Source organism: uncultured Oscillibacter sp., from assembly GCF_910579365.1.
Lineage (GTDB): Bacteria > Bacillota > Clostridia > Oscillospirales > Oscillospiraceae > Oscillibacter.
This window is the reverse complement of sequence record NZ_CAJTUX010000009.1, coordinates 1-55,477: the sequence shown is the minus strand read 5'-3', so window position 1 is coordinate 55,477 and position 55,477 is coordinate 1. Positions and strand designations below refer to the sequence as shown.

The window sequence follows — 55,477 nt, the reverse complement described above, 5'->3', positions numbered from 1 at the left end:
CATATACGCCAAGGACATAGCGATGGTAGACCTCCCCCTGCCGGTCCGCGGGCAGGGCGGCGGACCAGACCTCGGTGAGACTGCGGTTCATGTCCCATTTCACATAGGAAATGTCCGCGCTGGAGAGTACGTTCTTGATCTGGCCGTAGATATGGTCCCGCACATCCTGGCGGGAGAAGTCCAGAACCAGCTGCGCCCGGCCCCGGGAGGGTCTGCGCCCCGGCACATTCAATACCCAGTCGGGATGGGCGCGGTAGAGGGCGCTGTCCTCGTTGACCATCTCCGGCTCGATCCAGATGCCGAAGGCCATGTGCAGCTCCTGGATGCGCTTTGCCAAGGCCTCCAGACCGCCGGGGAGCTTTTCCTCGTTGACATACCAGTCGCCCAGGCCGGCGTTGTCGTCATTTCGCGCGCCAAACCAGCCGTCGTCCATGACGAACAGCTCCAGCCCCAGCTCCGGGGCGTCCTGGGCGATCTCCAACAGCCTGCCGGCGGTGAAGCGCATCTCCGTAGCTTCCCAGTGGTTGATGAGCACCGGCTTGCGGCGTCCGGCCCAGGGGTCGCGGATCAGATGGTTCCGGATCGCCTGGTGGAACCTGCGGCTCATCTGCCCGAAGCCGCAGGGGGAACACACCATCGCCGCCTCCGGCGCGGTAAAGCTCGCGCCGGGTTCCAGGGTCCAGGCGAAGTGGTAGGGATGGATTCCCATCACCAGGCGGGCGTTCTCAAACTGGTCGGTCTCCGCCGCCGCCTGGAAGTTGCCGCTGTAGAGCAGCATGGCGCCGTAACACAGGCCGTAGTCCTCCCCGGCGTCCCGGTCACAGAGGATGACAAAGGGGTTGTGCTGGTGGCTGGAGGCGCCCCGGACGCTGTCCACGCTCTGGACGCCGGGGCGCAGAGTGGCGCGGCTGGGGCAGCGCTCCATCACGTGGGCGCCGTTGAAGGTGATGAGGTCCAGGTCGGAGCGGATGAAGTCCAGGCACAAGGAGGCGCACCGGCACAGGCGCACGGTTTCCCTGCCCGTGTTTTTCACCCGGACGGTCCGGGTGATGAGATCGCATTGCTCCAGCACGCCGTAGAGGAGTTCTACTTCCACCTGCGCGGCGTCGTCCCGCAGGATTACGGAGAGGGTTTCCCACTCCTCCTCCCCGCCGTGAAAAGCGGGCAGGCCCTCCAGACGGTATTTGCCCCGGCGCACCTCGCCGCCCACATAGCGAAGATCCGCAGTGTGGCTGCCGTTGGGCAGCTCCAGCTCGATGGAGGGCAGACGGTAGTCCCCCACGCCGCAGGTGGAGTACTCCTGGGGGAAGGTATCCAGCGAGAAGGTGCGGCTGCCGCCCGCTTCATTGGGGTTGGGGGAGAAGCCGCGGTCCTTGCGGCGCAGTAGGAAGGACAGGTCGCCGTCTGACAGCCGGGGACCGTAGTAGGCGTGGAGCAGCACGTTGTAATCCCACACCTTCATCTGGTAGGTGGTGCTTTTGGTGTGCAGGGTATAGGTCCTGGTTTGTTCATCGTAAAGGATCATAAGGAATTCCTCCTTAAGGAATGATAAAGTGGAGCAAGGCTCATCTTAACGGATTTTCTCCCGGTTCGCAATGCTTACCGCCGAAAAATTTGGGTTCGCTGGGATTTTACAGCAGGTGACAGCCCCGGCGGGCAGAATTGTCGCCGGGGCTGTCGAAGCGAGAACTGGAAAACGGCAGGATTACTTTCCGCCGGTACCGGCAATGCCTTCCACAAACTGGCGCTGGAAGATGAGATACAGGATAATCATGGGCAGCATCGCCAGCAGGGAGCCGGCCATGAGCATGGGGAAGTCGGTGGTGTTCATGCCCCGCAGAGTGGCAAGGCCGGCGGAGAGGGTAAATTTCGTGACGTCGTTGTTGACGATCTGGGGCCACATCAGGTCGCCGTAAGCGAAGACGGCGGTGAAGATGGTCAGGGCGGCCACGGAGGTGCCCGTCAGGGGGAACATGACCTTGTAGAAGGTCTGCCACTGGTTGCAGCCGTCCAGATAGGCGGCTTCGCCCACCTCCTCCGGAATGCTCATGTAGGTCTGGCGCAGGAAGAACACGCCGAAGGCGCTGACCAGGCCGGGGAAGACCAGGGCGAAAATGGTGTTGGCCATGCCCATCTTTGCCACCATCTGGTACTGGGGAATCAGGAAAATCTGGCTGGGCAGGGACATCTGCATCAGCACAATGGTGAACAGGATGTTCTTGCCCCGGAATTTCAGCTTGGCGAAGGCGTAGCCCGCCATGGAGCTGAAGGCGATGGCGCAGATCACCCGGAAGAACACCAGCAGAATGGTGTTCCAGTACAGCCTGACGAAGGGCAGCTTGGAGAGAACTTCCTTATATTTGTCCAGCCGGAAGGCGGAGGGGAAGATGGTGGCGGGGATGCTCATGCTCTCCGGAACCGTCTTGAAGCTGGTGAGGAACATCCAAAGGAAGGGGAAAATCATGATGACAGAGCCCAGAATCAAAAACAGGTACGAAAGGTATTTGCTGGTCTTGGAACTTTTCATTGCAGCCCCTCCTTAAATATCGTAAGTGACCCACTTCTTCTGGCCCCAGAACTGAATCAGGGTCACAAGGAGGATCAGGCCGACGGTCCAGATGACGATGGCGGAGCCATAGCCGCGGTCGCCCGTCACGAAAGACGAACGGTAGAACAGGTACATCAGGCTCTGCATGTCGGCCATGGCCGGGTTGGTCTCGTCCGACATCATGTAAATCAGGTCGTACACCTTCATGGAGGCCATGAGCCGCATAATAAGCACGGAGAACAGGGAAGGGGAGATCATGGGCAGGGTGATGGTGAAAAACTGACGGATCTTGCCCGCGCCGTCGATGCTGTTGGCCTCGTACAGGGTCTTGGGAATGTTCTGAAGACCCGCCAGCAGCAAAACGGCGTCATAGCCCACGCTGCTCCACACGGAGACGATGGCCACGGCCAGCACAGCGGTTTTGGGGTTGGTAATCCACTGGATGTTGGTCCCCAGAATCTGATTGAGGATGCCGTACTGACCGTTGAAAATCCACTGCCACACCATGGCCACGGCGGCGGGGGCGCACACCAGAGGCAGGAAGAAGATGGTGCGGAAGCCGCCCTTGAACTTGACCTTGGTGTTCAGAAGCATAGCCACGAACAGGGCCAGCATCATGCCCACAGGAACGGTCAGGATACAGAACCAAACGGTGTTCCAGGTGGCTTTCCAAAATTCGGCGCTGCTGAACATGTCGATGTAGTTCTGGACGCCGATGAATTTGTATTTGCCGAAGCCCAGATGCTCGCAGAAGCTGGTGTAAATGGTCTGGATGAAGGGCCAGATGTTCAGCACAAATAGGCCGATGATGGTGGGAGCTACCATGATCCAGCCCCAGTTTTCCTCCCGCCGTTCAGCGGCAGACAGTCTTGGTTTTTTCACAGCATACCCTCCTCTCAATTACTGGCCAATTTTCTGGCGGTTTCGGTATTCACGATGTTCTCGATTTGCTCCAAGCCGGCGCCGATATCCTGATTGCCTGCGTAAACCTGGTTCAGCACGTCCAGGACCTGGCTCTTCCAGCGGGGGCTGGCAGAGTTATAGGGGACCTGGATGGCGTACTCAAACTGGTCGAAAATGCAGTCAATGTTGATCTTGTAATCAAATTTGTCCCAGGCGGCCCGCCAGCTTTCTTCGGTGCCTATGTAGGCGGGGATCGCCGCGCCGGATTCGCCTTGAATGATCTGGGCCTCTTCGGTGCCGAAAAACTTGATTACGTCCAGGGCGATGTCCAGGTGCTTGCCGTGAGCGCCGGTGGAATAGCAGAGGCCGTTGGACATGCAGGCCCGGCCGTCGTGGTCCAGACTCTCGTCCGTGTGGACCGGGTTGGGAGCCTTGGGCAGTTTGGCAATGTCCCATTTGCCGTCCATCTGGGGATTGTTTTCGATGGCGCCCAGCAAACTCCAGCTTCCCTCCATGAACATGGCGCCCTTCTCGGACCAGAAGGTAGCGCCCGCGCCGTTCTGGGTGAAGAAGGTCTGGTCAGGACACCACTCCTCCTGCTGCATGCCGATGTAAAACTCCATGGCCTCCTTGCCGCCGGGCTGGTTAAAGCCGGAAGCGGTCTTGCCGGCATTGAGAATGTAGCCGCCGTTCTGGTAGACGTAGGACCAATAGCCCAGCTGGTCGTCCAGATAAGCGAGATAGCCATAGTTGCCGGTGGCGTCGTAGATTTTCTGGGAGGCCTCCGTCATGTCGTCCCAGGTCCATCCGTCGTCGGGATAGGCCACCCCGGCGGCGTCGAACATCTCCTTATTATACACCAGGACGTTGTTGTCCTTGTCCTTGGGCACGCCGTAGTAACGGCCGTCGGAACCGCTGACGTTGTTCAGGGAAATCTCGGAGAAGTGGTTTTGATAATAGCCGCTCTCCACGTCGTTATAGAGGTTCGTCACGTCGGCCAGCATGCCGAAGTCCGCGTAATACAGCAGCTGGTTGGTGTGCATCCAAAAGATGTCGGGCAGGGTGTTGCTTTCGGCGGCGGCTTCCAGCTTGGTCCAATACTCGCTCCAGCTGACCACCTGCACGTCGATGACTACATCCGGATGCTGGGCGGTGTAGGCCGCACACATGGCCTCCATGCCCGGCTGCTGGGCCGCATCCCAGATTTGGAAGGTCAGGTGAGTTTTGCCGTCGGAAGAGCTGCACCCGGCCAGCGACAGCAGCAGCGTCAGGACCAACGCGGCCGCCGTCATACGGGGGATCCTTTTCATAACTCCACTCCTTTTCCGTTTTCCGCGCCGCACAGCCCCGGGGAGATGGAACGCGGTTTTGTTTATCATAATACGGAAAAGTGAAATTTGTAAATGCCGCTTTGTGCGCAAAATATTTCGCGATGTTGCAAAATATCCCTTTTGGAGAGGTTGCGCCACATTTTGCTATGTTTGGGATTAAAACCAGTGTAATGGCGAAAAAGCAGGGCTAATTTTTGTATATATTGCACATAAAAATTCCCGATAGAACGGGATGCGTCTTCTTTCATCCAGTAAATTCCATTGGATTTAGGGATAAAAATATACCGGAATAACATCGGCGCGAAAAAAGGCGGCATGCTCTTGAATTGGTGAAAAAAGTGTGATATTCTGTTTCTCAATAAATTTCTCCGCCGCACGCGGGGGCAGAGGAGGGGCAGGTCATGTTTTTTCAAAGCGACGATAGCGATCTTATGCCGCCGGAGGTCGAGGACGGCGGGGAAGCCCCCGGGAAGACCGGCTTTGCCCGGGTCCTGGAGCTTGTGAGCGGCCAGTGCGGCGCCCTGCTGAAGGCAAACCTCCTGTTTCTGCTGGGCTGCATCCCCGTTGTTACCATTCCCCTCAGTCTCTATGCCATGAACCGCGTGATGCTCCGGGTGGTGCGGGATCAGCCGGTGAAATGCCTCCGGGAGTACTGGGAGGCGTTCCGGCGGGACTGGAAGCGGGGGTATCTGGCGTTTTTGCTGACGGCGGCGCCGCTGGGCTTGGCGGGGTGCGGGATGTGGTTCTATCTGAGCCGCGCGGCGTTAAACCTGCTGTTCTTTCTTCCCTTCCTGGTGTGCTCCACCGTCTTTTTGATGACGCTGCTGTCCTCCGGGTATCTGTATGGCCTGCTGGACAGCGGGAAAAAGGGGAAGGAGGCCGTGGGGCTGGCGCTGGTGCTGGGGGTGGCAAGGCCGCTGCGGTCCATACCGGCGGCGCTTTGCTGCTACGGCTTGCCGCTGCTGGCGGTGCTGCTGTTCCCGTTGAGCGGACTGTATCTGCTTCTGCTGGGGTTTTCCCTTCCCTGCCTGCTTGGGAATTTCTTCCTGCGGACCTTGCTGAAGCCGTATATGGAATAGGAGGAACGGCGCGGCGGGACTGTGAGCGCCGGCGGCGGTCATCGTACTGCGAAAGGGCCGGAGAAACAACGTTTCTCCGGCCCTTTCGGCGGTCCTGCGGGGGAGAGGCGGCCATCCGCCCCGGCGGGTCTTCCGGTCCGCGGTCTTTCTGCAAGGGCGGGCCCGCCGGACAAAGGAGAGCATCCGCGCCGTCCCGAGGGGGGACGTTTATCCCCGCATGGCCTCTTTGGCCAGCTCAATATCCGCCTGGTCCCGCAGGGGGAACAGCAGGTTGGCCAGAATGGCCATGATACAGGTGGCGGTGACGGCGTCGTTGAAAATGAAGCGGATGAAGCCGGGGAGCTGGGCTACGGCGTCCGGGTGGGCGGGCACGCCGATGCCGAAGACAAAGGTCAGGCCCATGACCAGGATGTTCCGCTCGCTGAAGCCCGCCTTGGCGATCATCTTGATGCCGTTGATGAGGATCATTCCGAAGACCGTGATGATGGCGCCGCCCAGCACGGCGTTGGGAATGGCGGAGAAAAGCACCCCCAGCTTGGGGAAGAAGCCGGAGATCATCAGGATGAAGGCCCCGGTGGCGATGCACCAGCGGTTCACCACCCGGGTCATGGCCCCGATGCCCCCCGCCGCACCCACGGCGGAAGCGGTGGGCACGAAGGTGAAGGAGGTGCCCATGACGATGGGAAGCCGCGCCCCCACCTGATAGCGGCTCCCCAGCCGCAGGGGATAGAGCTGGATGAAGGTGGTGAGGCCCGAGACGAACATGGCGCATTGAACCATGGTCACCGTGTCCGCGCCGGAGAGTCCGCAGACCCCGGCGATGATGAGAATGGGAGCCAGATTCGAGGTGAACATCGCCAGCACGTGCTGGCGACCCAGGGGGACGGCGGTGGAAAGGCTGGGGCGGCCGTCCAGTTCATAGACCATGTTCCGGTCCTGTTCGCGGGTGTTTTTTCGATCAGCGTTCATGCGGTTTTCCTCCCGTAGCTCCGCGGAAGGCAGGTTCCGCGGAGTGATTTTTAACATGCACTCAGCGGTTTAAATACGCTTGGACACAGGCCCGGGCCTCCCGGACCGCCTTCTCCTCGTCCACGCCGGTAAGGCGGCCGTCCCGGACCACGACGCGGCCGTTGACCACGGTGCAGTCCACCGCGCCCTTGAAGCCCACGGTGCCCAGCATGGACTTTACATCCAGGTCCGCCCCCACCAGCTCCAGCCGGTTCCGGCGGATCATAAAGAGGTCCCCGGCCTTGCCCGTCTCCAGACTGCCGATGTCCTCCCGTCCCAGCACCCGGGCGCTGCCCTGGGTGGCGATTTTCAGGCAGTCGTATCCGCTGGGGGCCCGCTCGCTGGAGCAGAGCCTGTGAAGCAGGAAGGCGGTCCGCAGTTCCTCCAGCAGGCTGGACCCGTCGTTGCTGGCGCTGCCGTCCACGGCAAGGCCCACGGAAACTCCCAGGGCCAGCATGTCGGGAATCCGGCAGACGCCGGAGGAGAGCTTCATGTTGGAGATGGGACAGTGGGCCACGCCGGTGCCCGTGTCCGCCAGGAGCTTGAGCTCATCGTCGTTGAAGTGGATGCCGTGGGCGTACCAGACGTCGCGGCCCAGCCAGCCCAGGTCCTCCATATAGGCCAGGGGGCGCTTTCCGTATTTCTCCAGGACGAAGTTCTCCTCGTCCTTGGTCTCACAGAGGTGGGTGTGGAGCCGGACGCCCAGGTCCCGGGCCAGCAGGGCGGACTGGCGCAGCAGCTCCCCGGTGACGCTGAAGGGGGAACAGGGGGCCAGGGCCACCATGCGCATGGAGTTGAAGGAGGGATCGTGGTATTTCTCCACCGCCCGCTGGCAGTCCCGCAGAATCTCGTCCACCGTCTGGACCACGCTGTCCGGGGGCAGGCCGCCGTCCTTCTTGCTCAAATCCATGCTGCCCCGGGAGGCGTACATCCGCACGCCCAGATCCTTGGCGGCGGCGAACTGCGCGTCCAGCAGGGCGGCGGAGGCGCCGCCGGGAAAGACGTAGTGATGGTCAAAGACGGTGGTGCAGCCGGTTTTCAGCAGCTCCCCCATGCCGGTGACGGAGCTGTGATAGATGGTCTCGGCGTCCAGGTTCTTCCAGATTTCGTAGAGCGTCCGCAGCCAGTCGAACAGCTCTATGTTCTGCACCTGGGGCAGGTTCCGGCTGAAGGTCTGATAGAGATGATGGTGGGTGTTGATCAGGCCGGGATAGACGATGCAGCCCGAGGCGTCCAGCACCTGGTCCGCCGTCTGGGGCTCCTGGCCCATGTAGGCGATGACGCCGTCTTGAATCAGGATGTGGGCATTTTCCAGCACGGTGTCCTGCCGGTCGCAGGTGACGATGGCCGGGGCGTTTTGAATCAAAAGACTGCTCATGCGCGGTCCTCCCATGTACGCGGATTTCGCGTGAAGTCATACGGGCAGGATAAGCGCATGAGCAGCCGTCACGTGCGCACATGAGGCGTGCCGATCTTGGAGAGCGGGGGACGGTCTTCCGCTGCCGGCAGAGGAAGCCATAGAAAACAAAAAAACTGCCGAAACAAGAAGACTACAGGTTTCCGGGCGGACCCGAAAACTTGTAGTCAACTGTTAAGGCAGTTGGTAGAAACGCTCATCCAATCATGAACTTATACAAGCCAGTATATGTCGCTTAGCATACAGGGAAACCGGGGCGCTGTCAAGCGCCGTTGTGACAAATCTGCAAAGTGCATGATTTCACGGGAGAAAATTGTGCGAATCTCACAGGGGGTCTCCGTCGGAAAACAGGGAGGTGGAGAGATAGCGTTCCCCGGAGTCCGGCAGCAGGGCCACAATGGTCTTTCCCCGGTTCTCCGGCCGCCGGGCCAGCCGGAGGGCGGCCCACACCGCCGCGCCGGAGGAGACGCCCACCAGCACGCCCTCCATCCGGCCTATCTGGCGGCAGGCGGCGAAGGCGGCCTCGTCCTCTACGGGGATGATCTCGTCATAGATTCCCGTGTCCAGCACCGGCGGAATCATCCCCGCGCCGATGCCCTGAATCCGGTGGCTTCCGGCGGGGCCCCCGCTGAGGACCGGAGAGGCGGCGGGCTCCACCGCCGCGACGCGCACGGCGGGATTCCGGCTCTTGAGGTACTGTCCCACGCCGGAGATGGTGCCGCCGGTGCCCACGCCGGCGACAAAGACGTCCACCTGTCCGCCGGTATCCTCCCAGATTTCCGGGCCGGTGGTCTCCCGGTGGGCGGCGGGGTTGGCGGGGTTGGAAAACTGGCTGGGGATGAAGCTGCCGGGAATCTCCCGGGCCAGGGCCTCCGCCTTGGCGATGGACCCCGCCATGCCCAGGGCCCCCTCCGTCAGCACCAGCTCCGCGCCATAGGCCAGGATGATGCGGCGGCGCTCCAGACTCATGGTGTCCGGCATGACGATGATGGCCCGATAGCCCCTGGCGGCGGCCACAGAGGCCAGCCCGGCCCCGGTGCTGCCGGAGGTGGGCTCGATGATGACGCCGCCGGGACGCAGCAGGCCCTGGGCCTCGGCTTGGCCGATCATGGCCCAGGCCACCCGGTCCTTCACGCTGCCGGAGGGGTTCAGGTACTCCAGCTTACCGAGGATGCGGGCCTCCAGGCCCTCCGCCTTCTCCAGGCGGACAAGCTCCAGAAGCGGGGTGCGGCCGGTGAGCTGGCCGGCGGATGTGTAGACGCGCATGGCTTCCTCCTTCTTGTTGAAACGCGGACGGACCGCCAGGTCTGTTGGGGTGTTAGAGTATATGCCCCGGCGGCGGAGAGGTTGACAGCTGCGGGGGGCGGGCTTAGAAAAGCTTTTTCAGCCCCTCAAGCTTGTCTCCCAGGTCCGCGGCGGCCAGCTTGGTCTTTACGCCGGCGACCAGGGGCTGAAGCTGCTCGTCCGGCAGGTCCACGCCCAGCAGCGTTTCCAGGGCCTTCACGGGGTCCTTCTGAAAGTTCTGGAGGAGGTGAGGGTCCTTCTGGAGTTGGGCGGCCAGCTCCTCGATTTTGGCTTTGATGTCGAAACTCATGTGTATACTCCTTTTTCGTTTGCTGCGCCGGAGTGAGCGGCGGCAGCTCCATCATAAGGAAATCCGGAATGATTGTCAATGCGCTTTCCGGCGGAGACAAAAAAATAACGGTTTCCCTATAAAATTTCGCTTACATGTTTTCAGCAAAATGTGGTAAAATAAGAGAGCGATTTGGAGCGGAAAGGAAAGGAGGACCTGCATGTTTCAGCCTGGAGAATTGGTGGTTTACGGCTCCACCGGCGTGTGCCGGGTGGAGGGAATTGTCCGTCCGAACCTCTTGGGGGAGGACCGGAACCGGCGGTACTACCTCCTCAAGCCCCTGTGGCAGGACGGGGTGATTTACGCGCCGGTGGACAGCGAAAAGGTGCCCGTCCGCCCGGTGATCTCCCGAGAGGAGGCGGAGGCGCTGATTGACCAGATGCCCGGCATTCAGGCGGCGGCCTGGCAGGGAAACACAACCCAGGCCCTGGCCCAGCAGTACCAGTCCGCCGTCCGGGACGGGGGGCACCAGGCGCTGATCGAGATGATGAAGGCCATCTACGGCAAGCGCAGCCGGGCGGCGGCCAAGAACCGCCGCCTGGGCGTGGTGGACGAACGGTATATGAAGCAGGCGGAGCGCCTGCTCTACGGCGAGCTGGCCACGGCGCTGGAGATTCCCTATGACGGGGTGGAAAACTATATCGCCGCGCGAATCGAGGAGGGACTGGCGGACTCCGCCGGGGCGTGAGGCGGCAAAAGGAGACGGGAGTCCGTCTCCTTTTGCCGCATTCAGCGGAGAATTTCCCGCACCAGACGGGCCGTCATGCCCCACACGGCGCGGCCCTGATAGCGCCAGATGGGGACCTCCGTCCGCCCCCGGCTCCAGGGATAGGTCCGGGGAATGCCGACGGCGGCGTAGGGGAAGTCCTCCGGCACCCGGGGGACCAGGTCATAGCGCCAGACCTCCGGCTCCGTCTCCCGGAAGAAGGAGAGGGGAACGGTGAACACCGCCGCCACCTCCGCCGGGGAGGGGCGCAGGGCCTCCAGCCCCGCCGGGGACACCAGCCCCAGCACCGGGTGGAGAAGAAAGCCCCGCTGGCTGCAAATGAAATCCGGCGTGCCCAGGGGCCGGACCTCCTCCCGGGGGATGGACAGCTCCTCCTCCGTCTCCCGGAGGGCGCAGTCCAGAATGCTCTCCCCCGGCTCCATCCGCCCGCCGGGGAAGCAGACCTCGCCCCCCTGCCGCAGCTGGGGGGCCCGGACCTCGAAGAGGAGGGCGAGGCCGTCTTCCCCCTCCACCAGGGGACAGAGGACGGCATAGCTCCGGGCCGCCCCCAGAAGGCCGGGGACATGTCCCTCAAAGCGGCGGCGCAGCCGCTCCAGCTCCCCGGTCACAGCAGCATGGTCAGCCCCTGGCGGCGGTTTTCGATCTCCACCACCGGGACGCTGGGGGCGTATTCCCCGTCCAGGGACCAGGGCAGGTCCTCCTCCGTCTCCAGGCGGATGGAGGAGACGTGGCGGAAAATCAGGCCCTGGCTGTCGTACTCCTGGTTCAAAAGGGCGTGGACCAGGCTCTGAAGGTCTGCGGCGGTCTTGGGGCTGGGGACCAGCAGCATTTCAAACAGCCCGTCGTCCAGCACCACCCGCTCCGGGTCCAGCTTCATCAGCCCGCCGATGGAGGTGGAGTTGCACACCGCGCCGAAGAGGTATTCCCCGTCCAGGCGCTCCTCTCCGGCGGTGACGCGGAGCTGATAGGGGCGGAGGGTGTTCAGGTCCTTCATGCCCTCCAGAATATAGGCGAAGTGGCCTAGGGCGTTCTTGGCGGCCTGGGGGGCGGCGTAGCTGGAGCGGGTGAAGGCCCCGAAGGAGGCCACGTAAAGAAAGCTCCTGCCGTTCCAGAAGCCCACGTCCAGCTGCCGGGGAACGTTCCGGGCGATGGCGGCGGCGGCCTCCGCCGGGTCCCCGGAGACGCGGAGGCTGGCGGCGAAATCATTGGTGCTGCCCTGGGGCAGATAGCCCAGGAGAGGGGGCCTGCGCAGCCGGACCAGGCCGGAGGCCACCTCGTTCAGCGTGCCGTCTCCCCCCACGGCGACCACCAGGTCGTACCGTCCGCCCTCCCGCCGGGCGGTCTCGGCGGCGTCGCCGGGGGCGGCGGTCATGTGGACGGAAAGGAGATAGCCGGCCTGGGAGAGGACGGCGGCGGCGTCAAACAGCGGGCCCCGGGATTTGCTTTTCCCGGCCCGGGGATTGACGATCATCAAGAGCTTGCGCTGTTTCATCTCGGTCACCTCCAGGGAAGACTGGGCGTTTAGATGTTGTGAACTTTAGTATAGCATGGAAAAATGAGGATTGCAATTCCCCGCGCCCCCGTGTAGAATGATGGGGGAAGGACGGTGAGCGCCATGGAACGGAAGAACCACTATGTCAGCCTGGGCGTGACGGTTTTTTTGACCGCCGCCGCGGTTATGCTGCTGTACGACACGCTCTTTGGGGGCAAGGCGGCCCTGGCCCTGGTGGAGGCGGTGAAGCCCATTCTCTACGGGGCGTTCATCGCCTATCTGCTGGCCCCCATGGTCAACTTTTTTGAGCGGAATCTCTTTCCCCTCCGGCCGGGAAAGCCGCGGAATCGCTCCGCCGCCATGGCGGTGCGGACCGTGGGCATCCTGCTGGCCTGGCTGGTGATCGCGTGCTTTTTCTACCTGCTGGCCTCCGTGCTGATGCCGGAGCTCTATAAGAGCGTTTTGCAGCTCATCGACAACGCGGACAACTACTACCGGACTATCAGCGGATGGGTGATTCACCTGCTGGAGACGAATCCCACCGTGGCGAACTGGGTGAACCAGCAGATGGCGGCCTATTTCCAGGACCTGGACAAGTGGCTGACCAGCGGCGTCCTGCCCCAGCTTCAGGCGGTGATGGTGACGGTGTCCGGCGGGGTGCTGAGCCTGGTGAACTTCGCCAAGGACCTGCTGGTGGGCGTCATTGCCTCCGTTTACCTCCTGGCCACCAAGGAGCGCTGCGCCGCCTATGGGCGGAAGCTGGCCTACAGTTTGTTCTCCCGGGAGAATGTGGGTCTGGTCCTCCGGGGGGTGCGGAGGGCGGACAGCATCTTCTCCGGCTTTGTCCGGGGGAAGCTGCTGGATTCCATCATCATCGGTATTCTATGCTTTGTGAGCTGTTCCATTCTGAAATTCCCCTACACGCCCCTGGTGTCCGTCTTCGTGGGCGTCACCAACATCATCCCCTTCTTCGGGCCGTTCCTGGGGGCCATTCCCAGCGCCTTTTTGATTCTGCTGGTCTCCCCCCGGCAGGCGCTGTATTTCGGCATATTCGTTCTGGCCCTCCAGCAGCTGGACGGCAACGTCATCGGCCCCAAGATTTTGGGCAACACCACGGGCCTCAGCAGCCTGTGGGTCATCATCGCCATTTTGGTGGGAGGCGGCTTTTTCGGCGTGCCGGGAATGTTCTTCGGCGTGCCGGTGTGCGCCTGCCTCAACTGCCTGATTAACTTCTTTGTGGACGTCCGCCTGCGAAAGAAGGGCCTGCCCCAGGAGGCGGCGGCCTACGCCGCCGGCGGGAGCTGCGGCCCGAAGCCCACGGAAAAGGGCGGAGGCGGCGGCCAAAAAAGTCTGTGAAACCTCTTGCAGTCCCGGAGCGCTTCGTGTATAATACGGCCCTGTGGGCGCCCGGAAGACCGGGACGCCCGCGGGGCTTTATTCATGAGAGCCTTCAAAACTGAATAGAGCCGAACAATTTTGTCTGGGCGGGACAGTTTCCCCGTCCAACACTGACCCGCGATCGGGCAGTGATGAAAGGAAGCAGACATGAAGAAGAAACTTTTGGCGCTCCTTCTTCTGCTGGGCCTCCTGAGCGCCGTACTCTGCGGATGCGGAGACGGCAGCACGGGCCAAACGGCAGACGGCGGACAACCCAGCGGCTCCACCAGCACCCCTGAGGCGGAGGACCCTCCGGCGGATCACCCCAATGAGATCACCGTCGGCATCGCCCAGGACCTCGACGAGAGTCTTGACCCCCACAAGGCCGTGGCGGCAGGAACCAAAGAGGTTATGTTCAACGTGTTCGAGGGCTTGATGAAGCCCACCCCCGACGGGGATTTGATTCCCGCCGTGGCGGAATCCTTTGAAATTTCAGAAGACCAATTGGTCTATACGTTTACCATCCGGGAGGGGATTACCTTCCATAACGGCAGCCCCGTGACGGCGGCGGACGTGGGCGAGTCCCTGGCCCGCTGCAAGAATGGCGGCGACGGCGTTTTTGAGGTGGAGGCGTTTTCCAATATCCGGGAGATCACCTCGGAGGACCCCCGTGTGGTCTCCATTACGCTGGAAGAGCCCGACAGCGAGTTTTTGTCCTATCTGACCACGGCGATCCTTCCCGCGGACTACGACGGGCAGGACACCGCCCCCGTGGGCACCGGGCCCTTTCGGTTCATTTCCCGGGCGGCCCAGGACAACATCGTCCTGGAGCGCTTCGAGGATTACTGGGGCGAGCCCGCCCACCTGGATAAAGTCACCTTCAAAATCATTGAGAACGCGGACAGCATCCTCATGAGCCTCCAGAGCGGGGCGGTGGACCTGTTCGCCCACATGACCAGCACCCAGGTGGCCCAGCTGGGGGATGATTTCAACATCGAAGAGGGCACCATGAATCTGGTTCAGGCCATGTACCTCAACCACGCGGAGAAGCCCTTTGACGACGTGCGGGTCCGGCAGGCCCTGTGCTACGCCGTGGACCGCCAGCAGATTCTGGACCTGGCCTTCGACGGGTACGGCAGCCTCATCGGCTCCAGCATGTACCCCGCCTTCGGCAAGTACTTCGACGAGTCCCTGACCAACCATTACACCCACGACGTGGAGAAGGCCAAGGCCCTTCTGGCTGATGCCGGCTATCCCGACGGGTTTAAGATGACCATCACCGTCCCCTCCAACTACCAGCCCCACATCGACACCGCCCAGGTGATCGTGGAGCAGCTGAAAGAGGTGGGTATCACCGCCGAGATTCAGCTGGTGGAGTGGGGCACCTGGCTCTCCGACGTGTACGCCGGACGGCAGTATCAGGCCACTGTGGTGGGCGTGGACGCCTCCACCATGACCGCCCGGGCCCTGTTGGAGCGGTTTACCTCTACGGCGGGTAATAACTTTATCAATTATAACAACGCGGAGTATGACGCGCTCTTCCAGCAGGCCATTACGGCGGCGGACGACGCGGCGCAGACCGCGGCCTATAAGCAGGCGGAGGCCAATCTGACGGAGAACGCCGCCAACGTGTACATCCAGGACCTTGCGGACCTGGTGGCCGTCCGCAAGGGACTCGCCGGCGTGCGGTTCTATCCGATCTACGTTCTGGACCTGGCCGGCATTCAATATACGGCGTGATTTTATAAGGCGGAGGCGTGAAGAGGGAATCGAGTGCTTCACGCCTCCCCTTTTTCAAAAGGGGTATTGCCCATGAACTACGCACTGAAAAAGGCCGCCGCTCTGCTGGCGACCATGCTGACCGTGTCCTTTTTGACCTTTGCGGCCTTTGACCTCATCTCCGGCGACGCCGCCACCACCATGCTGGGCACCTCCGCCACGCCGGAACGGCTGGAGGCCCTGCGGGAGGAGCTGGGGCTGAACCGGCCCCTGCTGGTGCGCTATGGAGACTGGCTGCTGGGTTTTTTCACCGGGGACCTGGGGGTCTCCACCAGCTATAAGCAGCCCGTGCGGGACATCCTGGCCCCCAAGCTGCGGCTGACGCTGTGTTTAAGCCTGATGAGCTTCGCCCTGATTACGGCGGCGTCCATTCCCCTGGGGCTCTGGTCTTCCGGCCGGAGCCGGTTCCAGGGGGCCCGGACGGCGCTGAACCAGCTGGGCATGGCCGTGCCCCCGTTTTTCACCGGCATTCTGCTGTCCTGGGTCTTCGGCGTGGGGCTGAAGTGGTTTACGCCGGGGCAGTTTCCCGACGCGAAAACGGACCTCTCCGGGGCAGTGGCCTATCTGCTCTTCGCCGCCGTGGCCCTCTCCATTCCCCGGATTGCCATGACGGTGCGGATGCTCCGCAGCACCATACAGGAGGAGATGGGGCGGGACTATGTCCGCACCGCCATCTCCCGGGGAAACGACCGCCGGGCCGTCCTCCGGCGGCACGTGCTGAAAAACGCTCTGCCCCCCGTGGTCACCTTCCTGGCCCAGACCATGGCGGAGATCGTGGCGGGGAGCATCGTGGTGGAGCAGGTCTTCGTCATCCCCGGCCTGGGGCAGATGCTGGTGACGTCCATCGCCAACCGGGATTATCCGATGGTCCAGGCCATTGTGGTCATTCTGGCCCTCTGGGTGGTGCTGGCGGGAACGGCGGCGGACCTTTTGAACCAGGGGATCGACCCCCGGCTCCGGACGGGAGGCGCGGCATGAAGAAGCGAAACGGTTTTCTCATAGCCGGGCTGGTCCTGAGCTGCGCCCTGGCGGCGCTGATTCTCCTGGGCGCATTCTGGACGCCCTACGACCCCAACGCCATGGCGGCGGGGCCCAAGTTCGCCGGTCCGTCCCTGGCCCATTGGATGGGCACGGACAACTTCGGCCGGGACATTTTCAGCCGGGTGCTCCAGGGGGCGGGGGCCACGGTGTCCATCGCCCTGGCCACCCTGGCCATCGGCGCGGTGTGCGGCTCCTTCGTGGGGGCGCTGACGGGGTACTTCGGCGGCCCGGTGGACGAGGCGCTGATGCGCCTGAACGACGCGCTGACGGCCTTCCCCAGCATCCTTCTGGCGCTGGTGGTCATCTCCGTCCTGGGGCCGGGGAAGAAGCGCAACGTGGTCCTGGCTCTGGGGCTGGTGTTCATCCCCAGCTTCGCCCGGGTGACCCGGACGGCCTTCGCGGCCCTGCGGGACGTGAACTATATCAAAAGCGCCCGGCTGATGGGGGCCTCCAGCGGGCGGATTCTGCTGGTCCACATGCTGCCCAACACGCTGCCGGTACTGCTGCCCGCCCTGACCATCGGGTTTAACAACGCGGTGCTGGCGGAGGCGTCCATGAGCTTTCTGGGCATCGGCGTGACGCCGCCGGACGCCTCGTTGGGCTACATGCTCTCCGAGGCCCAGGGGATGCTTTTCGCCGCGCCCTGGTACGCTGCCGGCACGGGGCTTGTCATTGTGCTGCTGGTGTTCAGCGTGGGCCTTTTGGGCGAGGGCCTGCGGCGGCGGGACAAGGGGGTGCTGTGATGCTGGAAATTCGGGACCTCCGCGTCCGGTTCTGGAACCGGGAGCGGGAGGCCGTGGCCGGAATCCGCCTCTCCATCGGGGCGGGGGAGATCGTGGGCCTGGTGGGCGAGTCCGGGTCCGGCAAAACCGTCACCGCCATGAGCGTGGCGGGACTGCTGCCCCGGAAGCAGTGCGATTACTCCGGGGAAATCCTTCTGGACGGGACGGAGCTTCTCCACGCGGACCGAAGGGAATTGCGGAATATACAGGGCCGGGAGATCGGCGTGGTGTTTCAGGAGCCCCTGACCTCCCTGGACCCGTTGATGAAGATCGGCCCCCAGGTGGAGGAGGTCCTCCGGGTGCACACCCGGCTGGGCCGGGAGGAGCGCCGCCGCCTGGCCCTGGAGGCCATGACGGCGGTGGAGCTGCCGGAGCCGGAGGCGGTCTATGGCCGCTATCCCCACCAGATGTCGGGGGGCATGCTCCAGCGGGCCATGATCGCGGCGGCCATTGTGGCCCGGCCCAAGCTGCTGCTGCTGGACGAGCCCACGACGGCCCTTGACGTGACCATCCAGGCCCAGATTCTGGAGCTGTTGAAGAAGCTGAACCGGGAGTCCGGCATGTCCATGCTCTTCATCTCCCACAACCTGAACGTGGTGCGCCGGCTCTGCGGCCGGGTGGCGGTGATGCAGAGGGGCGTGCTGGTGGAGGAGGGACCCTCCGGCGAGGTGTTCCGCCATCCCCGGCACCCCTATACGAAAAGGCTGGTGGCGGCCATTCCCACCAGAACGCGGAAGGAGGGAGAGCCATGAGTCCGGAGCTGGTGCTGTCCCTGCGCCATGTGGACAGCGGCTACAGCGGCGGGGCGGGGCCCTTTGGGAAAACGCGGCGCCAGGAGGTCCTCCACGATGTGAGCTTCGACGTCCGCCGGGGGGAGATTCTGGGCCTTGTGGGGGAGTCCGGCACGGGAAAGTCCACCCTGGCCCGGACCATCCTGGGCATGGTGAAGCCGGACCGGGGAGAGGTCGTCCATTACACGAAGCGGCCCCAGATGATTTTTCAGGACCCCTACAGCTCCCTGAACCCCTTTTACAGCGTGGAGTGGACCCTGGAGGAGCCTCTGCGGGTCTATGGCAAGTACGGCAAGGCGGAGCGGAAGCGCCGGGTCCGGGAGATGCTGGAGCGGGTGGAGCTTCCTGCGGAGTGCCTGAGGGCCCGGCCCGGCGAGCTCTCCGGCGGGCAGCGCCAGCGGGTCAGCATCGCGGCGGCCCTGATCCGGCGGCCCAGGTTCCTGATTGCCGACGAGCCGGTGTCCGCCCTGGACGTGACCATCCAGGCCCAGATTCTGGAGCTGCTGCGCAGTCTCCGGCAGGAGCTGGATTTGAGCTTCCTCTTCATCTCCCATGATCTGAACGTGGTTTATCAGCTCTGCGGCCGGGTGCTGGTGATGAAGCAGGGGCGCATTGTGGAGCAGGGGACGGTGGAGGAGATTTTCAGCCGCCCCCGGGAAGACTATACCAAACAGCTGCTGGCGGCGGCGGAGTGACGCCGCCTGAACGACGCGGGGCCCTCCTGCGGCAGGGGAGACGGATATGAGATGGAAAGCGTGGTTCCTCAAGTATAAAAAACTGCATATCTGGCTGCTTGCAGACGTGGGCGTGCTGCTGGCCTACTTCCTTCTCCGGGGGCAGCGCTGGCTGATGAATGCCCTGGCGGACCATGTGACGGGCCCCCTCCGGCGGGGACTGGGGCGGATATGCTACCAGGTCCCCTTCTCCGTTATGGAGGTGGTGGAGGTTCTGGCGGTCCTCGCGGGATTGGGGTATCTTATCTGGAGCGCCGCCGCCGTGGCGCGGGCAAAGGGCCGGCGGCGAAGCCGGGCCTATGGCGCGGGGTTGCGGGGGGTGTGCGTTCTGCTGTCCGTCTGGTGCGGATTCTGCCTTTTGTGGGGGGTGAATTTCTGGACGGACAGCTTCCAGGACAAGTCCGGCATATATGCCCAGCCCGTGGCCCTGGAGGACTTGAAGGAGGTCACGGCCTATTTCGCTGCCCGGGTGGCGGAGACGGCGGGAAACGTGGAGCGGGACGGGCGGGGGCTCTTCGCCGTCTCCCGGGAGGAGATTCTGGAAAACAGCGTCCGCGCCTATGACGGGGCCGTCCGGGAGTTCCCCTTCCTGGCCTTTGACGACCCGGGCGTGAAGTCCATGGCCTTCTCCCGGCTGATGAGCGCCATGGACTTCACGGGGTTTTACAGCTCCTTCACCGGGGAGTCCAACGTCAACGTGGACAGCCCGGCCTGCATGCTGCCCTCCACCGTGGCCCACGAGCTGGCCCACCAGCGGGGCTTTGCCTCGGAGCAGGAGTGCAACTTCCTGGCGGTGCTGGCCTCCACCACCTGCGGCGACCCGGCCTATGTGTACTCCGGCTGGCTGATCGGATATGTATACCTGGGGAACGCCCTGTACTCTCAGGACCCGGAGGCCTATTGGGCCATCCGGGAGGCCCTGATTCCAGAGGAGGCCCAGCTGGACCTGGCGTACAACAACGCCTACTGGGCCCAGTTTCAGGATACGACGGTCCAGCGGGCCAGCAATAAGGTCTATGACGGGCTGCTGAAGAGCTACGGCGACGAGCGGGGCATCCAGTCCTACGGAACCGTGGTGGACCTTCTGGTGGTCTATTACCGGGAGCGGCTTTGAGGCGGGAAAGCGGAAAAACGGCGGCATGGCAGAGGGCCATGCCGCCGTTTGGCGTGTCAAAAGAGCGGGAAGTCCGCCGCGCCGGACTGAAATTCCGCCGGAGGAACCGTCACCCGTCGATCAGCATTCCCACCAGGATGCCCAGCACCGCCGCCAGGGCGGGGAGCTTGCTCTTCCAAAGGCCCGCCGCCTCGGGCAGCAGTTCGCCGAAGACGACGTACAGCATAGCCCCGGCGGCAAAGCTCAGGGTCAGGGTCAGGGACACGGGGCCCAGGGTGCCCAGGCAGTAGCCCAGGGCCGCGCCCAGCACCGTGGGCGCGCCGGAGAGGGCCGCCACTCCCGCCGCGCGCCAGCGGCTCTCGCCCCCCGCCACCATGGGGGCGGAGATGGCCATGCCCTCGGGAATGTTGTGCAGGCCGATGACGGCGGCCATGGTCCAGCCCTGGCGGACGGTGCCGCCGATGAAGGATGCGCCGATGACCATGCCCTCCGGCACGTTGTGCAGGGCGATGGCGGCGGCCATGACCAGGCCCGCCAATATCAGCCCGCCGGCGGGCCGGCCATGGTCCAGCAGGGCGTTGAGCCCGGCCGAGACGGCGCAGCCCCCGAAAACCCCCAGGGCCACCAGCTCCATGGCGCCGGGGGCGGCGGCCTCGGTCAAAAGACCGAAGCAGGACACGGAGACCATTACCCCGGCGGCGAAGCTCAAAAGCAGGCTGGACCCTTTGCCGGAGTCCCGGTGGAAGAGGGTGGCCAGGGCGCCCCCCAGGCCGGTGCCGCCGATGCCCGCAGCGGCGGTCACCAGCAGCGTGGTCCACAGACCCATAGTCGTATTTGCCATGTGAATGCAATTTCCTCCCTTTTTCTTTCGATGCTCTAACAAGTGTAGTATTATAGCATCCTATTTTCCGCCTGTCCAGATCATGTGGCCCGGAAATGAAAAAACATCCCCGCCCGGAGGAGGTTTCCGGACGGGGACGCGAAGAATTACAAGAGGCGGACCTGGGCATCCCCGGCGCAGTCCTCCGCCGTCAGGGTTCCGGCGGCGTCCAGAAGGGCGGCGCGGAAGCTGCCGGGGCCCCGTCCGCCGGAGAGGGCCTCCGCCCGGCGGGAGCAGACCTTCCAGAAGGCGGCGGCGGTGACGGCGGCGGCGGGAATCTCCGCAGACACGGCGGCGAACACGCCGCAGAGGACGGAGAGCATGCAGCCCGTGCCGGTGACCCGGGTCATCTGGGAGCTGCCGCCGGAGACGGCCCAGGAGGCGGTCCCGTCGGAGATCAGGTCCATGGGGCCGGAGAGGAGGACAACGGTCCCCCGCTCCCGGGCCAGACGGCGGGCCAGCTCCGCCCGCTGGGAAAGCGGGCCGGCGGCGGGACTGTCCACGCCCTGCTCCTGGCTCTCCAGGTGAAGCAGGGCCTGGGCCTCCCCCAGGTTCACCCGCAGCAGCGCGGGGGTGAAGGCCGACAGCAGCTCCTCCACCCGCTCCAGCCGCCAGGGGCTGGCCCCCACGCCCACCGGGTCCAGGACGACCGGACGGCCCAGCCGGGCGGCTTCCCGCCCGCGGAGGAGGCAGGCCCGAAACTTTTCCTCGTCCGGCGTGCCGGTGTTCAGCACGGCGGCGGCGCTGGCGGCGGCCAGGACCTCCATCTCCTGGGGGGCCTGGGCCATGACGGGGCTGGCCCCCACCGCCAGGGCCAGATTGGCGCAGTCGTTGGCGGAGACCAGATTGGAGACACAGTGGACCAACGGGCGGCGGAGGCGGACGGCCTCCAGCAGGGAGAAGTCAGGCGTTGTCATAGGACCTCCGAATAAAAATCAGCGCTCCAGGGGGGCCTGTATGGACCTCAGCGCGCCGCTTCTTTGCAGGGAATAGACCAGGGCCCCCGCCAGGATGGAGCCCGCCGCCGTGGAGATCAGGAAGGGGACGATGTAGACGGTGTAGGTCTCCGGGGTCAGGCCCATCACCAGCTTGGCCACGGGATAGGCGGCCAGGCCCCCGAGGACGCCGGTGCCCAGCACCTCGGCGATCAGCGTGGCCGGAAGGTTCTTGCTCAGCCAGAAGGCCAGGCCGCAGAGCAGGGCGCCGCACATGCTGCCGGGGAAAGCCAGCAGACTCCCCAGGCCCAGGAGGTTGCGCAGAAGGCTGGCCACGAAGGCCGCGCCCACGCCGTACCAGGGCCCCAGGAAGACGGCGCAGAGCACGTTGACCATGTGCTGGACCGGGGCGCATTTGCTGCCGAAGACCGGGAAGGAAAGCGTGCTCCCCGCCACGGCCACGGCACAGAGAACGCCGGCCAGGGCCAGCTTCTTGACAGGACTTAATTTCATAGATAAAGACTCCTTCACAAACAGAAATCGCAAAGAGAAACACGCGGCAGCGTTTTCCCCCTGCATGGCAAGGCTGGGCGGACGCATCCGCCCCGGAAAATTCGGTCGAGGCTTTCTGGCCTCCTCTCACGCCGGAACACGGCTTCCCATCGCTGCCGGGACCCCGCCGGGGCGGGACCCGCTGTTTATTTGGCCCGGACGCAGGGCGCTCCCCCTCCGTCCGCTCCCGGCGAACCGGGACGCCGGTGTGTTTTCTCCGCGTTCCCCCTTTGCAAACGATTCCAAAAAGCAAGGCGGCGCGCCTGAATGCGCACCGCCGTCAAAAGTCCCGTCATAGACTCCCTCCGGCGGCATTGCCCGCATCAGGTTAAGGGTCGAAGCCCGCGCTTCCTCTCAGCCTTTCGGCTCCCCTGCTTTTCGGCCTCAGCATACCACCGGGAGAAAAATTTGTCAAGGGGGCTTGCAAAGCGGCGGCAAAGAGCGTATGATGGACCCACAACAAAAGGGGAGTCCGCTGGCGCGGGCTGAGAGGGGGCCGTGAAGGTCCCGACCCGGAACCTGATTTGGATCATGCCAACGTAGGGAAATAAGCGGGCGTTTTACCGTGGACAGACCAGGTTGGTTTGTCCGCGGTTTTTGTTTGACTTCGAAAATGCAGGAGGAGAAATTGCCATGAGGATTTGTCCGGAGACCCTGCGGCTGTACGCCGTCACGGACCGCGCCTGGGCAGAGGACGAGGCGGCGCTTTTCCGCCAGATTGAAGCCGCCGTCCGGGGCGGGGCGGGGATGGTCCAGCTTCGGGAGAAGCGCCTGGACCACGACGCCTTTTTGGAGGAGGCCCGGCGCTTCACCGCCCTCTGCCGCCGCCTGGGGGCCGTCAGCATCATCAACGACCAAGTGGAAATCGCCCTGGAGGCCGGGGCCGACGGGGTCCACGTGGGCCAGAGCGACCTGGAGGCCGGACGGGCCCGGGAGCTGCTGGGGCCGGGGAAGATCATCGGCGTCTCCGCCCACTCGCCGGAGGAGGCCCGCCGGGCCCGGGCGGCGGGGGCGGATTATCTGGGCTGCGGGGCGGCCTTCGCCACCGGCACCAAGAGCGATGCCAGACCCATTCCCAGAGAGACCATCCAGGCCGTCACGGCGGCGGCGGACATCCCGGTTGTGGCCATCGGCGGCGTGAACCGGGGGAATATTCTGGAGCTGAAGGGCCTGGGCCTGGCTGGCGTAGCGGTGGTTTCCGGCATCTTCGGGCAGAGGAATCCGGAGGAGGCTGCCCGGGAGCTCCGGGCCCTGGCGGAGCAACTGTAAGGGAAGACCGGCCCCGGGCCGATTCCGCACGGTACATTGGGGGCACCACCTTGTATCGTGTTATAAAACTTCAATGCGAAAAGGAGACAGGAATATGAAAACAGCATTGACGATCGCGGGGACCGACCCCAGCGGAGGCGCCGGAATTCAGGCCGACATCAAGACCATGACCGCCAACGGGGTATTCGCCCTCACCGCCGTCACGGCCCTGGTGGCCCAGAACACCACCGGCGTCAAGAGCATTCAGGAGTCCACGCCGGACTTCCTGGCGGAACAATTGGACTGTGTGTTTACCGACATCTTCCCCGACGCGGTGAAGACCGGCATGGTGGCCAGCGTCCCCCTCATTGAGGTCATTGCCGGCAAGCTGGCGGAGTACCGGGCCGGAAACGTGGTGGTGGACCCGGTGATGGTGGCCACCTCCGGGGACCGGCTGATCTCGGAGGACGCGCTGGACGCGCTGAAAAGCCGCCTGCTGCCCCTGGCGGCGGTGCTGACCCCCAATATTCCGGAGGCGGAGATTCTCTCCGGCATAAGCATCCGGGGACCGGAGGAGATGGTCCGGGCCGCCCGGGCCATCGGGGAGACCTATGGCTGCGCCGTTCTTTGCAAGGGGGGCCACCAGATCAGCGACGCCAACGATTACCTCTGGCAGCCCGGCGGGGAGGGGCGCTGGTTCCGCTCCCAGCGGGTGGACAATCCCAATACCCACGGCACCGGCTGCACCCTCTCCAGCGCCATTGCATCCAACCTGGCCAAGGGCTTTCCCCTGGAGCAGGCGGTGGAGCGGGCGAAGGAATACATCTTCGGGGCCCTTTCCGCCCGGCTGAACCTGGGCCGGGGCTCCGGACCCATGGACCACATGTGGGACCTGAAGAGCCGCTTTACCGGCGGGGAGGGGGAAGCGTGAAGAAGACCTCCGTCTTTCAAAACAGCCTGATCTGGTTCGGGGCGGGGGTCTCCCTGGCGGAGATTCTCACCGGCACCAGTTTCGCGGGCCTGGGATTTGCCAAGGGCCTGGCGGCCATTGTGGCCGGCCACGTCATCGGCTGTGGGCTGTTCTTCCTGGCGGGCCTGATCGGCGGCCGGAGCGGAAAAAGCGCCATGGAGACCGTGAAAATGAGCTTTGGCCAGCGGGGCGGGCTCCTCTTCGCCCTGCTGAACGTGCTCCAGCTGGTGGGCTGGACCGCCATTATGATCTATGACGGGGCCCTGGCCGTGGGGGGCATCTTCTCCGCCGGGCACTGGCTCTGGTGTCTGGTGATCGGCGGGCTGATCCTTCTCTGGATTCTGGTGGGCGTCACCAATCTGGGGTGGATCAATAAAATCTCCATGTCCGCCCTGCTGGTGCTGACCGTGGTGCTGTGCGGGGTCATCGTCTCCTCCGGCCCGACTGCGGCGGGCGGCTCCGCCGGGGAGGCCATGAGCTTCGGCGCGGCGGTGGAGCTGGCGGTGGCCATGCCCCTGAGCTGGCTGCCCCTGGTCAGCGACTATACCCGGGAGGCGGAGAAGCCCTTCCAGGCGACCCTGGCCAGCACTCTGGTTTACGGACTGGTCTCCACCTGGATGTACGCCATCGGCATGGGCGCGGCGATTCTCACCGGAGAGGGCGACATTGCCGCCATCCTGGTAAAGGCGGGACTGGGCGCCGCGGCGCTGGTGATCCTGGTTCTCTCCACCGTCACCACAACCTTCCTGGACGCGTGGTCCGCCGGCATCTCCGCCGGATCCCTCAGCCAAAAGTTCGGCGGAAAGCGGACGGCGGCGGTGGTTACAATTGTGGGCACGGCGGGAGCGATGCTGTTTCCCATGGATGACATCACCGGTTTCCTGTATTGGATCGGCTCCGTCTTCGCTCCCATGATCGCCATTCAGATCGCGGACTTCTTCCTCTTGAAGCGGGACCGCTTCGGCGTGGACTTCGACGGCCGGAATCTGGCGGTCTGGGCCGTGGGCTTTGCCGCCTACCGGGCGCTGATGGGCGTGGACCTGGTCATTGGCTGCACCCTGGCGGACATGGTGCTGACAGTGGCCCTGTGCCTGCTGGCGGAGAAGCTGCTGGGGAAAAAGGCTTGAGAAAAAAGGGCGCTGCGGCGCTCTTTTTTCCTGGGCGGAGCGGGAATTGTATGTTACAGTTATGTAGCAAATAAAGTGAACGGACGCCGGGAGGGCGGGGGCGGCTTCCCGGGAACGGTCCGTCGGACGGGAGAATGCGCGCCGGAATTGTTACAACTATGTATCTCATAATCGGAACGCCCTCCGCCGGCCTCCCGCCGGGGGAGATGGGCGCTGGGGGGGCGGCTTCGTCAGGATGTCGAAATTTTGGGCAAAAATTTGGCGGGTGAGACCGGGGGCTTTTTCTTGCAAGGCCACTCTGGCTGTGGTATCCTATTCCAAATAAATAAGTGTGGGGGGCGCAGCGTATGCTGGTTTTGGATTTCATCAACGTGGGCAACGGAGATTCCATTCTCATCCAGGAGCTGGAGGAGGGGCGGCGGCGCTTCGCCATGCTGGTGGACTGCGGCCATGACAATCTGATCCGGGACGACCATCCCGCGCCGCCGGACCCCCGGTCCAAGCGGATTTACGCCGGGGATTTCCTGAAAAAGCAGGGGATCCGCCGCCTGGACATTCTGCTGTGCACCCACTTCCACCGGGACCACATTGGCGGCCTGGGACGGGTGCTGGAGGCGGTGGAGGTGGACCAGATGCTGACCACCTACGTGCCCACCGAGGGCCATGGCCCCCTGGACCCCGACGGGGACAACGGACTCCCCGGCGCGGCCCGGAACCTCCTCCGCTGCCTGGATATCTACGCCGCGGCCCTGCGGGAGCACCCGGGCCGGGTGGGGGAGTTCGTGGAGCTGCCGGGGGAATGGGTGGAGACCCTTCAGCTGACGGAGGAGCTGACCATGGATATCCTCCCCGGCGAGCCCGCCCTGTATCCCCGTCAAAAAGCGGTTTACGACGCCGCCTTCCGGGGGGAGCGGAACCGCTATGACCTGATGCGCTGGACCAAGTCCATGAACATCTCCAGCCTCCGCCAGCGGCTCTATTACCATGGCAAGGAGATTGTCCTGGGGGGCGACATGTACGGCGCGGTCTGGGACAACGACACCCTGACGCCCTGCGACATTTTGAAGCTGCCCCACCACGCCTCCCTAACCTCCGCCACGCGGAAGAGCGTCAGCCGCCTGGCGCCCAAGACGATTGTGGTCTGCGCGGCGGCGGGGCGGCCCGACGAGCGTCCCCATCCCTATATTGTCTCCTTGCTGAAGGAGTACACCCAGGACGTGCGCTTCACCGACGCGGTGGACATTCCCGGACTGGTGGAGCCCCAGTTCCATGAGTCGGTACATATTGAAATTGAATAAGGAAAAGGCCGGGACAAAAGTCCCGGCCTCAGCGTGCCGAAAAAATGCAGAAGATTGACGCAACGGGAAGGAAGAGAGTTACGAGAGGAACCCAGGAGGGGTTCCTTTCGTTTTCAATCAGAAGTTTTTCAAATCTTTTGAAAGGTTTGAAAAACTTGCGCAGGCTGGCGAAAAGACATTTTCGCCAGCCTGAGGCCGGGACGAAAGTCCCGGCCTTGCGGATTCAGTTGTGGGGGATTTCGAAGACCACGCCGCCCACGGAGATGGAAGCCATGTCCTCCAGGGGGACGATCTCGTCGAAGACCTGGCCCTTCGAGCAGACGGACACGCCGTCTTCGGGACAGATGCTGCCGCCCGCGCCGCTGAGGTCGACGACGGTGCCGTCGGTCTTGGTCAGCAGAATCTCGATGTTCTCCAGATACCGCTTGGCCTGACGGGCGTCCTCGGGATCCTGGCGCCCGCTGGGAGCGTCGCTCCAGGCCACCTCGGCGTCGGCGGTGTAATCCACCTTCACGGCGATGGGGGACACGCTGATGCCGTCGATGGTGAATTTCAGCCCGTCCTGGGAGAAGGTCTCCCCGCTGCCCAGGCGGACGCCGCAGTCCTCGAAATCCACCTCATAGCGGAATTTCCAGTGGCCCGCATACAAGGTCGCTTCCGCCTCCGTCTCCGGGTCCCAATAGGTCAGGTTTTCAAATTCCGCCGTGGCGTTGGCATGGGGCAGAGGCTTGCCGGTGAGGCTCATGGCCTCCACATACTGCACCTGGTCATCGTCTGGGTCTTCGTCCACGAACCAGGCCGTGCCGTGGCCGCCGCCTCTGGACCAGGAGGACCCGCCAAACCCGCCGATCATGAGATAGGAGCCGTCCAGATTCTTGTCCGCGGGCAGGAACCGCTCCCCATCGTCCCGGCGGATGGTATAGACGACGACGGCGTTGTATGCGTCGCCCATGATGGCGTCCGCCGTGATGGTAATGCCGTTGTCCGAATCGCCGGCCCCGATGGGACGGCCGATCTTGTCAATGACCTCCGTCTGGGCCACGGCCCCGCCGAAGAGGGGGGCGAACACGTCCGCCGGCGCGGGCAGAATCCCCGCCGCGCTGGACCCCACCGCCAGGACCGCCGCCAGAACGGCGGCGATCAGGGCCGTGCGGAACACCGGGCGGCGGCGTTTCGCGGTTCCTCCGGCGGCGGAGGCGGCGGCCTCCGCCAGGGCCCGCTTCTGGCTCTCCGTAAAGCGCAGGGCGCTCATCTCCTTCTTATAGTCAAACAGATCGCTCATAGTCCATACCTCCTAAGATATCCTTGAGCCTGGCCCGCCCCCGGGCCAGACGGGTGTGTACGGTGGCGGTGGGGACGCCCAGGATTTTCCCGATTTCCGCCGCCTGATAGCCCTCGTAGTAAAAAAGGTAGATCACGGCCCGGTAATGGGCGGGCAGCTCGTTCACCGCCGCCAGGACGGAGCCGTCCCCCGCCTCCGGGGCGGGGACCTCCAGCACGGTTTCCAGACCGCAGGTGCGCTTGCGCCAGGGGCTTTTCAAAAGGTCCTTGCAGGCGTTGGCCGCCATGCGGAGGACATAGGCCCGCTCGTGCTCCGCGCTTTCAAACTCCCGGGGCTCCGTCAAAAGCTTGACGAACACCGTCTGACAGATGTCCTGGGCGTCGGCTGTGTTTTTCAAATAGGTATAGCTGAGGCGGAGAATCGCGTCGGCATAGGCGTTTGCCAGCCGCTCCGCCTGATGGTTTTTATCCATGGTATCAACTCCTTTGGAGCGCTCTCGTTATGGATACGATTCGGCGGGGCGGAAACTTTCACCGGAGAGAGAAAAAGAAAAAAGTTTTACGGGCAGGAGAGGAGCCCTCCCTGGGGGAAGGCGGGCCTCGCCCTATTTGTGCGTTATATAGGAATGCGGTCTTCCGTCTGCGGCCCGGAGGGGAAGGGCCAAAGCAAACGGCCGCCCCGGCGAACCGGGGCGGCGTTGGAGGAGGATTCAGCGCTCTATGTAGGACAGGGAGGCGACGAACTGCGCCGGCGCGCCGGGGACGTGGCGGCTGCCCTCAAACTGATAGTCGTAGATCGCGATCACGGCGTTGTAGGGGTGGTCGAAACCTCTGGAATAAATCTCCGCCAGGGCGCGGGACAGCTCCTCGCCCAGAGGCTCCGCCACCACGGCCGGGTCCTGGGAGGGAACGTCGTTAAACTCATAGTCGAACACCTCCGGCTCGAAGGGCCAGAGGTCGCCGTTGAAAAAGTCCTGGGTGAAGGACGGGACCTTCTCGCCGTTCTCGTTCCGCTTGAAGCGGTTCTCGGCGTAAAATGCCAGGGCTTCCCGGCTCTCAAAATTGCCGAGCCAGATGGAGACGATGCCTTCTTCTTCCATGGTGATTCTCCTTTGTCGTGATTTGGTGGGGGCCGGCGCAGAACGGAGCGGCTGAGAATATAGAACTTCTCCCGACAGGGGAGGACCCGCCTCTCCATAGGGGGCGGGCCTTCCGCGGCCCGGGAACCGGCCGCGGCCTCCCTCCGGATGCGCAGCATGGCGCTTCTCTTTGAAAGGCGACGGAGCTCCGCCCTTGCGCGCCGGGCGGGGACGTGCTAGAATAAAGACGCCGCCCGCCGGTTCGGTTGTTAATACTATACCAAAGGTCGGGCGGATTGTCCACAAAAAAACCGGCGGATTTTCGCCGGACCGCGTAAAAAAGGAGTCTCTATGAAAACGTATCTTCCGCTGCTCTGCGCCCTGCTTCTGGTCCTGCTCTCCGCCTGCGGCTCAAAAGAGCCGCCCGCCCCGCCGGAGGCGGAGCCCCTTCGTCTGGACACGCTCTTCGTGGAGATTCCCCGGGGGGACCTCTCCTCCCAGGAGCTGGCCCAGGCCGTCCGGGAACTGCCGGAGGCCCTGGGGGCCGCCCTGGCGGACCAGGGGGTGGAGGCGGAGGCGGTGAGCGTCTCCGTCAGCTCCTCCCCGGAGGCCGCGGCCCAGGCGGTGCGGGAGGGGGGCGTGGATGTGGCCTTTCTCCCGGCGGAGAATTTCGCGGCTCTGGAGAATCCGCCCCAGCTCCTCCTGACCGCAGGCGGCGGGGAGGAGCCGGGGGCGATGGCCGCCGTTGTCCGCCCGGAGGACGAGACGCTGTCCGCCGAGGCGTTTGCCGGGGCCCTGGCGGCGGCGGTGAACGGCCTGCGGGCGGATCAGCCGGTGTTCGGCCCCTATGACTACGTCCGGGCGGAGACGGAGGCCGCCGGATAACGCCTTATCCCCGCAGGATATTCCCGCCGTAGGGGGCCATCTCCAGGCGGATGAAGAAGCCCTGGTCGTGGGAGCAGACGGGGCAGACCTTGGGGGCCTGGAGACCCTCCTGAATGTGGCCGCAGTTCAGGCACAGCCAGCCGCACTTCGCGTCGGAGACGAAGAGCTTCCCGGCTTCCAGCAGCTCCGCGAACTGGGCAAAGCGGTTGCCGTGGGTTTTTTCGATCTTGGAAATCTGCTCGAAGGAGGAGGCCACCTGGGGGAAGCCCTCCTGCCGGGCGGTTTCGGCGAAGCTGGGGTAAACGGGGTCGAACTCCTCGAACTCGTTGTGCTGGGCCATTCGAAGGAGCTTCGAGACGTCGTTGGTGAGGTCCACGGGATAGCCGCCGTCGATGTGGACGGTGTCCCCGGCGGCCTCCTTCATGTGGTTGTAGAAAATCTCGGCGTGCTCCTTTTCCTGGTTGGCGGTGAAGGTGAAAACGGCCTCCAGCACGTGGAGCTGCTGCTTCTGGCAGAGGCTGGCGGCGAAGGTGTAGCGGTTCCGGGCCTGGCTCTCGCCGGCGAAGGCCCGCATGAGGTTTTTCAGGGTCTCGCTCTCTTTCAAGGTTTTGGACATGAAAATACTGCCTCCCTACTTTTTAAGGTATGGAGGCAGTATTTCCTGCATTTGGGAAAGTATACGCGTTTTTGTGAAATGGCCGGCCCCGCCGCCGCCGTTTTGGCCTGATTTTTTGCCGGACCGGCGGAGCGCGCGAAGGCTTTTGCGGTTCCGTTTTGCCGAAAATGGAACTCAGCAGAGCTTGGCCCCGGCGGGGATGGCGTTGTCCACCATGAGGAGGTGGAGCGCCTCCTCTCCCTTCTCCTTATGGACGGCGGAGATCAGCATGCCGCAGCTCTCCTGGCCCATCATCTTCCGGGGAGGCAGGTTCACAATGGCCACCAGGGTTTTGCCGACCAAATCCTCCGGCTCGTACCACTTGTGAATGCCGGAGAGAATCTGCCGGTCCACGCCGGTGCCGTCGTCCAGGATGAATTTCAAAAGCTTCTCGCTTTTCTTCACGGCCTCGCAGGCTTTCACCTTCACCACCCGGAAGTCGGACTTGCAGAAGGTGTCGAAGTCCACCTGCTCCGTAAGCTGGGGCTCCAGCTCCACGCCGGACTCCGCCTGTTTCGCGGCCTCCACGGCGGCCTCCAGTTCCTCCAGCGCCTTGACCATGTCCACCCGGGGGAACAGGTTCTCCCCTTTGGTGACGGTCACGTCCTCGTCCAGGGCCGCCCACATAGCGGCGCTGTCCCAGGTCTGGCAGTTCTTCTCCGCGCCGATCTGGGCAAAGAGCTTGTCCATGCTCTCGGGCATGAAGGGGGTCAGGAGAATGCCGCAGATCCGGGTGGCCTCCAGCAGGTGGTAGAGAACGCTGGCAAGGCGGGGGCCGTTGGCGTCCATATCCTTCGCCAAGGCCCAGGGCATATTCTCGTCAATATACTTGTTGGCCCGCTGGATGACCCTGAACACCTCGTCCAAAGCCTTATGGGGCGCATAGTGGTCCATGGCGTCCTCGTACTTTGCCCGGAGGCCCAGGGCCATGGACACCAGCTCATCGTCCTTTTCCTTCTCATAGCGGCGGGCCGCCGGGAGCTTCCCGCCGAAGTACTTGCCCGCCATGGCGGTGGTGCGGGAAACCAGGTTGCCCAGGTCGTTGGCAAGGTCGGTGTTGATGGTCTGAATCAAAAGCTCGTTGGAGAAGTTGCCGTCGGACCCGAAGGGGAAGGTCCGCATGAGGAAGAAGCGCAGCGCGTCCACGCCGAACTGCTCCGCCAGGATATAGGGGTCCACCACGTTGCCCTTGGACTTGGACATCTTGCCGCCGTCCAGAAGGAGCCACCCGTGGCCAAAGCACTTCTGGGGCACGGGCTCCCCCAGGCTCATGAGCATGGCGGGCCAGATGATGGAGTGGAAGCGCACGATCTCCTTGCCCACGATGTTCACCCCGGGCCACCAGTCTTGATAGTCGTCATAGGAGTCGTTGCCATAACCCAGGGCGGTGATATAGTTGGAGAGGGCGTCCACCCACACATAGACCACATGGCCCGGGTCAAAGTCCACCGGCACGCCCCAGGAGAAGCTGGTCCGGGAGACGCACAGGTCCTCCAGCCCCGGGTCGATGAAGTTGCGGACCATCTCGTGGACCCGGGAGCGGGGCTGGAGGAAGTCCGTATTTTCCAGCAGGTCCCGAATCTTGTCCGCATACTTGCTCAGGCGGAAGAAGTACGCCTCCTCCTCCGCGTCCTTGACAGGGCGGCCGCAGTCGGGGCAGCAGCCGTCCTTCAGCTGGCTCTCGGTCCAGAAGGACTCGCAGGGGGTGCAGTATTTCCCCTTGTAGGTGCCCTTGTAGATGTCGCCGTTGTCGTGCATTTTGCGGAAAATATATTGGATGGATTTTACATGGTAGCTGTCGGTGGTGCGGATGAAGCGGTCGTTGGAGATGTTCATCAGCTTCCACAAATCCCGCACGCCCCGGGGACCCTCCACAATGCGGTCCACAAACTCTTGGGGTGTGACGCCGGCCTCCTTGGCCTTGTCCTCGATCTTCTGGCCGTGCTCGTCGGTGCCGGTGAGGAACAGAACGTCCTCCCCCAGCAAACGGTGATAGCGGGCCAGGGTGTCCGTGGCCACGGTGCAGTAGGTGTGGCCGATGTGGAGCTTGTCCGAGGGGTAGTAGATGGGCGTGGTGATATAGAACTTTTTCTTTTCCATGGTCTTTCTCCTTTAAAACGGCGGCCCCGAATGGAAGGACAGCCGGTACTGACGGGGATGTGCAATTAGTTTATTATACCGAAACCGGCAGGAAATTACAAGCGGGTTTTTCCGCCGCGGATAGCGGCCCTTCTGCGCCGTCCGACGAACGGGCCGGAGGAGGCGTCCTACTGCTCCGGCCTCTCCCGGTCCGCCAGGCTCCCGTGCCGCATCCACCGCCCGGAGAAATACCACCCGAGGGACAGGGCCAGCCCTACGGCCCAGCCCACGGCGCAGCCGTAGTACATATAATCGGGGCCGAAGCGGTCCGCCAGATAGTACACCGCCGGGACCCGGACCAGGATCAGGGACAAGATGACGTCCACCATGGGGAAGACGCTGTCCCCCGCGCCCCGCATGGCGTTGTTCAGGCAGAACATGACGGCGAAGAAAAAGTAGAACGGCATAATGCACTGGAGGTACACCGCCCCGGCGTGAATCACCGCCGGCGTGGGGGAGAAGAAGGCCACCAAGGGCTCGCGGAAGGGCGTGAGAACCGCCGTCATCAACAGCGACCACAGGGCGGAGAGGGTCACCGTGACCCGGATACCCTGCCGGGCCCGGTCCATCCGCTTGGCGCCGACGTTCTGCCCCACGAAGGAGATGACGGCGCTGGACAGGCTCTGGATGGGCAGAAAGGCCAGCTGGTCCAGCCGGAAGCCCACGTTGTACCCGGCGGTGAACTCCTTGCCGTAGGTGTTGATCTTCCCCATCACCACCATGGCCCCCAGGGCCACCAGGGACATCTGCACCCCCGCCGGGAGGCCGATGCCCATGATCTGGCCGAAGAGGGCCCGGTCAAAGTTCCTTGGCAGAAGGCGGAGGGAGATATCCGGATAGCGCCGGTTGATGTAGGCCACCCCGAAGAGCCAGGAAAACGCCTGGGCGATGACGGTCCCCAGGGCCACGCCCAGGACCCCCAGGCCGAAGAACAGGACCAGCGCCAGGTCCAGAACGATGTTCATCACCGAGGCCACGGCCAGAAACAGCAAAGTGCTGCGGCTGTTGCCCAGTCCGCCCAGGATGCCGGCGTTGAGGTTGTAGCCCACGCTGCCGGTCAGTCCGGCGCAGACCACTATTAAATAAAGGTAAGCCTCGCCATAGGCCGCCTCCTCCACCTGGAGCAGGCGGAGAACGGGGCCCACCGCCAGAAGCGCCAGGGCCGTCAGGGGGACGATGGAGGTGAGGAAGGCGGCGTAGATGGTGTCCACCGCGTCCCGGACCCGGTCCATTTTTCCCGCGCCGAAGAACTGGGCGATGACCACTGTGCCGCCCCCGGAGAGGCCGATGAAGAGAGAGGAGAACATGGTCAAAACCGGGAAGCCCACCCCCACGGCGGCAAGGGCCCCGTCCCCTACGTAGCGGCCCACCACCCAGCTGTCCACCATGTTGTAGAACTGCTGGAGCAGGCTCCCCGCCAGAAGGGGCAGGGCGAAATAGAGAATGTGCCCGGCGGGGCTGCCCGCCGTCATGTCCCGCGCGGCGGAAACCTTTTTCATAACGTCCTCCTTGTCTCGGGCGGATTCAATCCCCCTCCTCCAGCAGCACCCCCAGGTTCCGCAGGGATTCCCGCACCCGCTGGAAGGCCTCCCCGTCCGGGCAGGAGAGGGTGTGGAGATGGATGCCCCCGGTGAGGTCCGAGAGGGGCCGGGCCCCGTTCGACCCGCAGCGGGAGAGGAACTGGCTCACGTCGTAGCGGCTGGAGAGCTGGAGAGACCCGGTGAGCTGGCCGTAGACCGGATGCTCCACAATGACGTCCAGCACGGAGCAACCCTGGTCCACCATGGCGCAGAGCTCCGCCTCCATGCCCCGCCCGTCGTGCCGGCAGGCCACCCGGCGGACCAGACCCCGGTCCGCCCTCAGGATTACATAGCCCCTGGGCGTGGCGGAGATGTCCGCTCCGGCGGCCCGGAGCAGGGCCACGTCCCCCACCACCACCTGACGGCTGACGGAAAAGCGCTCCGCCAGGCGTCCGGCGCTGACGGGGCGGCTGGAGCGCTGTAAATACGTTAAAATGGCCTGCCGCCGTTCCTCGGCTCGCATAAAAGTTCCCCCTCCCGTGTGTTTGAAAAGCAGTATACCACAAACGGCGGGAAAAGAAAAGGGCGGGCGCAGCGTACCAATTCCAATTTCTGGCGGCCGTCCGCCTGGGGCGGCTGCTTTCTTCTTTTCCGCCCGATAACAAAAATTCCCTTGCAAAACCGGCGGACTTCGCCTATACTGTATGATAGAATGCCGATACGGTTCGCTGGGACCAAGGGCGGAACGGATGGCACATGGAGAGAAGGTGAGAACGAATGTCCCTGGAAGCGATCGAAAAGGTAACGCAGGTGGAAAACGAGGTCCGGGAGCGCCGCGCCGCCGCCGAGGCGGAGGCGAAGCAGCTCATCGCCGACGCGGAGAAGGAAGGTCAGGCGCTCTTGCAAAGGACCCGGAGCGCCGGGGCGGAGGCCGGCCGGGAGCTTCTGCGTCAGGCGGAGGAGCGGGCGGCGGCTCAGGCCGCGAAAACCGCTCAGGCCGCGGAGGCGGACGCGGGAAAGCTGCGCGAGGCGGCGGACAAGCGTCTGGAAGCGGCTGCGGAGTTTATTGTCGGAAGGGTTGTGAGCAACTGAAATGGCCATTGTTAAAATGAAAAAGCTCCGCGTCATGGCCATGGCCAACAGCCGGGATGCGCTCCTGCGGGAGCTCTTGCGCCTGGGCTGTGTGGAGATCAGCGAGCCCGCCGGCAAACTGGCGGATCCCGCCTGGGCGGCGCTGCTGCGGCGGGACACCTCCACGCTGGCGGAGACCAAGAACGAGCAGGGAGAGGCCAACGCCGCCCTGGACGCCCTGAAGCGTTACGGCGGGACCAAGGACGGGCTCTTCATCCAGCGCCGGCCGGTGTCCCAGGAGGAGTTTTTAAACCGCGAGACCCTGGAAAAGGCCCGGGCCGTCAGCCGGCGGATCAACGGGCATCTCCAGGATATCTCCCGTCTCCAGGGGGAGGAGGGCCGCCTCCTCAGCCGGAGGGCCGGGCTGGAGCCCTGGGTCCCCCTGGATATGCCCCTGGACCTGAGCGGCACCGCGAACGCGGTCTTCCGCCTGGGGGTGTTCCCCGGGGCGGCGGACACCGCCGCTATCCGCGGCGAGCTGGGGGATACCGCGGCGGAACTCTATGAGATCGGCGCGGACAAACAGCAGCGCTGCTGCCTTCTCATCGCCCACCGGGCGGAGGAGGAGAAGGCCCTGGAGATTCTCCGGCCCCACGGCTTCAGCGTGACGGCGTTTCAGGGCGTGACGGGGACGGCGGCGGAAAACGTCGCGGCGCTGGACCGGGCGCTGTCCGAGAATCAGAAACAGCGGCAGGAGGCGGAGGCCGCCATCGCCGCTCTGGCTCCGGAACGGGACGCCCTCCGGCTCTATGCCGACCGGCTGAACGCCGAGGCCGCCGAGGACCTGAACACCGAGCGTCTCCTGACGGACGGGACCATCGTCTTCTTCGAGGGCTGGGCCCCGGCGGAGAAGCTGGGCGAGGTCCGGACCCTTCTGGAGAGCCGGGGCTGCGCCTGGGAGGCCAGCGACCCCACGGAGGAGGAGATTCCCGACGTGCCGGTGCAGCTGAAAAACAACTGGCTGACCCGCCCGCTGAACATGGTGACGGAGATGTACTCCCTCCCCGCGTACAACAACGTGGACCCCAACCCCCTGATGGCCCCGTTCTTCATTTTGTTCTACGGCATTATGATGGCGGACATGGGGTACGGTCTTTTGATGATTCTGGCGGGCACCCTGGTGGCGAAAAAGTACCGGCCCAAGGGAACCATGGGCCACATGATGGGCCTTTTGCAGCTGTGCGGCGTCTCCACCTTCTTCTGGGGCGCGCTGACCGGCGGCTTCTTCGGGGACTTTTTGACCCAGGTGGTAAAGCTCACCACCGGCGGAGACTTCGCCCTGCCGTCCCTCTTCACCCCGCTGAACGACACGCTGATGATTCTCGTCGGGGCCATGGCTCTGGGTCTGGTGCAGATCATTACCGGCATGGCCGTCAGCTTCATCCGGAAGCTCAAGGCCGGGCAGGTGCTGGACGCCGTTTTTGAGGAGGTCACGTGGTGGATCGTCTTCGTGGGCATCGGACTGATGGCCGTGGGCGTGACGAACCTGGTGCTTTACGCGGGCCTGGCCCTGATCGTCATCGGCCCCCTGGTCACCGGCCAGGGCTTCGGCAAGATCATGGGCATTTTCGGCTCCCTCTACAACCACGTGACGGGTTACTTCGGCGACATATTGTCGTACGCCCGTCTCATGGCTTTGATGCTGGCGGGCAGCGTCATTGCCCAGGTATTCAACACCCTGGGCGCGATTCCGGGCAACATCGTGATTTTCCTGGTCATCTCCCTGGCGGGCAACGCGCTGAACTTCGCGCTGAACCTTCTGGGCTGCTATGTCCATGATCTTCGTCTCCAGTGCCTGGAATACTTCGGCAAGTTCTATGAGGATGGGGGCAAACCCTTCCGTCCCCTGGCAATCAATACGAAATACGTGGATATCCAATAAATTTTTAGGAGGAAAAGAACAATGGATCTGACTCAATTGGTGGAAGCGCAGGGCTCCTTGACGTTCCTTGGAAGCATTGGCGGTCTGGCCTTCGCGCTGCTGGGCGCGGGCCTGGCGGCGGTTCTGCCCGGCATCGGCTCCGCGAAGGGCACCGGCATCGCCGGCGAGGCGGGCACCGGGCTTCTCTGCCAGGACCCCAGCAAGTTCGGTAAGGTCATGATTCTCCAGGTCATCCCCGGCACCCAGGGCCTGTACGGCCTGGTGGTTTGGTTCTTTGCCATCTTCTCCATGGGCCTTCTGGGCGGCGAACTGCCCCAGATGACCGTGGCTCAGGGCATGCAGTACTTCGCCGCCTGCCTGCCTATGGCGCTGGGCGGCCTGTTCTCCGCCATCGCCCAGGGCCGCGTGGCCGCCGGCTCCATCAACATTCTGGCCAAGAAGCCCGACGACTGGTCCAAGGGCATGGTGCTCTGCATCACCGTGGAGTTCTACGCCATCCTGTCTCTGCTGGCTTCCATGCTGATGATCATCAACATTTCTTGATCGCCCCGCAGAAAGGGGATTGAACCATGAATGGAATTGAAAAAATCACCCAGCGCATCAGCGCCGACGCCCAGGCTGAGATCGACCGGGTGTTAGGCGAGGCCCGGGCCGAGGCGGAGAAGATCGCCGCCCGGTACAAGGCCCAGGCGGACGCCGAGGCGGCGGACCTGGACGCGAAGAATAAAAAGGCCGCCGCCGAGCGGGAGGAGCGTCTGGCCGGCACCGCCCAGATGGAGGCCCGGAAGGCCGCTCTGGCCGCCAAGCAGGAGATGGTGGAGCGGGCCTATGACCTGGCTTTGAAAAAGCTCTGCTCCCTGCCGGGAGAGAAGTACACGGAGGTCCTGGCGGCGCTGCTGGTCCAGGCGTCCTCCACCGGGAAGGAGGAGGTCATCTTCTCCGACAAGGACCGCCGGAAGGTGGGCAAGGCCGCCGTGGACAAGGCCAACAAGGACGGCGGAAAGAAGCTGACCCTCTCCGGCGAGACCCGCGCCATTCCCGGCGGCTTCATCCTCCGCTCTGAGAATGTGGAGGTCAACTGCGCGTTTGACACCTTGGTGCGCCTTCAGAAGGCGGAAACCGCGGGAGAAGTAGTGAGGAAACTGTTCTCATGACAAGGAGGAAGTGTCTTGGCTAAAAAAATCAAAGACACCGATTACCTGGCGATTTCCGCCCGCATCAAGGCCATGGAGACCGGACTTTTGACAAGGGAACGGATGGAGCAGGTGCTGGAGGCCCGCAGCGGCGAGGAGGCGGTGAAAATCCTTCAGGAGTGCGGGTACCCGGAGCTGGATGCCCGCAATCCCGAGGCCATGGACGCCGCGCTGTCGGCGGCCCGGGAGGCCACCCTCTCCGACCTGCTGGACGGCGCGCCGGACCCCAGGTATATCGACATTTTCAAGCTGAAATATGACTATCACAACATCAAGGCCGCGCTGAAGGCCGCAGCCATGAACGTCAGCCCGGACTCCATGCTGATGGATATGGGCCGGGTTCCGGCGGCGGTTTTGAAGGAGGCCGTTCTGACGGGACGGCTGGAGGAGCTGCCGGAGGGTCTGGCCGCCGCTGCGGCGGAGGCCAAGGAGGTTCTGGATTCCACCCGGGACCCCCAGCTTTCCGACATCGTGCTGGACCGCTGGTGCTATCAGGAGATGCGCACTGCGGCGGAGGAGACGGGCAGCGCCTTCTTGGAGGGCTATGTCAAAATCCAGATCGACGCGGCGAACCTCCGCAGTCTGGTCCGCACAGTGCGGATGGGCAAGAGCGGCGACTTTTTGAAATCCGTCCTGCTGGAGGGCGGCGACGTGGGGACGGACGCCGTCCTGAGCGCCGGGGCCTCCGGCGCGCTTCAGGAGCTCTACGGTCCCACGCCCCTCCAGGCGGCGGCGGAGGCCGGGGCGGAGGCCCTGCGGGGCGGCCCGCTGACGGACTTCGAGAAGCTCTGCGACGACGCGGTGGGGGCGTATCTTGCGGGGGCGCAGTTCGTGCCCTTCGGCGAGGCCCCGCTGCTGGGGTATCTGGCGGCCCGGGAGACGGAGTATACCAACATCCGCATTCTCCTGATGGGCCGTGGCGCGGGCCTGCCCGCCGACGTGATTCGCTCCCGGCTGCGGGCCGGATATGTGTAAGGCGGTGAGGTGACAATATGGCTATGACCTATCAGATCGCCGCCATCGGCGATTGGGAGTCCGTTATGGGCTTCCGGGCTCTGGGACTGGATACCTACCCCGTCACGGACGCGGCGGAGGCCAAAGAGAAGGTCCGGGAGCTGGCGAAGGGAAACTGCGCCGTGATCTATCTCACCGAGCAGCTGGCAAAGGACATGGAGGACGTGATCTCCCGCTACAAGGATGAGATCCGGCCCGCCATCATCCTGATTCCCGGCCGGCAGGGTTCCCTTGGCATCGGCAAGGAGAACATTCAGCGAGCCATTGAGCGCGCCGTGGGCGCCGATATTTTGTAAAATTGTTACGTTGCGCATCCCATCCTTAACAGGGGGCCGGACAAGGCCCCCGCCGGAGCCCGGCGGCCCCGGTGAGGAGGGGAGGAGCAAGGGCGCGGGCGCGGTTTCCGGCAGGGCCGGAACCGGAGCCCGGCGGTCTTTGCGGCGACGAGAAAGAAGGGTTATGTATTGAGCGGCAAAGTTGTTAAAGTTTCCGGGCCGCTGGTGGTCGCCACGGGCCTTTCGGACGCCAATATGTCCGACGTGGTCCGCGTCGGCCCCCAACGCCTGATCGGCGAAATCCTGACCATGAAGGGCGACGCCGCCTCCATCCAGGTCTATGAGGAAACCTCCGGTCTGGGCCCCGGGGCCGACGTGGAAACCACCGGCGCCCCCATGAGCGTGGAGCTGGGCCCCGGTATGATCGAGGGTATCTATGACGGCATCCAGCGTCCCCTGGAGAAGATTGTGGAAAAGGTGGGCGCCAACATCACCCGCGGCGTGGAGGTCTCCGCCCTGGACCACGAGAAGAAGTGGGACTTCACCGCCACCGTCAAGGCCGGGGATAAGGTCGTGGGCGGCGACGTCATCGGCACGGTCCCCGAGACGCCGGTGGTGCTCCACAAGATCATGGTGCCCCCCGGTCTGAAGGGCGCCATCAAGAGCGTCAAGAGCGGCAGCTACAACGTGACGGAGACCGTGGCCGTCCTCACTACCGAGGACGGAAAGGACGTGCCTTTGACCATGGTCCAGAAGTGGCCTGTCCGTGTCGGCCGGCCCTATGAGAAGAAATACTCTCCCGAGCGTCCCCTGTGCTCCGGCCAGCGGATCATCGACACCATGTTCCCCATCGCCAAGGGCGGCACCGCCGCCGTTCCCGGCCCCTTCGGCTCCGGCAAGACCGTGGTCCAGCACCAGCTGGCCAAGTGGTCCGACGTGGACATTGTGGTCTACATCGGCTGCGGCGAGCGGGGCAACGAGATGACCGACGTTCTGCGGGAGTTCCCCGAGCTGAAGGACCCCCGCACCGGCGAGTCCCTGATGAAGCGGACCGTGCTGATCGCCAACACCTCCGATATGCCCGTTGCCGCCCGAGAGGCGTCTGTGTACACCGGCATCACCATTGCCGAGTACTTCCGGGACATGGGCTATGACGTGGCCGTCATCGCCGACTCCACCTCCCGCTGGGCCGAGGCTCTCCGCGAGATGTCCGGCCGCCTGGAGGAGATGCCCGGCGAAGAGGGCTACCCGGCCTACCTCAGCTCCCGTCTGGCCCAGTTCTACGAGCGGGCCGGCAGCGTGGAGTGCATCGGCTCCGACGAGCGCCGGGGCTCCCTGACCGCCGTGGGCGCGGTGTCGCCTCCGGGCGGCGACCTGTCCGAGCCCGTGTCCCAGGCCACCATGCGGATTGTCAAGGTCTTCTGGGCCCTGGACGCGTCTCTCGCCTACAAGCGGCACTTCCCCGCCATCAACTGGCTAAACTCCTACTCCCTGTATCTGGACACCCTCAAGCCCTGGTTCGACGAGAACTTTGGCGAGGACTTCATGAAGGACCGGGGCAGGGCCATGAACATCCTCCAGCAGGAGGCCAGCCTGAACGAGATTGTCCAGCTCGTCGGCAAGGATGCCCTGTCCCCCGCCGACCAGCTGACGCTGGAGGTCGCCCGGATGGTCCGGGAGGACTTCCTCCAGCAAAACGCCTTCACCGATATCGACGGCTACTCCAGCTATGACCGGCAGGGCAAGCTTCTGGCGCTGATCCTCCGCTATGAGGACCTGTGCCGGGACGCCATCGCCAAGGGCGCGGATGTGATGAAGCTCTTCGACATCCCTGTCCGCGAGAAGATCGGCCGGGCCAAGAGCGTCCCCGCTGAGGAATACGGGAAGGTCTACGAGGGAATCGGCGCCGAGATGGAAACCCAGATCGCCGAGATCGCCGCCCAGGGAGGTGACAACTGATGATTCGTGAATACAAAACCGTAGAGGAGATCGTCAGCCCGCTGATGATGGTCCGGATGGTCGAAAACGTCACCTACGACGAACTGGTGGAAGTGGAGCTTCATGACGGTTCCATCCGCCGGGGCAAGGTGCTGGAGGTCAACGGTGACACCGCCGTGGTCCAGCTCTTTGAGGCTGCCGCCGGCATCAACATGGCGGATGCCAAGGTCCGTTTCCTGGGCCACCCCCTTCAGCTGGGCGTGTCCGGCGACATGCTGGGCCGGGTCTTCAACGGCATGGGCCAGCCGATCGACGGCGGCCCCGACATCCTGGCCGACGAGTTCCGGGATATCAATGGCCTGCCCATGAACCCCGCCGCCCGGGACTACCCCAACGAGTTCATCCAGACCGGCGTCTCCACCATTGATGGCCTGAATACCCTGGTCCGCGGGCAGAAGCTGCCCATCTTCTCCGGCTCCGGCCTGCCCCACGCCAACCTGGCGGCTCAGATCGCCCGGCAGGCCAAGGTGCTGGGAGACGAGGGGGCCAACTTCGCCGTGGTCTTCGCCGCCATCGGTATTACCTTCGAGGAGTCGGAGTTCTTCGTCAAGGAGTTCAAGCGCACCGGCGCCATTGACCGTACCGTGCTCTTCTCCAACCTGGCCAACGACCCCGCCGTCGAGCGTATTTCCACGCCCCGCATGGCTCTGACCGCCGCGGAGTATCTGGCCTTTGAGAAGGATATGCACGTTCTGGTCATCATGACCGACATCACCAACTACGCCGAGGCCCTCCGGGAGGTCTCCGCCGCCAAGAAGGAGGTCCCGGGCCGCCGCGGCTTCCCCGGCTACCTGTACACCGACTTGGCGACGCTGTACGAGCGGGCCGGCCGGCAGCTGGGCAAGAAGGGCTCCATCACCCTGATTCCCATCCTGACCATGCCCGAGGACGACAAGACCCACCCCATCCCCGACCTGACGGGCTATATCACCGAGGGGCAGATTATCCTGAGCCGCGCCCTCTACCGCCAGGGGATTCATCCCCCCGTGGACGTGCTGCCCAGCCTGAGCCGTCTGAAGGACAAGGGCGTGGGCAAGGGCAAGACCCGGGAGGACCACGCCGACACCATGAACCAGCTCTTTGCCGCCTATTCCACCGGCAAGGACAACAAGGAGCTGATGAGCATCCTGGGCGAGGCGGCCCTGACGCCCACGGACCTGCTGTACGCGAAGTTTGCCGATGAGTTTGAGCGGCGCTACGTGAACCAGGGCTATGAGGAGAACCGCTCCATTTTCGAGACTCTGGACCTGGGCTGGGAGCTTCTCAGCATCCTGCCCAAGGCGGAGCTGAAGCGAATCAAGCCCGAGCTGATTGAGAGATACTGGCCGAAGAAAGACGAGCAGTAAGGAGGGGTGAGCCATGGCGAATATCACGGTAAGCCCCACCCGAATGGAGCTCACCCGCCTGAAGGGCAAGCTGCGCACCGCCCAGCGGGGCCACAAGCTGCTGAAAGACAAGCGGGATGAGCTGATGAAGCAGTTTCTGGAGACGGTCCGGGAAGTCCGGGCCCTCCGGGCCGAGGTGGAGAAGGAGCTGATGACGGTCCACGGGGCCTTCACGGTGGCCTCCGCTTTGATGAGCTCCGAGGCGCTGGAGCAGGCCCTGCTCTACCCGAAGCAGAGCGTGGTGCTGACCCAGACCACCCAGAACATCATGTCCGTCAATGTGCCGGTGTACGATTTTCAGACCCAGACCCGGTCGGACTCGGACATCTATCCCTATGGCTTCGCGGCCACGTCCGGCGAGCTGGACACGGCGGTGGACGCACTGGGGAAGGTGTTCCGCAAGCTCTTGAAGCTGGCGGAAATTGAGAAGTCCGCCCAGCTGATGGCGGAGGAGATTGAGAAGACCCGGCGGCGGGTCAACGCCCTGGAGTACGTCATGATTCCCAACACCCAGGAGGCGATCCGGTATATCAACATGAAGCTGGACGAGAATGACCGCGCGACCACGATCCGGCTTATGAAGGTGAAGGACATGATTTTGAAGGAATCCCTGGAAGAGAAGCGGGCGGAAACCGCTAGAGCCATAAGGACTTTCGGGGATTCGAGTGAGGCGCCGTCAGAGGTTTAAGGGGTAGCTGTACCGCTTATTTACCGCTTCTAGGATGGGCCTAAAAAGGGAAAGATGGTACTGCTTGGGAAAAATCCCGGGCAGTACCATTTTTTATGTCAGCAAGGACAAAAATTGACTGCTTGGAGGGTGTCAGTGTTAATGCCTGCAAATATGCTGTGTTAGAAAAGGAAAGTAGATTTAAATTCAAGAGTTTTGCTTGGATTGAGGTCTATATTAAAAATATCGGAGGCGTTGACAATGAAGGAATTTAGATTTTCAAGGCTGGTAATTGCACTAGTTGTACTCATGAAGTACATGACGAAGATTTCTGATGCTGGAAAGAATCCAGCATATACAAGCAGGAATTTTCCAGGTATGGTATTCATGCAATACACCGAGGGAAAGGACACCTTTTTTACTGTGGTAAGCGAAGCAGATTATCACAGAATCAAAAAGGAGTATTGGTGCGGAACCAATAACTATATCAAAACCTGCCGGGCAGGAAAGACAGTTTACCTGCACCGGGAATTATGTCCAAACATGAGAGAGGGGTTGTATGCCCATCATGAGGGCAGTAAATTCGATAACAGACCTCAAATGTTGGAGGCGGTGACACCCGCCGCTCACGACCAACACCGTACATACTGCGGTGATTTGGTGGTTGATGCTGACGATGGCGGGAATTTGATTTTGTCTGTCAGATAAAGCATTAGAAAAGAAAAGATACTGCCCGGGATGGACCCCGGGCAGTATTTTTTTGTGCCAGCAGTTACCACATTACCAAAAATTCGGAGGGTATTCTTTTGTTTTTGCTCTAAAATGAAGTTTAAGTATCAAATGAGACGCACCGAAAGAGTGCGCCGAAAACAGAAACGGAGCTTTCGAGACACTTCCAGAGGGAGAAAGGGGAGGAAGTTCGGGACGCTCTGCAAGGTATACCTTTCAGAGCGCACCATTTTCGGGACAGTTTCGGTGTTCAGTTTCATTTGAAAATCTAGTTGAGAGGAGCGAATACAATGAAAGTCGGATATGTGAGGATATCCACCAAGGAGCAGAACACGGCAAGACAGGATTTACTAATGGAGAAATTAGGGGTTGAACGAGTGTTCACGGATAAGGTCAGCGGAAAGAATCAGGAAAGGCCTGAACTGCGCAAGATGATGGATTTTGTGCGGGAGGGTGACAGTCTGACCGTAGAGAGTATTTCACGCTTTGCGAGGAATACTCGTGACTTGCTGGATTTAACTGCGGCATTAGAGGAAAAGAAGGTGCAGTTTGTCAGCAGGAAAGAAAACATTGATACCAGTACAGCGGCAGGAAAATTTATGCTGGCGGTCTTTGGCGCTTTGGCTGAACTCGAACGGGATAACATATTGGAACGTCAAGCCGAGGGAATCGCCATAGCCAAGGCAGAGGGCCGCATGACTGGCAGACCCAAGAAAGCGGTTGATACTTTTGAGGGTGTTTATCTCAACGTGAAGGAGGGGAAGCTGTCAGCCAGCGCAGGAGCGAAACAGTTGGGAATTTCACGCTCGACATGGTATCGAAAAGTGCGTGAATATGAGGATGACTCGTTTGTTGATTTGTAAGGAAACATAATGGAAAAAAGCTGGTAGCAGTACAGCTACCAGCTTTTTTTGTCTTTCTGAATCCTTTGTGATGAAAAAGCGAGAAGGGCAGATTTGCTCTCGACAATCAAAAAAATGTCAGATACATGGGGCTTTTTTGATGATATACACGGTGAAATTTTTAGGGAAGCATTGGGGTCAAAACGACATGGTTTTCTAAAAGTGAAAAATTTTGTAGGTTGCTGGTGCATGGATAAGCAAAGGGAACATAGGAATTTAAGAAATAGCTTTAGATACTGGAATGACCTGTGTTCCTGAATAGCAAAGGTAAGCGAAGGCCTGCAATTCGGCGTAAAGCACACAATAAATTACCAAAAGGTGGTCTTATGATATGAGTGGGGGAAACAATAGGCCAACATTTAGGAAAGATATATGGCAACTTAGCTATGGATATTTTAACTCCCAGGGAACTTTAATTGGAATAGAGGGCTTGACGAAAAGTAGGCCCTGCGGTAGAATAAAAAATACAAGAATAACGATTGCAGGCACCTGGGGGAGGGAATAGGCCCCCTCCCCCAGGCTGTACGGGTATCTACGCTACCCAGCACAGCAGACTTACATCTGCACCAGCTTCATTATACCTGTCTGAAACAGATTTAGCAATAGGGCAGGCAAAATAGCTGTGTTTGCTTTGATGAAAAATCAGGCAGTGTGATGGGTTTACACAAATCCGTTGCACTGCTTTTGTTGTTCTTGGCAGGGAAAGCATAGACTGTCCCTGACTGCCAGTCCGGGCGGTTTATGCAGAACCTGTTAAGAATACAGTTTGGAGGAAAGGAACATGAAAACAAGATCTTTAGCAGTTGCTCTTTCCCTTGCGCTTATGCTAGGGATGGCGGGTTGCGGGGGACAGCAGGCCCAGCAGGAGCTACAGGAGCCGGACCAGGGGAAAGTTCAACAGAGCGAACCTGCTAGTACTACACCTCAATTTGAATCCATGGAGGTAAAAAATGAAAACGACACTGCCATGCCTTTAGCGGACTTGGAGGACATAGAGCCAGAAGAAGCGGACGGGGCTGGTATATTTGAAGGCTCTGGGAGTGTCGAAGTTGAGCTATTTACCGAGGTCAACGAGACAGTCTATGCAACAGGCACTGTTAATATCAGGGCGAGTTATGCGGCAGACAGTGACAAGCTGGGAAGTTTATCGGTAGGTCAGTCGGTAACACGCACAGGTACTAGCATAGCAGGCACCGAAGCGGAAGGTTGGAGCCGGGTAGAACTAAGTGATGGAACCACGGCATATATAAGCAATAAATATTTATCCACAACGAAGCCAGTGGCACAGCAACCAAGTGGAGGTAGCACTCAAGGTAAGCCATCAGGTCAAACCCAGCAACAGCAGCCAACCCAGCAACAAACCCAACAGCAACCTTCTGGTCAACCCTCTGGCAGTACAGACGCAGAAGTAGATATGGATGCCTGGGCAGCCAGGCGACAACAAATGTTAATAGAACAAGGGTATCAGGGTACAGATCCATCTAAACGAATGGATATAAATGATCCCAATTATGCGGACTGGGTGCATGGTTTAGTCGGGGAGTTAAATGGCGACTAGCACAATTAATTAACATAGGAGGCTATTGCTCCGTTGATAATAACAGGGTGTTCCAAACTGGGGCACCCTGTTATTTTATACATTTTTGAAAATCTGTTTATAGAGCACATCTCTCAAATAAAATTACATTTATTTGAAAGGTGGAATTGTCATGGCAGAAATGGTAATAAACAACGTCAAAGTTACCTTGATTCGCAGATACAATAACAGAGGGCCTTGGCGGAATGAGTATTATTTTCGAGGCAATTGGGGGCTGGGAACTTCATATACTCAAAATCTTATGGGAATTATACTGCCATATCATATTTTGCTTAGTAAAGGGCAACTGGAATACATTACAAAAATGCTGAGCAACATATACGGGTTGAACCGAGCAAAGAAGGGTAGGAAATCAAAATAATGAAGAGAGAGCGTCAAGTAATTTGTTGCTTGACGCTCCTTTTATGCTTTTTTGAAAAGCGTAAAGGAATCAGAAAATGCGTGGAGTTTGACAAATGTAAGTTTGTCGGATTCTACTTCATAGGACAATTTTTGGAAAGTGCTCAAAATTTCAAGGAGATTTAGATTTAAGTTTCAGAGTGGCTTTTTCAAAGATTTAGAAGGGTTGAGAAGGTGGAAATGGGTGATTTTCCAGGAGAGGAAGGCAGGAGAAGGAAAGTTGAATCAGAACAGGTTTCGACATGATTTAGGCTAGTTGCGATGGTGTTTCAAATGTTGCAAATTGAAATTATGACAAATGTGGGAAGCATGAAAAAGCTGAAATGTTTACCAGAATAGAGCGGTTAGAAGATACAACCTGTTTGATTTCTACAAACTCCCCAATTTTGGGGATTCAGACCCATACAAAATCACGTCTTGCACGTCAATGAACCCAGCGTTAAGATGGTTTTGTTGAAAGGGAAAAGAACTTTCAGAAAATCAAAATTGAAGGAGAATGACTTATTATGTGTAAGGCTACTGTTATCTTTGAGGAAAAGCTGGGCAAGCGGCGTGAGGGCTGGTGTGTTTATCTGAATCAGAGCCGGGACTTTACATGGTACTCTGACAAGCAGATCAAGGCCAAGATTGCGGCGGGTGAGCGGATCAACGGCGTGACTGTGACCGAGGGCGGCGAGGTTGTGATGGACGAGACTTTCACCACTGGTTTACTGGCAAAGACGGGGCTGGCGACCTTCATGCCGATCAAGGAGGACGAGGACAGCGGCGTATCGAAGTATTTCGCAGTCACCCGAGTTATCAAGGGCGGCAAGGCTGGCGACCGTTATGAGCTGGTCAGCAATCGGTTCAAGCTGGAGGTTGTAGACGCTGACAGGCTGAAGGCCCTGTTGTCCCTGATTAGTGTAGGGGGTGCCAGACTGGACGAGAAGGGCCGGGTGGTAATCCATGAGGGGGTGGAGGTAAGCGAGGCCACAGAGGGTTCCACGGGGGCCAGAGAGGGGGCGGTCTAAATGACCGTCTCCTTTGAATTTCTGGCAGGCTTCACTTGTTGCAGTATGGTGGTGTTTCTGTATCTGCTCCATGAGTTGGTGGAAGTGGGGAAGGCGTTGGTGTCAATGCTTCGGGAGAGTTTAAAGGAGTTGGGGGAGGAGTGAAAGCAATACCCGGTCTAAAGGGTTAGGCCGGGTGTCTTTTTTGAAATTACCACATTACCAAAAATTCCGCAAATTTGAACAGGTTGCCAAGCTGTCCCAAATCAGCTATACTATATGATATATAGTTGTCGGGGGTGGCAGAGTTGTCAGAACAGGAAAAACAGACAGGGCAACCGATATTATCAGACGAGGAAAAGAAGTTTAACAGGCAAGTCAATTATTTCATCATGCGGTATATGTGGCAAGTACTTTGTGAAAGGAATCCAGAAGATACAATATATAAGGCTTTTCATACAAGTCGGGAGCGGTACACCCGTATTATTAACACAGGTGTTGTCCGATATGGAAAAGGGGAGCTGGATAGTTTGTCACAGATAACAGGCATAAGGAAAGAAATTTTTCTGGGTGAAGTTCATTTCAGCTGTCCTTACGAATTAGAGAAGCAAGATACAGCGGGAAAGAAGAGCATAGAAAAGGGAGAGATTACAGACGAAGATTGGAGAAGGCTGTTTCAGTGGCGTAAGGTGAGAAGCGGAGCAAAAGGAACAAAGTCACCCCAGGATGAAATATGCGCGCTGTTGCGAAGTGTGAAGCGGTCAAACGTGGAGAACTGGGACTTTTACCGTTTATGTTATTTTTTGAAAGAGCGTAAGCCAGCGCCGCTTAAAGTCACAGCGGAACAGTTTCGGGATATCGTGAAAGCTGTCCGAGGATTGTCATTCTCAATACTTGATAAGTGTGAGGTAGCACAGTTGCGGGGATTGCAAAAGCAGTTGCAGGAGAAAAACAGGCTTGTTACTGGAATCATTACATACAAAGAGGCGAAAGCCGGGGAGAAGAAAGAAAAATAAAAAAATCCTTGGACACATGCGGGAACCGTCCCGCATGTGTTTCTTTTTGCAAAACGAGGCATATCTTTTTGGGGGAGATAAGCATTACACAAAATAGAATATAGCATTACATAAATAGAAATGATTCAAATAAATAGAAGCACGAATTACACAGAACAATGAAATATTTAATATAAAAGTATCACCTGATATAATGAAAAATGTAAAGAGGACAGGGGGCCAACCCAAAGGAAAGACGTGTACCTTGATAAGTTCATACTATGCCTAAAATCAGGAAACAGGCAAATTTATAGGAGTAGTGCGCCTCTTTACAGTACTGCCAATACAATCGTATTGTCTTTCCCGCACTACATAGAAGGGGGTAGTATATACTTTTACAAAAATTAACATAAGGTCAGCTTATCAATATTGAAGATGGAGGTAACTCTATGAAAAAGAAATTTGAGCGTGTGACAAATCCAGAGAGTTTATCCATGGTACTCACACCTTTAGATATAGCGGCTGTTTTGGGTATTTCCAGAAATACGGCGTATGAACTGGTACACAGCAAGGACTTCCCCGCTTTTCGTGTTGGAAAGCAATACAGGATCAGCAAAACAAGGTTTCTTGCGTGGCTTGACGGGGAAAGTGCGGCTTGATAGTACATATAAAATGGTAGGAGGGCTTATTTGTGGAGAAGAAAATTGCAAGGTTTTTGTGTGATAACTCACTTATGCAAGAGATTTATACGATTAAAAAGGGGCCTACGATTGTAGGGGCGAGGGGAAAGGATGCTGGGACAATGGAGCGGCGTTTGAAGCTGGCCTTTGTGTACCCGAATGGGGAAGTAAGCCCTATCAAAGAATACTCCCAAAGCAAGCTGTCAAACGCAAAGGCATTAAATAATTTAGCGGACTTGGATGGGGTGAAGCCTGAACTGATTATAAGTATTTACTCGGCGGTCAGGGAGAAAATGGAAACATTGGCAGTTCAGACGGACAGTGACGGCAAGTGTTCTCTATGTGAGACATACCGGACACTATGCGAGTATGTGGAGCAGTATGAGGAGCCAGGGCGGGTGTTTGTCAGGGGCGGTTACGGGAATATTCTTGCCAGTTACTTGCAGACAGTACTTGATAAGCTGGAACTGGGATATACCCGGCTGGAACTGCAAAAAAATTTCAAGGCATGGGGATTGCTCCGTACCAATCAGGGGACAGGCCATGTGTACTCATACAAAATCAATACAGGAAGTGCAAATGATTGGTATTTTTCATTCAAGATGCAAGAGGGGAGAGAGGCGGCATGAGCATGGAAGCGACCTTGCATGTATTGAAATACATTGGAGGAAAGGGCCGCATGGCGGGAGTTCTCTCCCGCCTTATCCCCAGCACTTGCAAGGTATACGCTGAAATGTACTGCGGAAGTGCGGCGCTGGCTCTCAACAGCGGGAAGTTTGATGTGAAGATCTTGAATGACTTCAACCCCATATCGCAAACTTTTGGAAGGTTGCGACAGCACCAGAGACACAAGGGTTACTGTTGGAGCGGTTACAGCAGACCTGTTACAGTTGGAGCTTGTTTCAAGCGGCGAAGGAACGGCATGAAGCATATGGAGCAAAGCAGAGCGACCCCATACAGTGGGCGGCTGATACATACATCATAATCAATCAATCCTTTAATGCGGATGGTCGGGCATGGGTTTACAATGATGGGACAGCGTATACTAAAAAGATGACGGGGCCGCTTGGATTGCCGCTTACATTCAAAAGCATGAGCGGACAACCTTTCAAGGTCTTTAACACGGACGCTGTAACATGTATGAAAGAGAACCAGCTTCTGGAAAGCCCGGAAGTGTTCATCTACCTTGACACGCCATATTTAGAAGGGCTTCGCTGTGATGGCAGGCTGTACCAAGTGGACATGCCTGATGTTCGGGATCACATCACCCTCTTAAAAGCAATTCAACAGGCAAAAGCTAAAATTGTCTTGTCCGGGTATTGGTCAGGCCGTGACGATGGAGGTGATTTATACGACTGGTACTTGATTCCACATGGTTGGCATCGCCACTTATTGGGCGAGTATGTAAAAGGCTGTGATGTAAGTGAAGGCAAGTCAAAGGGCGTAGAATGGATATGGTGCAATTATGATTTGGAGAAAGAGGCGCCGGGGGCCATTGGATTTTTAGAAAGCTACTGTGACGATAAAAAAATCCTTGCATTTCAGCGATAGAGGCGTTACAATCGCCATCCACAAGGGGCGGGGCATTGAGTTTCAATGCCCCGCCCTTTAAAGAAGATTACCAGATTACCAAAATAGAGGAGGTTTTGAGTATGAGCAAGAGAGCAAACGGTGAGGGCAGTATCCGAAAACGCACAGACGGCAGATGGCTGGTGACTTTTCCAACGGGTCTGTATAAAGAAAATGGCAAGCGGGAATATGTTTACCGCTACGCCGATACACAGGCAGAGGCGGCGGAGATTCTGCGCCAGCTTCAAGCGGAGAAGGGAATGGGGGTTAGTCAGAGCAAGGCGGCAATCAAGGCGGGGGAATGGATGAATACATGGATTGAAAAGCACAAGTCTCCAAAGCTGGCTCCTGCTACTTTGACGAGTTATCGCAACAATTTCAGAATCCATATCAGGCCATACATTGGGGATATTGTATTGCGGGAGTTGAGCACCTATCATATTCAAAGATGTTTGGACGCAATCGGGGGAAGCTGTTCGACTTTCGTGAAAAATTATAACATTATTCATGGAAGTTTGGAAAAGGCGGTTGAACTGGGGATGATGGTGCGTAATCCTTGTAAGGGTATGAGCTTTCCAAAGGATGATACGGAGCAAATGCGGGTGCTGTCCAAGGAGGAACAGCAAAGGTTTATTGAGCAGTTGGAAGGTGAATACTATCGGCCCATGTTGCTCATGTATCTGTATTCAGGGTTGCGAATGGGGGAGGGAATCCCTCTGACGTGGGAGGACATTGACTTGGAGAAGCGGACGATCCGAGTGAATAAGAAGGCGATTGTCTGCCACGACTACACCAGTCATTCAGCGCCGCAGGTGGTTCAAGACTTCTGTAAAACGAAGTCCAGCAAGCGGAGGGTGATTATTACATCTGGTTTGGTTGGCGTGTTGAGAGAGCATAAAGCGGAAATGATGAAGCGGGTAGAGCAATCCGGGGAGGAATGGAGCGAAAGCCGTTTGGTGTTCCCGAACACACGGGGGAACATGGTACATAATCGAAATTTACAGCATTCGCTTTATAGAATCTTCGCCAAGGCTGGGATTGAGGGAGCGACCATGCACACGCTACGCCACACCTATGCTACAAGATGTTTTGAGGCTGGGGTGGATATTAAAGCGATCAGCGAGCAGTTAGGACACGCAAATGTCAAGACCACTTATAATATTTACGTCCACCTTTTGGAGGATACGAAAGAGAAGGAGATTGACAAGCTGGAAGGTATTGACAGACTATTGGCATGAGAAAGAAGCCCTGGCAGCCTTGGGGGAGGGCTGCTGGGGTTTTGCCGCTTCAAGATATTTCACTTGAATTTTTAGCCGGTATGCGATATGATATTCATAAGCTGGAGGGGTAGAGATGGACATTCATAAAATTCAAACGCTGTTTCAAAATCGTTCTGTCAAATGGTCTACCCACTGTTTGGAACGGATGCAGGAGCGTGATATTTTAAGGGATGATGTAATCTCCTGCGTGCTTCGGGGAGAGATCATAGAGGACTACCCCAACGATTTCCCATACCCGATTTGCTTGATTTTTGCATATACTACACAGGACAAGGTTCTCCATATTGTAATAGGGGCGGACGAAACCACCGCCTATGTCATTACCGCCTACTATCCCAGTACAGATAAATTCGAAGCCGATTTGAGAACCAGAAAGGAGCGTTGATTTATGTGTATGTTTTGTAAATGCGACACAGTGAAAGAATCTGTTACAACGCATGTGGTAAATTACAGAAATTGTATTATTGTAATCAAAAACGTTCCTTGCGAGGAATGTGAGCAATGTGGGGAAAAGTTTTACACAGATGAAGTTACCGAACGTTTGGAAGAGCTGGTATCTGCGGCCAAGCGGCTCATGCAGGAAATTTCCGTCATTGACTATCAAAAGGTTGCATGAGGGTTACCGGGTTTTTGCCGCTTCGGGAGCTGAAATACAGGGCTTTGAGTATGGGAAAAGCCTGGAGGCCAGAGGGAAAAGAGGCTGTTTGGGTTGCCGGATTCTTACCGCTTCCAGGCTGGGACTGGCTGTGAAGTGATGGGACTAACCGGGAGAACAGGGAAGCGGAATCGTTGACAAATGGGACTATTTGTGATATGTTAGCACTGCCTAATAGCGTGGCCCCATAAAGGTGAAGGACATGATTTTGAAGGAATCCCTGGAAGAGAAGCGGGCGGAAACCGCTAGAGCCATAAGGACTTTCGGGGATTCGAGTGAGGCGCCGTCAGAGGTTTAAGGGGTAGCTGTACCGCTTATTTACCGCTTCTAGGATGGGCCTAAAAAGTAAAAGATGGTACTGCTTGGGAGGAATCCCGGGCAGTACCGTTTTTTTGCCTGCAATTCCAATAATTCTAAATTGTAGCAATCCTCAGAAATACTGACAGCAGTTCGGCAGATCCAGGCAGCACATCACCGCGTCTTCCTCCTTGACGGGCGTCAGCCCGCCTGCGTTGTCATCCTTGTGCTGTACCGCCTGGATCCATCTCCTTTGTTGTCATTATTTTTGAGGATTGCTATATTTAAATAATATCAAGCCCCGAACGGTCAAGATTTACGAGAACGATATCCGGCTCCACATGAAACCGGCCCTGGGAGTGATCCGGTTGGAGAGCTTGAAAACGCACACGATCCAGAAGTTTTACAACGAATTGACGCACGGGACAAAGGGGAAACATCCCCACTCGCCTAAAACTGTGAAGAACATCCATGGCGTTTTACATCATGCCTTAAATCAGGCGGTGGCGAACGAGATGCTGCGCCTCACCCGGGACTGTGTGGACTTTGAGAAGGGAATCCTCCTCATCAAAAAGCAGATTCAGCTCCACCAGGAAAAGGAACTCAAAGGCGCCTATACGCTGACCTCTCCGAAGAACGGCAAGAGCCGCACGATTGCCGCCGCTCCGTTTGTCATGAAGTGCCTGAAGCGGCAGAAGGTGAAACAAACGGAATGGCGCTTGAAGGCTGGGGAGGTCTGGGGAAATCCTGACGGCTTGGTATTTACGGACGAGATTGGCGGCCACCTGACAAATCCTCAGTCTACCGTGAATATAAGGCCATGGTCAAACGTGTTGGCCGTCCAGATGCCCGGTTCCATGATCTGAGACATTCCTACGCCGTAGCCGCGATCAGTTCCGGGGACGACATCAAGACCGTACAGGGGAACCCGGGCCATGCCACCGCCGCCTTTACCCTGGATGTCTACGGCCATGTGACGAACAAAATGAAGCGGGAAAGCGCCTCCCGCATGGAGAAATTTATCCAAGGTGTTTCCGGCGTGTGAGGGGGCCAAAACCGGCAAAATCCGGGCCCCAAAGGGAAACTTAAAGGGAAAACACCCCTCCAAAGGGCAAAGCAAAACCCTGTAGCCATTGCGGCTACAGGGTTTCTTTCTGGAGGTGACACCCGGATTTGAACCGGGGAATCAGGGTTTTGCAGACCCTTGCCTTACCACTTGGCTATGTCACCATCTACACGGTATTATATGCGATCTTTCAAAAAAAGTCCACCCTTTTTTGAAAAAAATCCAAAAAATTTTTTTGCCCCTCCCCGCATCCCCGCCGCCAGCGAAGCGATGCGGCGTAAAACCGGGGCCCCCGCCGCAAACCAGCGGAGCGTTTGCGATGGGGAAGCGAAGGAATTCCCCGTCCAGCGCAGCTTTCCGCCCGAGGCGGAAAGCGGAGCGGTAAGGGGAATTCCTGAGCTGGAGCGGGCAACGAGGCTCGAACTCGCTACCTCCACCTTGGCAAGGTG

Annotated in this window: 58 protein-coding genes, 1 tRNA gene, 1 pseudogene and 3 riboswitches (1 of these 63 cut by a window edge); of the genes and pseudogenes, 38 read left to right on the top strand and 22 right to left on the bottom strand. The window is 60.2% G+C overall.

Annotated features, from left to right (window positions below; all coding sequences use genetic code 11):
• The 4 genes from QZ329_RS04315 to QZ329_RS04300 all read right to left on the bottom strand — a co-directional run.
• Positions 1-1,525, bottom strand: the 5' portion of a protein-coding gene (locus QZ329_RS04315; RefSeq protein WP_295748661.1) for an alpha-galactosidase. The gene continues 662 nt to the left of window position 1, outside the view; 1,525 of the gene's 2,187 nt are visible here — the first part of the coding sequence; the start codon lies at positions 1,523-1,525; its stop codon lies beyond the left edge, outside the window.
• Between the two features lie 180 nt (positions 1,526-1,705).
• On the bottom strand, positions 1,706-2,527 hold the full coding sequence (locus tag QZ329_RS04310; RefSeq protein WP_295748658.1) for a carbohydrate ABC transporter permease: 822 nt from the start codon (positions 2,525-2,527) through the stop codon (positions 1,706-1,708).
• A gap of 12 nt (positions 2,528-2,539) precedes the next feature.
• Positions 2,540-3,430, bottom strand: a complete 891-nt coding sequence (locus tag QZ329_RS04305) for a sugar ABC transporter permease (protein ID WP_365351412.1) — start codon at positions 3,428-3,430, stop codon at positions 2,540-2,542.
• A gap of 14 nt (positions 3,431-3,444) precedes the next feature.
• Positions 3,445-4,761, bottom strand: coding sequence for a sugar ABC transporter substrate-binding protein (locus QZ329_RS04300; RefSeq protein ID WP_295748655.1), 1,317 nt, complete (start codon positions 4,759-4,761; stop codon positions 3,445-3,447).
• A 422-nt stretch (positions 4,762-5,183) separates the two neighbouring features.
• On the opposite strand from QZ329_RS04300, the gene QZ329_RS04295 reads away from it, so the two are divergent.
• Entirely contained in the window at positions 5,184-5,861 is a 678-nt protein-coding gene (locus QZ329_RS04295) for a YesL family protein (RefSeq protein WP_295748652.1), read from the top strand.
• A gap of 207 nt (positions 5,862-6,068) precedes the next feature.
• Here the strand turns inward: QZ329_RS04295 and QZ329_RS04290 are convergent, their stop codons facing one another.
• The 4 genes from QZ329_RS04290 to QZ329_RS04275 form a co-directional block, all read right to left on the bottom strand.
• Entirely contained in the window at positions 6,069-6,830 is a 762-nt protein-coding gene (locus QZ329_RS04290) for a solute carrier family 23 protein (protein ID WP_295748649.1), read from the bottom strand.
• A gap of 61 nt (positions 6,831-6,891) precedes the next feature.
• A complete protein-coding gene (locus QZ329_RS04285) occupies positions 6,892-8,247 on the bottom strand; it encodes an 8-oxoguanine deaminase (protein ID WP_295748647.1) in 1,356 nt (451 codons plus the stop codon).
• 183 nt (positions 8,248-8,430) lie between these two features.
• Positions 8,431-8,526, bottom strand: a riboswitch (purine riboswitch).
• 84 nt (positions 8,527-8,610) lie between these two features.
• A complete protein-coding gene (cysK, locus tag QZ329_RS04280; RefSeq protein ID WP_295748644.1) occupies positions 8,611-9,552 on the bottom strand; it encodes a cysteine synthase A in 942 nt (313 codons plus the stop codon).
• Positions 9,553-9,655: 103 nt separating this feature from the next.
• The gene (locus QZ329_RS04275; RefSeq protein WP_295748641.1) at positions 9,656-9,880 is read right to left on the bottom strand and encodes a hypothetical protein; all 225 of its coding nucleotides are present in this window, start codon (positions 9,878-9,880) and stop codon (positions 9,656-9,658) included.
• A 199-nt stretch (positions 9,881-10,079) separates the two neighbouring features.
• On the opposite strand from QZ329_RS04275, the gene QZ329_RS04270 reads away from it, so the two are divergent.
• Positions 10,080-10,607: a CarD family transcriptional regulator gene (locus QZ329_RS04270; RefSeq protein ID WP_295748638.1), complete on the top strand. Its 528-nt coding sequence runs from the start codon at positions 10,080-10,082 to the stop codon at positions 10,605-10,607.
• A 41-nt stretch (positions 10,608-10,648) separates the two neighbouring features.
• Here QZ329_RS04270 and QZ329_RS04265 read toward each other — a convergent pair whose 3' ends face one another.
• Together QZ329_RS04265 and QZ329_RS04260 are read right to left on the bottom strand one after the other, a co-directional pair.
• Complete coding sequence (locus QZ329_RS04265; RefSeq protein WP_295748635.1) at positions 10,649-11,254, bottom strand: CoA pyrophosphatase; 606 nt, start codon at positions 11,252-11,254, stop codon at positions 10,649-10,651.
• Positions 11,251-12,138 (bottom strand): diacylglycerol kinase family protein, encoded by an 888-nt coding sequence (locus QZ329_RS04260; RefSeq protein ID WP_295748633.1) that lies wholly within the window; start codon positions 12,136-12,138, stop codon positions 11,251-11,253. Before QZ329_RS04260 ends, QZ329_RS04265 begins: the two co-directional genes overlap by 4 nt.
• A 123-nt stretch (positions 12,139-12,261) precedes the next feature.
• Between QZ329_RS04260 and QZ329_RS04255 the strand changes: the two genes are divergently transcribed.
• The 7 genes from QZ329_RS04255 to QZ329_RS04225 all read left to right on the top strand — a co-directional run bounded on the left by QZ329_RS04255 (position 12,262) and on the right by QZ329_RS04225 (position 19,756).
• A complete protein-coding gene (locus QZ329_RS04255; protein WP_295748631.1) occupies positions 12,262-13,494 on the top strand; it encodes an AI-2E family transporter in 1,233 nt (410 codons plus the stop codon).
• Between the two features lie 189 nt (positions 13,495-13,683).
• The gene (locus QZ329_RS04250) at positions 13,684-15,255 is read left to right on the top strand and encodes an ABC transporter substrate-binding protein (RefSeq protein ID WP_295748629.1); all 1,572 of its coding nucleotides are present in this window, start codon (positions 13,684-13,686) and stop codon (positions 15,253-15,255) included.
• 72 nt (positions 15,256-15,327) lie between these two features.
• Positions 15,328-16,272 carry an ABC transporter permease gene (locus QZ329_RS04245; protein ID WP_295748627.1) on the top strand — a complete coding sequence of 315 codons (945 nt, stop codon included), beginning with the start codon at positions 15,328-15,330 and terminating at the stop codon, positions 16,270-16,272.
• Positions 16,269-17,078: an ABC transporter permease gene (locus QZ329_RS04240; protein WP_295748625.1), complete on the top strand. Its 810-nt coding sequence runs from the start codon at positions 16,269-16,271 to the stop codon at positions 17,076-17,078. The genes QZ329_RS04245 and QZ329_RS04240 overlap by 4 nt, the downstream gene beginning before the upstream one ends.
• On the top strand, positions 17,078-17,869 hold the full coding sequence (locus tag QZ329_RS04235) for an ABC transporter ATP-binding protein (protein ID WP_295748623.1): 792 nt from the start codon (positions 17,078-17,080) through the stop codon (positions 17,867-17,869). Before QZ329_RS04240 ends, QZ329_RS04235 begins: the two co-directional genes overlap by 1 nt.
• A complete protein-coding gene (locus QZ329_RS04230) occupies positions 17,866-18,603 on the top strand; it encodes an ATP-binding cassette domain-containing protein (RefSeq protein ID WP_295748621.1) in 738 nt (245 codons plus the stop codon). The genes QZ329_RS04235 and QZ329_RS04230 overlap by 4 nt, the downstream gene beginning before the upstream one ends.
• Positions 18,604-18,649: 46 nt before the next feature.
• On the top strand, positions 18,650-19,756 hold the full coding sequence (locus QZ329_RS04225) for a DUF3810 domain-containing protein (protein ID WP_295748620.1): 1,107 nt from the start codon (positions 18,650-18,652) through the stop codon (positions 19,754-19,756).
• Between the two features lie 109 nt (positions 19,757-19,865).
• Here the strand turns inward: QZ329_RS04225 and QZ329_RS04220 are convergent, their stop codons facing one another.
• From QZ329_RS04220 to thiW, 3 genes are all read right to left on the bottom strand, one after another.
• Entirely contained in the window at positions 19,866-20,597 is a 732-nt protein-coding gene (locus tag QZ329_RS04220) for a ZIP family metal transporter (RefSeq protein ID WP_295748618.1), read from the bottom strand.
• Between the two features lie 146 nt (positions 20,598-20,743).
• Entirely contained in the window at positions 20,744-21,553 is an 810-nt protein-coding gene (gene thiM / locus QZ329_RS04215; protein ID WP_295748616.1) for a hydroxyethylthiazole kinase, read from the bottom strand.
• 18 nt (positions 21,554-21,571) lie between these two features.
• Positions 21,572-22,084, bottom strand: a complete 513-nt coding sequence (gene thiW, locus QZ329_RS04210) for an energy coupling factor transporter S component ThiW (RefSeq protein ID WP_295748614.1) — start codon at positions 22,082-22,084, stop codon at positions 21,572-21,574.
• A 322-nt stretch (positions 22,085-22,406) separates the two neighbouring features.
• Positions 22,407-22,506: riboswitch (TPP riboswitch) on the bottom strand.
• Positions 22,507-22,577: 71 nt separating this feature from the next.
• Positions 22,578-22,686: riboswitch (TPP riboswitch) on the top strand.
• Between the two features lie 70 nt (positions 22,687-22,756).
• Between thiW and thiE the strand changes: the two genes are divergently transcribed.
• The 4 genes from thiE (at position 22,757) to QZ329_RS04190 (ending at position 26,766) form a co-directional block, all read left to right on the top strand.
• Positions 22,757-23,392 (top strand): thiamine phosphate synthase, encoded by a 636-nt coding sequence (thiE, locus tag QZ329_RS04205; RefSeq protein WP_295748613.1) that lies wholly within the window; start codon positions 22,757-22,759, stop codon positions 23,390-23,392.
• 94 nt (positions 23,393-23,486) lie between these two features.
• The gene (thiD, locus tag QZ329_RS04200; protein ID WP_295748612.1) at positions 23,487-24,302 is read left to right on the top strand and encodes a bifunctional hydroxymethylpyrimidine kinase/phosphomethylpyrimidine kinase; all 816 of its coding nucleotides are present in this window, start codon (positions 23,487-23,489) and stop codon (positions 24,300-24,302) included.
• Positions 24,299-25,468 (top strand): putative hydroxymethylpyrimidine transporter CytX, encoded by a 1,170-nt coding sequence (gene cytX / locus QZ329_RS04195; protein WP_295748610.1) that lies wholly within the window; start codon positions 24,299-24,301, stop codon positions 25,466-25,468. Before thiD ends, cytX begins: the two co-directional genes overlap by 4 nt.
• A gap of 347 nt (positions 25,469-25,815) precedes the next feature.
• Positions 25,816-26,766, top strand: coding sequence for an MBL fold metallo-hydrolase (locus tag QZ329_RS04190; protein WP_295748608.1), 951 nt, complete (start codon positions 25,816-25,818; stop codon positions 26,764-26,766).
• A gap of 223 nt (positions 26,767-26,989) precedes the next feature.
• Here the strand turns inward: QZ329_RS04190 and QZ329_RS04185 are convergent, their stop codons facing one another.
• From QZ329_RS04185 to QZ329_RS04175, 3 genes are all read right to left on the bottom strand, one after another.
• The gene (locus QZ329_RS04185; protein ID WP_295748607.1) at positions 26,990-28,048 is read right to left on the bottom strand and encodes a DUF4179 domain-containing protein; all 1,059 of its coding nucleotides are present in this window, start codon (positions 28,046-28,048) and stop codon (positions 26,990-26,992) included.
• Positions 28,032-28,520: a sigma-70 family RNA polymerase sigma factor gene (locus QZ329_RS04180; RefSeq protein WP_295748605.1), complete on the bottom strand. Its 489-nt coding sequence runs from the start codon at positions 28,518-28,520 to the stop codon at positions 28,032-28,034. Before QZ329_RS04180 ends, QZ329_RS04185 begins: the two co-directional genes overlap by 17 nt.
• 237 nt (positions 28,521-28,757) lie before the next feature.
• Positions 28,758-29,147, bottom strand: coding sequence for an immunity 22 family protein (locus QZ329_RS04175; protein ID WP_295748604.1), 390 nt, complete (start codon positions 29,145-29,147; stop codon positions 28,758-28,760).
• Positions 29,148-29,477: 330 nt separating this feature from the next.
• Here QZ329_RS04175 and QZ329_RS04170 point away from each other — a divergent pair, with 330 nt between their 5' ends.
• Positions 29,478-30,011 (top strand): hypothetical protein, encoded by a 534-nt coding sequence (locus tag QZ329_RS04170; protein ID WP_295748602.1) that lies wholly within the window; start codon positions 29,478-29,480, stop codon positions 30,009-30,011.
• Between the two features lie 4 nt (positions 30,012-30,015).
• On the opposite strand, the gene rbr is transcribed toward QZ329_RS04170, so the two are convergent.
• The 4 genes from rbr to QZ329_RS04150 all read right to left on the bottom strand — a co-directional run bounded on the left by rbr (position 30,016) and on the right by QZ329_RS04150 (position 34,848).
• Complete coding sequence (gene rbr / locus QZ329_RS04165; protein ID WP_295748600.1) at positions 30,016-30,627, bottom strand: rubrerythrin; 612 nt, start codon at positions 30,625-30,627, stop codon at positions 30,016-30,018.
• Positions 30,628-30,801: 174 nt separating this feature from the next.
• Positions 30,802-32,766 (bottom strand): methionine--tRNA ligase, encoded by a 1,965-nt coding sequence (gene metG / locus QZ329_RS04160; protein WP_295748598.1) that lies wholly within the window; start codon positions 32,764-32,766, stop codon positions 30,802-30,804.
• A 167-nt stretch (positions 32,767-32,933) separates the two neighbouring features.
• On the bottom strand, positions 32,934-34,304 hold the full coding sequence (locus tag QZ329_RS04155) for an MATE family efflux transporter (protein ID WP_295748597.1): 1,371 nt from the start codon (positions 34,302-34,304) through the stop codon (positions 32,934-32,936).
• Between the two features lie 25 nt (positions 34,305-34,329).
• Complete coding sequence (locus QZ329_RS04150) at positions 34,330-34,848, bottom strand: transcription repressor NadR (protein ID WP_295748596.1); 519 nt, start codon at positions 34,846-34,848, stop codon at positions 34,330-34,332.
• A gap of 254 nt (positions 34,849-35,102) precedes the next feature.
• Between QZ329_RS04150 and QZ329_RS04145 the strand changes: the two genes are divergently transcribed.
• The 24 genes and pseudogenes from QZ329_RS04145 (at position 35,103) to QZ329_RS04035 (ending at position 55,007) form a co-directional block, all read left to right on the top strand.
• The gene (locus QZ329_RS04145; RefSeq protein ID WP_295748595.1) at positions 35,103-35,417 is read left to right on the top strand and encodes a hypothetical protein; all 315 of its coding nucleotides are present in this window, start codon (positions 35,103-35,105) and stop codon (positions 35,415-35,417) included.
• Between the two features lies 1 nt (position 35,418).
• Positions 35,419-37,338 carry a V-type ATP synthase subunit I gene (locus QZ329_RS04140; RefSeq protein ID WP_295748594.1) on the top strand — a complete coding sequence of 640 codons (1,920 nt, stop codon included), beginning with the start codon at positions 35,419-35,421 and terminating at the stop codon, positions 37,336-37,338.
• Positions 37,339-37,359: 21 nt separating this feature from the next.
• Entirely contained in the window at positions 37,360-37,881 is a 522-nt protein-coding gene (locus QZ329_RS04135) for a V-type ATP synthase subunit K (RefSeq protein WP_295748593.1), read from the top strand.
• 26 nt (positions 37,882-37,907) lie between these two features.
• The gene (locus QZ329_RS04130) at positions 37,908-38,492 is read left to right on the top strand and encodes a V-type ATP synthase subunit E family protein (RefSeq protein WP_295748592.1); all 585 of its coding nucleotides are present in this window, start codon (positions 37,908-37,910) and stop codon (positions 38,490-38,492) included.
• Between the two features lie 15 nt (positions 38,493-38,507).
• Positions 38,508-39,506 carry a V-type ATPase subunit gene (locus QZ329_RS04125; protein ID WP_295748591.1) on the top strand — a complete coding sequence of 333 codons (999 nt, stop codon included), beginning with the start codon at positions 38,508-38,510 and terminating at the stop codon, positions 39,504-39,506.
• A 17-nt stretch (positions 39,507-39,523) separates the two neighbouring features.
• Positions 39,524-39,841: a V-type ATP synthase subunit F gene (locus tag QZ329_RS04120; protein ID WP_295748590.1), complete on the top strand. Its 318-nt coding sequence runs from the start codon at positions 39,524-39,526 to the stop codon at positions 39,839-39,841.
• Positions 39,842-40,009: 168 nt separating this feature from the next.
• Positions 40,010-41,779 carry a V-type ATP synthase subunit A gene (locus QZ329_RS04115; RefSeq protein ID WP_295748586.1) on the top strand — a complete coding sequence of 590 codons (1,770 nt, stop codon included), beginning with the start codon at positions 40,010-40,012 and terminating at the stop codon, positions 41,777-41,779.
• The gene (locus QZ329_RS04110; RefSeq protein WP_295748584.1) at positions 41,779-43,164 is read left to right on the top strand and encodes a V-type ATP synthase subunit B; all 1,386 of its coding nucleotides are present in this window, start codon (positions 41,779-41,781) and stop codon (positions 43,162-43,164) included. Before QZ329_RS04115 ends, QZ329_RS04110 begins: the two co-directional genes overlap by 1 nt.
• A 13-nt stretch (positions 43,165-43,177) precedes the next feature.
• On the top strand, positions 43,178-43,891 hold the full coding sequence (locus QZ329_RS04105) for a V-type ATP synthase subunit D (protein WP_295748583.1): 714 nt from the start codon (positions 43,178-43,180) through the stop codon (positions 43,889-43,891).
• A gap of 240 nt (positions 43,892-44,131) precedes the next feature.
• Positions 44,132-44,578, top strand: a complete 447-nt coding sequence (locus QZ329_RS04100; protein WP_290463380.1) for a hypothetical protein — start codon at positions 44,132-44,134, stop codon at positions 44,576-44,578.
• A gap of 311 nt (positions 44,579-44,889) precedes the next feature.
• Entirely contained in the window at positions 44,890-45,462 is a 573-nt protein-coding gene (locus QZ329_RS04095) for a recombinase family protein (protein WP_295748581.1), read from the top strand.
• A gap of 820 nt (positions 45,463-46,282) precedes the next feature.
• Positions 46,283-47,059, top strand: a complete 777-nt coding sequence (locus QZ329_RS04090) for an SH3 domain-containing protein (protein ID WP_295748579.1) — start codon at positions 46,283-46,285, stop codon at positions 47,057-47,059.
• A 944-nt stretch (positions 47,060-48,003) separates the two neighbouring features.
• Complete coding sequence (locus QZ329_RS04085; RefSeq protein WP_295748578.1) at positions 48,004-48,507, top strand: hypothetical protein; 504 nt, start codon at positions 48,004-48,006, stop codon at positions 48,505-48,507.
• Entirely contained in the window at positions 48,508-48,651 is a 144-nt protein-coding gene (locus tag QZ329_RS04080) for a hypothetical protein (protein WP_295748576.1), read from the top strand.
• Between the two features lie 143 nt (positions 48,652-48,794).
• Entirely contained in the window at positions 48,795-49,502 is a 708-nt protein-coding gene (locus tag QZ329_RS04075; protein WP_295748574.1) for a hypothetical protein, read from the top strand.
• A 428-nt stretch (positions 49,503-49,930) separates the two neighbouring features.
• Complete coding sequence (locus QZ329_RS04070) at positions 49,931-50,140, top strand: helix-turn-helix domain-containing protein (RefSeq protein WP_289227061.1); 210 nt, start codon at positions 49,931-49,933, stop codon at positions 50,138-50,140.
• Between the two features lie 32 nt (positions 50,141-50,172).
• Positions 50,173-50,790, top strand: coding sequence for a hypothetical protein (locus QZ329_RS04065; protein WP_295748569.1), 618 nt, complete (start codon positions 50,173-50,175; stop codon positions 50,788-50,790).
• Positions 50,787-50,969, top strand: a pseudogene (locus tag QZ329_RS15570) (DNA adenine methylase); the annotation flags it as partial. The gene QZ329_RS04065 and the pseudogene QZ329_RS15570, both read left to right, overlap by 4 nt.
• A 53-nt stretch (positions 50,970-51,022) precedes the next feature.
• On the top strand, positions 51,023-51,712 hold the full coding sequence (locus QZ329_RS04060) for a hypothetical protein (RefSeq protein WP_295748567.1): 690 nt from the start codon (positions 51,023-51,025) through the stop codon (positions 51,710-51,712).
• A 101-nt stretch (positions 51,713-51,813) separates the two neighbouring features.
• Positions 51,814-52,968, top strand: coding sequence for a site-specific integrase (locus tag QZ329_RS04055; RefSeq protein WP_295748566.1), 1,155 nt, complete (start codon positions 51,814-51,816; stop codon positions 52,966-52,968).
• Between the two features lie 115 nt (positions 52,969-53,083).
• Positions 53,084-53,395 (top strand): DUF4258 domain-containing protein, encoded by a 312-nt coding sequence (locus QZ329_RS04050; RefSeq protein WP_295748564.1) that lies wholly within the window; start codon positions 53,084-53,086, stop codon positions 53,393-53,395.
• 3 nt (positions 53,396-53,398) lie between these two features.
• Positions 53,399-53,626 carry a type II toxin-antitoxin system MqsA family antitoxin gene (locus tag QZ329_RS04045; protein WP_295748562.1) on the top strand — a complete coding sequence of 76 codons (228 nt, stop codon included), beginning with the start codon at positions 53,399-53,401 and terminating at the stop codon, positions 53,624-53,626.
• A 704-nt stretch (positions 53,627-54,330) separates the two neighbouring features.
• On the top strand, positions 54,331-54,828 hold the full coding sequence (locus QZ329_RS04040) for a hypothetical protein (RefSeq protein WP_295748687.1): 498 nt from the start codon (positions 54,331-54,333) through the stop codon (positions 54,826-54,828).
• A complete protein-coding gene (locus QZ329_RS04035; RefSeq protein WP_295748560.1) occupies positions 54,783-55,007 on the top strand; it encodes a tyrosine-type recombinase/integrase in 225 nt (74 codons plus the stop codon). The genes QZ329_RS04040 and QZ329_RS04035 overlap by 46 nt, the downstream gene beginning before the upstream one ends.
• A 110-nt stretch (positions 55,008-55,117) precedes the next feature.
• Here the strand turns inward: QZ329_RS04035 and QZ329_RS04030 are convergent.
• Both QZ329_RS04030 and QZ329_RS04025 read right to left on the bottom strand, forming a co-directional pair.
• Positions 55,118-55,192 (bottom strand) — tRNA-Cys (locus QZ329_RS04030).
• A gap of 12 nt (positions 55,193-55,204) precedes the next feature.
• Positions 55,205-55,477, bottom strand: a 273-nt coding sequence (locus tag QZ329_RS04025) for a hypothetical protein (RefSeq protein WP_295748557.1), incomplete at its 5' end; no start/stop codon positions are given.

Excerpts from the sequence above, each read along its gene's own strand:
- thiD (WP_295748612.1), top strand. The coding sequence starts at position 23,487 with ATGAAAACAGCATTGACGATCGCGGGGACCGACCCCAGCGGAGGCGCC.
- QZ329_RS04285 (WP_295748647.1), bottom strand. The coding sequence starts at position 8,247 with ATGAGCAGTCTTTTGATTCAAAACGCCCCGGCCATCGTCACCTGCGAC.
- QZ329_RS04260 (WP_295748633.1), bottom strand. The coding sequence starts at position 12,138 with ATGAAACAGCGCAAGCTCTTGATGATCGTCAATCCCCGGGCCGGGAAA.
- QZ329_RS04050 (WP_295748564.1), top strand. The coding sequence starts at position 53,084 with ATGGACATTCATAAAATTCAAACGCTGTTTCAAAATCGTTCTGTCAAA.
- QZ329_RS04255 (WP_295748631.1), top strand. The coding sequence starts at position 12,262 with ATGGAACGGAAGAACCACTATGTCAGCCTGGGCGTGACGGTTTTTTTG.
- QZ329_RS04230 (WP_295748621.1), top strand. The coding sequence starts at position 17,866 with ATGAGTCCGGAGCTGGTGCTGTCCCTGCGCCATGTGGACAGCGGCTAC.
- QZ329_RS04225 (WP_295748620.1), top strand. The coding sequence starts at position 18,650 with ATGAGATGGAAAGCGTGGTTCCTCAAGTATAAAAAACTGCATATCTGG.
- QZ329_RS04085 (WP_295748578.1), top strand. The coding sequence starts at position 48,004 with ATGTGTAAGGCTACTGTTATCTTTGAGGAAAAGCTGGGCAAGCGGCGT.
- QZ329_RS04300 (WP_295748655.1), bottom strand. The coding sequence starts at position 4,761 with ATGAAAAGGATCCCCCGTATGACGGCGGCCGCGTTGGTCCTGACGCTG.
- QZ329_RS04290 (WP_295748649.1), bottom strand. The coding sequence starts at position 6,830 with ATGAACGCTGATCGAAAAAACACCCGCGAACAGGACCGGAACATGGTC.
- QZ329_RS04175 (WP_295748604.1), bottom strand. The coding sequence starts at position 29,147 with ATGGAAGAAGAAGGCATCGTCTCCATCTGGCTCGGCAATTTTGAGAGC.
- QZ329_RS04110 (WP_295748584.1), top strand. The coding sequence starts at position 41,779 with ATGATTCGTGAATACAAAACCGTAGAGGAGATCGTCAGCCCGCTGATG.
- rbr (WP_295748600.1), bottom strand. The coding sequence starts at position 30,627 with ATGTCCAAAACCTTGAAAGAGAGCGAGACCCTGAAAAACCTCATGCGG.
- QZ329_RS04295 (WP_295748652.1), top strand. The coding sequence starts at position 5,184 with ATGTTTTTTCAAAGCGACGATAGCGATCTTATGCCGCCGGAGGTCGAG.
- QZ329_RS04310 (WP_295748658.1), bottom strand. The coding sequence starts at position 2,527 with ATGAAAAGTTCCAAGACCAGCAAATACCTTTCGTACCTGTTTTTGATT.
- QZ329_RS04145 (WP_295748595.1), top strand. The coding sequence starts at position 35,103 with ATGTCCCTGGAAGCGATCGAAAAGGTAACGCAGGTGGAAAACGAGGTC.
- QZ329_RS04105 (WP_295748583.1), top strand. The coding sequence starts at position 43,178 with ATGGCGAATATCACGGTAAGCCCCACCCGAATGGAGCTCACCCGCCTG.
- QZ329_RS04235 (WP_295748623.1), top strand. The coding sequence starts at position 17,078 with ATGCTGGAAATTCGGGACCTCCGCGTCCGGTTCTGGAACCGGGAGCGG.
- QZ329_RS04100 (WP_290463380.1), top strand. The coding sequence starts at position 44,132 with ATGAAGGAATTTAGATTTTCAAGGCTGGTAATTGCACTAGTTGTACTC.
- QZ329_RS04155 (WP_295748597.1), bottom strand. The coding sequence starts at position 34,304 with ATGAAAAAGGTTTCCGCCGCGCGGGACATGACGGCGGGCAGCCCCGCC.
- QZ329_RS04120 (WP_295748590.1), top strand. The coding sequence starts at position 39,524 with ATGGCTATGACCTATCAGATCGCCGCCATCGGCGATTGGGAGTCCGTT.
- QZ329_RS04190 (WP_295748608.1), top strand. The coding sequence starts at position 25,816 with ATGCTGGTTTTGGATTTCATCAACGTGGGCAACGGAGATTCCATTCTC.
- metG (WP_295748598.1), bottom strand. The coding sequence starts at position 32,766 with ATGGAAAAGAAAAAGTTCTATATCACCACGCCCATCTACTACCCCTCG.
- QZ329_RS04150 (WP_295748596.1), bottom strand. The coding sequence starts at position 34,848 with ATGCGAGCCGAGGAACGGCGGCAGGCCATTTTAACGTATTTACAGCGC.
- thiM (WP_295748616.1), bottom strand. The coding sequence starts at position 21,553 with ATGACAACGCCTGACTTCTCCCTGCTGGAGGCCGTCCGCCTCCGCCGC.
- QZ329_RS04135 (WP_295748593.1), top strand. The coding sequence starts at position 37,360 with ATGGATCTGACTCAATTGGTGGAAGCGCAGGGCTCCTTGACGTTCCTT.
- QZ329_RS04270 (WP_295748638.1), top strand. The coding sequence starts at position 10,080 with ATGTTTCAGCCTGGAGAATTGGTGGTTTACGGCTCCACCGGCGTGTGC.
- QZ329_RS04095 (WP_295748581.1), top strand. The coding sequence starts at position 44,890 with ATGAAAGTCGGATATGTGAGGATATCCACCAAGGAGCAGAACACGGCA.
- QZ329_RS04080 (WP_295748576.1), top strand. The coding sequence starts at position 48,508 with ATGACCGTCTCCTTTGAATTTCTGGCAGGCTTCACTTGTTGCAGTATG.
- QZ329_RS04035 (WP_295748560.1), top strand. The coding sequence starts at position 54,783 with ATGGTCAAACGTGTTGGCCGTCCAGATGCCCGGTTCCATGATCTGAGA.
- QZ329_RS04185 (WP_295748607.1), bottom strand. The coding sequence starts at position 28,048 with ATGAGCGATCTGTTTGACTATAAGAAGGAGATGAGCGCCCTGCGCTTT.
- QZ329_RS04275 (WP_295748641.1), bottom strand. The coding sequence starts at position 9,880 with ATGAGTTTCGACATCAAAGCCAAAATCGAGGAGCTGGCCGCCCAACTC.
- QZ329_RS04220 (WP_295748618.1), bottom strand. The coding sequence starts at position 20,597 with ATGGCAAATACGACTATGGGTCTGTGGACCACGCTGCTGGTGACCGCC.
- QZ329_RS04240 (WP_295748625.1), top strand. The coding sequence starts at position 16,269 with ATGAAGAAGCGAAACGGTTTTCTCATAGCCGGGCTGGTCCTGAGCTGC.
- thiW (WP_295748614.1), bottom strand. The coding sequence starts at position 22,084 with ATGAAATTAAGTCCTGTCAAGAAGCTGGCCCTGGCCGGCGTTCTCTGT.
- QZ329_RS04180 (WP_295748605.1), bottom strand. The coding sequence starts at position 28,520 with ATGGATAAAAACCATCAGGCGGAGCGGCTGGCAAACGCCTATGCCGAC.
- QZ329_RS04250 (WP_295748629.1), top strand. The coding sequence starts at position 13,684 with ATGAAGAAGAAACTTTTGGCGCTCCTTCTTCTGCTGGGCCTCCTGAGC.
- thiE (WP_295748613.1), top strand. The coding sequence starts at position 22,757 with ATGAGGATTTGTCCGGAGACCCTGCGGCTGTACGCCGTCACGGACCGC.
- QZ329_RS04170 (WP_295748602.1), top strand. The coding sequence starts at position 29,478 with ATGAAAACGTATCTTCCGCTGCTCTGCGCCCTGCTTCTGGTCCTGCTC.
- QZ329_RS04070 (WP_289227061.1), top strand. The coding sequence starts at position 49,931 with ATGAAAAAGAAATTTGAGCGTGTGACAAATCCAGAGAGTTTATCCATG.
- QZ329_RS04130 (WP_295748592.1), top strand. The coding sequence starts at position 37,908 with ATGAATGGAATTGAAAAAATCACCCAGCGCATCAGCGCCGACGCCCAG.
- QZ329_RS04055 (WP_295748566.1), top strand. The coding sequence starts at position 51,814 with ATGAGCAAGAGAGCAAACGGTGAGGGCAGTATCCGAAAACGCACAGAC.
- QZ329_RS04245 (WP_295748627.1), top strand. The coding sequence starts at position 15,328 with ATGAACTACGCACTGAAAAAGGCCGCCGCTCTGCTGGCGACCATGCTG.
- QZ329_RS04045 (WP_295748562.1), top strand. The coding sequence starts at position 53,399 with ATGTGTATGTTTTGTAAATGCGACACAGTGAAAGAATCTGTTACAACG.
- QZ329_RS04090 (WP_295748579.1), top strand. The coding sequence starts at position 46,283 with ATGAAAACAAGATCTTTAGCAGTTGCTCTTTCCCTTGCGCTTATGCTA.
- cysK (WP_295748644.1), bottom strand. The coding sequence starts at position 9,552 with ATGCGCGTCTACACATCCGCCGGCCAGCTCACCGGCCGCACCCCGCTT.
- QZ329_RS04140 (WP_295748594.1), top strand. The coding sequence starts at position 35,419 with ATGGCCATTGTTAAAATGAAAAAGCTCCGCGTCATGGCCATGGCCAAC.